Below are 48,407 nucleotides of genomic sequence, written 5' to 3' on the forward strand. Positions count from 1 at the left end.
CGGCACCGGTGCCGGGGTGGACGCGCTGCGCGGGCTGTGTGAGCGGCGCGTCACGGGTGTCGACTTCAGCGCGGGGATGCTGGCCGCCGCCGGGGCGAGCGCGGCGGCGGGCCGGGAGCGGGGGGCGGATCCGGAGCGGGCCGCGGGTCCGGTGGTGGACTGGGTACGGGCCGACGCGCGGGCCCTGCCGTTCGCCCCGGTGTTCGATCTGGCCGTGAGCTTCGGGGCGTTCGGCCACTTCCTGCCGGCCGAGCGGCCCGCGCTGTTCGCCCAGGCGCGCGCGGCGTTGCGGCCCGGGGGTCTGTTCGTCTTCCCCGTACCGGCGCCGCCCCCGGTCGGCTCGAAGACGTACCTGACGCTCTGGGGCTTCGACACCGTGATGCGTCTGCGCAATCTGCTGTGGCACCCGCCGTTCGTGATGTATTACCGCACCTTTCCGCTGCGGGACGTGCTGGCCGATCTGGACCGGACGGGGTTCCGGACGGCGCTCTCTCCGCTGACCGGCCTCGGCGTACTGCCCGGCGGCGCCCCGCGCTGCGTGCTGGTGGTGGCGCGCCGGACGTGAGCGCCGAGGTACGGCACGGCGGGGCCGGGGTGCGGCGGGGCCGTCAGCCGCCGGGGAAGTAGCGTTCCAGCAGGTCGTTGCGGAAGGTGCCGCGCGGATCGAGCCTCGCGGTCAGCGCCTCGAAGTCGGCGTAACGCTCGTAGAGCCCCCTGAGTCGCTGGTGCTCCATGGTGAACAGCTTTCCCCAGTGCGGCCGGACGGCGAAGGGCTCCAGCGCCTCCTCGATGGCGTCCAGCACCGGGGTGACGGCGTCGGTGTCCTGGAACCAGGTGAAGTGGAAGGCCACCGAGTCGCGTCCGTACGCGGGGCTCAGCCACAGGTCGTCGGCGGCGACGGTGCGGATCTCGCCGATCCGCAGGACCGGCGCGATCCGGTCCCTGATCCGGGCCAGCGCGTCGAACGCGGCGAGCCCGTCCTCGGCTGCCACGAAGTACTCGCTCTGGAGTTCGTCGCCGTTGCTGGGGGTGAAGTCGGCCCGGAAGTGGGGCAGCCGCTCGTGCCAGGGCCCCGGGACGCCCGCCTGCCGGGTGCAGTTGGCGGGGTCCATGCCGGGTACGGGATGCAGCGGCCCGGTCGCGGGCCGGGCGCCGAACCAGTCGGCGGGCGCGGGCCACGGCCCCGGGTCGCCGACGCGCTGCTTGAGCCAGACCTGCTCCAGTTCGTCGCCGCGCCAGCCGGTGAAGAGGCTCACGCTGTACGCGGCGGACAGGATCTCGTCGAACCGCTCGCGCAGCCGCCCGTACGGGAGCCCCTCGTAGGCCCACTGTCTGATGTCGTACGCGGGCACCAGGTCGAGTGTCATCCGGGTGACGACGCCGAGCGCGCCGAGCGCGACCACGGCTCCGGCGAAGTCGGCGTCGCCGCGCTCCAGGACGAGCTGTTCGCCGTCGGCGGTGACCAGCTCCAGCGATCGGACGGCCGAGGCGAGCGTGCCGTTGCCGCTGCCCGAGCCGTGCGTGCCGGTGGCGCAGGCTCCGGCGACCGAGATGTGCGGCAGCGAGCCGAGGTTGTGCAGCGCCAGCCCCGCCCGGTGGACGTCGCCGGTGAACTCGGCGAAGCGCAGTCCCCCGCCGACGGTGACGGTGGCGGCCTCGCGGTCGACCTCGACGTGCCGGGGCAGTCCGGCGACCGAGACGAGATCGCCCCGGGTGTCCGCGATCGCGTTGAAGGAGTGTCCGCTGCCCAGCGCGCGCACCGAACGGCTTCCCGCGACGATCTCGCGCAGCCGCTCCACCGACGAAGGGGCGTGGACGCGCGCCGCGTTGAAGGTGATGTTGCCCGCCCAGTTCCGTACCGCCGGGGATATCGGCACCTCGGAGGAGGGGCCCGCGGACGTGTCGGCGGGCCCGGTGAGGGACTCGCTGTGCGGGACACCTGACGGTCGGGGGCTGTGGGGCACGGGTTTCTCCTTCGCCGGGGTCGGGGCGCGCTGATCCACTCCCTATCGTGCACCAGGTCGTAAGGTGGGCGGCCCCGAACGGGAAGCAGGTGTTCCGGTTGGCCGAGGAGCTGCCCGTGGCGCGGCGGTGGGCCGTGGGCGCGCTGCTGGTGATGACCTTCGCGACGGGGCTGGTGGACGCGGTGAGCTTTCTGCGGCTCGGCCATGTCTTCGTCGCCAACATGACCGGCAATGTCGTCTTCCTCGGCTTCTCCTTGGCCCGCGGCACCGGACTGCCCGTGCTCGCGCCGATCGTGGCCATGACCGCCTTCGTGCTGGGGGCGTTCGGCGGCGGCCGGCTCAGCAAGGCGTTCGGTGACCGGCCCCGGCACTGGATCGGCGGCGCGTTCGCGGTCCAGGCCGCCGGGCTCGCGCTGACCTCGGTGCTGCTCGCCACGGGCACGCCGCGGCCCGAGGGGCGGTGGGTGCTGCTGGTCATCGCGCTGCTCGGGGCGTGCTCCGGGCTGCAGAACGCCACGGTGCGGCTGCTGGCGCCGCGCGACCTGACGACGACCGTGCTCACCCAGACCCTCACGGCGCTCACGGCGGAGAGCGTCCTCGGCGCGGGGACCGGCGCCAGGCCGCAGCGCAGGATCGCTTCGGTGCTGGCCATGTTCGCGGGGGCGGCGGCCGGGGCGCTGCTGCTCCAGGTGACGTCCGCGGGCGTCGTCGCTCTCGCGTCCGTACTGGTGGCGGGCGCGGCCTGCGTGTTCGCGCTGGCCCCGGGAGAGCGGCCCGTACCCGCGGCCCGGTGAGCCGCCGGTCCGTCAGCGGACCGGTCGCGCCGGGCCGGTCGCCGTCAGCGACCGTCCCACGCGCCGCAGCCCTTCGCGGACGTCGGCCTCGGCGGTGGCCTCCCGTGCCCGTAGGGGCAACGGGATGATCCCGACAGCGCTGCCGTGGGACGGGGTTTGTGACGGTCCTTGTGGGCCCTCGCCGTATTGGGGATACCCGGCCGGTGTTCTGCCGGTGGCGGAACACCGGCCGGACCGGGCTCGACGATCACTACAGTCCGGATGCATGACGACGATTACGGCGCGTACGGTCGCCTATCCGGCCGACGGTCTGACGATGATCGGGCACCTCGCGCTCCCGGCCGGTGTCGACCGTCGGCCCGCGGTGCTGCTCGGACCGGAGGGCATGGGGCTCAGCGACGTCGAGCGCCGCAGGGCCGATGCTCTCGCCGAGCTGGGATACGTTGCGCTGGCTTTCGACCTGCACGGTGGGCGCTATGTGGGTGACCCCGAGGAGATGCTGGCCCGTTGCCTGCCGCTGCTCGCCGACCCCGACCGGATGCGGGGCATCGGCCACGCGGCACTCGACGTGCTGCGCGCCGAACCGCGGACCGACCCCGACCGGATCGCCGCCATCGGCTACGGCACCGGGGGCGCCGTCGGGCTGGAACTCGGGCGGGACGGCGTCGACCTGCGCGCGATCGGGACAGTCAACGCGACCACCACGGGCCGACCGGGCGAGGCGGCGCGCATTCGCTGCCCGGTGTGGGCCGGCGTCGGGTCGGAAGACCCGATCATGCCGCCCGCGCAACGGAACGCGTTCACCGCAGAGATGCAGGCCGCGGGCGTCGACTGGCGCCTCACGGTCTACGGCGGCGCCCTGCACGCCTTCCACCACCCGCCGGTCGACCACCCCACGGTCCCCGGCGTCGGCTACCACCCGCGGCACGCGCGGCGAGCCTGGCGCGATGTCGTCGGCCTGCTCGCCGAGTGCCTGCCCGTGACGGAGGACCTGGGGGCCTGACCCAGGCAAACATGCCGGCGCCGGACATGGTCGGCATCGGGCACGGACCATCCCCTCACCTCAAGTCCGCACAGCAGAACCACCTTCGGATGGATACTCGATCGCGGAGACGTATGCACAACTGCCGCAATAGATGCCGGATTTACTGCGCCGGGGGCCCTGCCGCGAGCACTCCGACCTGTGACGGGGCGTGCGTCCCGGCCGCCCCGGCGAGGTGTACGCGTTTACCGCGGCGTAACGGTGCTGACCACGCGCTGAGACGACGTTTCCTCCGCCTCGGCTCGCAGGGCCCTCGCAGCACGCACACTGCCGCGTTGTGGCCGCGCTGTGGCCGCTCGCTGACGCGCCTGCGCGCTCGCCGCACTCCCTCGGGACTTTGACGACAGGGCCTGGTGGCGGACGGAGGCGTACGCCCTGGCCGTCAGTCCATGCCCTTCCTGCCCGGCGTCCAGAACGGCTTGGTCAGGACCGCGCGCCGGTCCCACCCCGCTTCCTGGAGCACCCGCCGCACTGCTTGCACGTCCCGTGCCTCCCCGGCGACATACGCGATCCCGCCGGGTTCGGGGGCGAGACGTCGTACCGCGTCCGGCAGTGACGTCTCGCCCCGGAGTATCCAGTCGAGCCGGTCGCCGCCCGCCAGGGGCAGCCGGTCCGCAGCTGTCGCCGTCTCGACGCACCCGGAGACGACGGCTTCCCCGGGCAGTGCCGCGAGCATCGGACCGAACGCGACCGAGGCCGTCTCGTCGCCGACGAAGACGTGGTGGGCGGCGTCGGGACGCAGCGTGAAGGTGCCCTCGGGGCGCCGCAGCCGCACCTGTTCGCCTGGTGCGACGGTGCGGCCCCATCGGGCGCCCGGTCCGCCCTCCGCGTGGTCCAGTACGCACAACTCGACGCCGCCGGACGGGTCGTAGTGCCAGATCGAGTACGTACGGAGGGTGAGTCCGCCGACCAGGACTCGCACCTGCTGGCCTGGCTGGACCTCCAGACCGGCCAGTTGTCCGCTGTCAATGCGCAGCCGACGCATCCGGGCGGTGACCTGCTCGGCCTCGGTGACGGTGCCGCGTAAGGTCAGAAGATCGAGGACGGGGTTCAGGACATCGGGCATGAAGGCTCCTCAACGGGGCGGGTTGTCGTACTCAGCGCGAGACTGAACGCGATAGTACGCGTTTGCGAGAGATCGCGATAGTGCGCGTCGGGGCGGCGGCGCCGTAACCGGCGACCACGGCCGCCGCCGCCAGCGGAGCGCCCGTGCGCGGGGCCGACCCCAGGCCGGAGGTCGGGCCCGCCTGGCGCGTGACGGGCTCGACCGGAACCGGCGCCGACCGAACGGGGTGCGCACGCCGCCGCGGGCGCCTTGTCGGCCCTGCCGCATCGCGGTTCGCCCGACGGTCGCCCACCACGCCGCGCCGGTAGGAGACCGCCAGGCGACGCTCAGGCGTTACTGGTCGCCAGCGTGTCGATGTCGTAGTGCTTGGCGTACCCGTTCTCGACGCCCACGAGGATTTCGACGATCTCGAAGTAGTGGTCCCAGAACGGCGTCTCGCGCAACGCCTCGATGACCAACTGGAAAGCCTCGTGGTCGCGCGCCTCCCAGACCCAGATGTCGGTGACGCGGGCCGTGTAGAACTCGGTGTCGTAGTAGCGCCAACGCACGCCTTCGGCCTTGTCCTTGATGGCGGGCAGAACGCTTTCCTGGAAGGCGGCGACGCGCTCCGGCACGGACAGCTCCAACCAGGCGCGATGGGTCTTGAGGAGGATGAACGCCGTTACGGCGGGCTCGAAGTCGGACATGGAGGATCTCCTCGCAGGGTGCTGGACAGTGGTCACGACGCGGTGCCGCAGGCCCTCGACCAGGCCGGGACGGTCGGATTCCAGTCGGGAAGGTTCGCGCGTGCGGGTGCCCGTGGCCCCTGCGACGAAGACGTGCACGACTTTCCACAACCAGTTTCGGTTCACCGCGTATCGAAACCATAGGGGGTATCGGTACACAGTGTCTAGTTATTCGGTGGGCATAACCGGTCAGGCCGTCTCGCTACCATGGCGGGATGATCGAGTTGAAGGGCCGCGGCGGCCGACCCCGCAGCGAGCAGGCGCGCGAGGCCGTCCTGCACGCCGTCGACGACCTGCTGCTCGAGGTCGGCTACGCGGCCCTGACCATGAAGGGCATCGCCATGCGGGCGGGCGTCGGACGGCAGACGGTCTACCGCTGGTGGTCGACGAAGGCGGAGGTCCTCTTCGAGGCGTGTGTGGACGACGCCGAGGAGGAACTCGCCGTCGCGCCGACGCGTACCCCGCTCGCCGAGATCACGTCCTACCTCGACGCGCTGGTGCGCTTCCTCGCCCACTCACCGGCCGGAGCCGGCTACCGCGCCCTGCTCGCGGCCGCGCAGCACGATCCGGCGGTGAAACAGTTGATCGCGACCAAGGACGTTCTCAGCGCCAGCGCGAGTGCCGTCCTGAACCGCGTCGACCCGGCCCGGCCGGCCGACGACCAGGCAATCGCCCGGCTGATCGGACCGGCCTTCTTCTGGATCATGAGCGGGCGCGACCCGGCGCAGCTCGACACGCACGAGCTGGCACGAAGCTTCCTCCAGGATCTCGGCTCCGAGGTCCCCTGACGGCGAGCCCGCCACGCCGCTCCCGGCTGAAACTCGCTACCCGGCAGAAGAAGGCCAACCGCGCTCACGCCCGGATCCGCGCGATCCGCGAACGCGCCAACGCGGCTCTCAAGTCCTGGAAGAGCTGACGAAACTTCGCCGCCGCCCCCACCGGGCCACCACGAACGGGCAGGCCGTCCTCGCTCCGCACCACGTCGAACACCCCACCTGTGCAGGATGAGAAAGGCTCACGGTGTGCCCGCGCCGACGGTGGAGGCGGCGAGTACACCGAGTCCGATCAGAGTGATCCGACTGTCATGGCTACTTCATGATGAGATCCCGGGCGCACTCGCCAAGTGAAACAACGCCCACGCCGCATCAAGAGCAACTCGTTGCCCCTTCGGCCGGTCGCGCCGGGCCGGTCGCCGTCAGCGACCGCTCCACGCGCCGCAGCCCCTCGCGGACGTTGGCCTCGGCGGTGGCCTCCCGCGCCTCGGCCGGGGTCATCCAGCGCAGCGGGGCCTCGGGACGCTCGGGGCGTGCGCTGCCGGGTTCGGCCGTGGCGAGCGCGAACCGCAGATCGGCGTGTTCGTGCGCGGGCTCGCCGCCGCCCGCGGGGACGGGCACGACCACGACCTGGACCAGCGTGGCCCGGCCCGCGTCCGGATAGGGGACCAGATCGGCGAGGCCGGTCTCCTCCCTGGCCTCCCGCAGCGCGACCTCGACGGGGAGGCTCTCGCCCGGATCGCCGTGACCGCCGACCTGGAGCCAGGTGCCCAGCTTCGGGTGGTGGCGCATCAGCACCCGTCCGCTGCCCGGGTGCACGATCAGGGCGGAGGCGGTCACGTGCAGCGGGATCGTACGGAGCCAGGGATCGGCGGCCGTCCGTACGAGCGCCAGGACCCGGGCGACGTCCGCCGCCTCGGTCGCGTCCCGTGCGGCGTACCGCTCCAGCAGCTCCGCGATCGGCCGGCCCGTTGTCCGCATGTGTCCGTTCCCCCTCGGTCAGCCCGGCGCGCGCTCGCGCTCCGGAGCGGAGACTACGGACCACGGCGGGCGGTGTCGTGCGGATTTCCCGCCGTCGCGCCTCTGCTTCGGTGGCTTCGCGGGCCCCGTCGTCAGGGCCGCCGTCAGGGCCGCCGCCGGGGCCGCATAGCATCGGTTGTCGCATGGACATCACTTGGTGGGGATTCGCCGCGCTCGCCTCGGCGGCGGCGCTGGTCGGTTTCTCGAAGACGGCGGTGAGCGGAGCGAACACGGTCAGTCTGGCCGTCTTCGCCGCCGTACTCCCCGCGCGCGAGTCGACGGGTGTCCTGCTGCCGCTGCTGATCGTGGGCGATGTGCTCGCCGTGTTCACCTACCGGCGCCATGCCCACTGGCCGACCCTGTGGCGGCTGTTCCCCGCGGTCGCGGCGGGCGTTGTTCTCGGCACGGTGTTCCTGGCGTGGGCCGGTGACGGCGCGGTGCGCACGTCCATCGGCGCGATCCTGCTGCTGATGGCCGGGGTGACGATGTGGCGGCGGCGCGGCGCGGCGCGGGCCGGGGCGGGGACCGAGCGGCCGGCCGACGGCTCGGCGGGGAAGGGACGGATACCCGATTCCGGTGGCTCCGGGGTGCTGGGACCGCGCGTCAAGGCGGGGTCCTACGGCGTACTCGGCGGCTTCACCACGATGGTCGCCAACGCGGGCGGCCCGGTCATGTCGCTCTATCTGCTCTCCTCGGGCTTCCGGAAGCTGGGCTTCCTGGGCACGTCCGCCTGGTTCTTCCTGATCGTCAACACCTCCAAGCTGCCGTTCAGCGTGGGACTCGGACTGATCGACGGACCCTCGCTGCTGCTGGACGCGGCGCTGGTGCTCTTCGTCGTGCCGGGGGCGCTGATCGGCAAGGCGTGTGTGAACCGTATCGACCAGCGGCTGTTCGAGCGGCTGGTGATCGGGGCGACCGTCCTCGGCGGGCTGCAACTGCTGCTGCGCTGAGGGCGCGGCCGTACCGCTGCGGACGGAACGCGACGGACCGACCCCGCCGGAAAGATACACAGATTTTCCGATATGCGGGTCTACGGTGCCTCTATGGACGCGGATCGCGAAGACACGACGGCCGGGAACCCCCAGGGCGCGCACCGGGCGCACGGCTCTCACGGCAGGCGCGGCACCGCCGCCGAGAAGTGGGCCGCCTTCACGGCGTCCCCGTTCCTGCCCGCGGTCGTCCTGGTCTTCATCCTCGCGGCGGCGGCCGGGCTCTTCGCCGGTTCGTACACGTACAACATGGCCAATCCCACACCCCACCGGATTCCGGCGGCCGTGGTGGGGCCGACCGGCACTCCGCAGGCGCGCGCCTTCGTGAACGGCATGGAGAAGGCGCTCGACGCCTCGCTCGAACTGCACCGCTACCCCGGCGGGAAGGCGGCACGCGAGGGTGTGGAGCAGCAGGAGGTGTTCGCGGTACTCACCTTCCGGCCGCGCGTGGTCGACTTCGCCGTGGCCGGGGCCGCCGGGGCCTCGGTGGCACAGGTCCTCACCGAGACGGCGCCCGTCGTGGCCAGGAGCGTGGGGGTGCCCGTACGGATCAGCGACATCAAGCCGCTCCAGAAGGGCGATCCGCGCGGGCTGGCGCTCTTCTACATCTCGCTGGCGGCCGTGATCATCGGCTTCGTGGGCGCCATCCAGCTGAGCGTGCACGCGCGCGGGCTCGATCCGGCCGAGCGGATCGCCTTCACGATCGCCTACTCCCTGCTCGGCGCGTTCGCGATCGCCTCGGTGGTGGACTGGTGGCTGGGCGCGCTGCGGCTGCCCTTCCTGGAGTCCTGGCTGATCCTGGCGTTCACGATGTTCACCTCGGGCATGGTCTTCACGATGTTCAACACCCTGATCGGGCGGTGGGCGATGCTGCCGACCTGGGGTCTGATGGTGCTCCTGGGCAATCCCTCCTCGGGCGGGGCGGTCTCCTGGCCGCTGCTGCCCTCGCTGCTCGGCCACATCGGGCGCTGGCTGCCGCCGGGCGCGTCGATCAACGCGCAGCACACCGCCGTGTACTTCGGGAGCGCCCAGCACGTCTTCCCGTTCGCCGTGCTGGCGGGATGGTGCCTCGTCTCGACGGCGGTGTTCTGGTTCTGGCGCCACCGGCATCCGGGCGGCAGGGAGCACACCCCCGCGCACGCGGCGGAACAGGCTCCGGCGTGAGCGGGCGCCGGGGCCGCCACCGGACGGTGTGATGCGTCACAGCCCGGAAGAAGATCGCCGCCGACCGGAGTAGAGGTACCGAACAGCGGCAATACGTACGGGAAAGACGTGTCGGACGAGGGCGGAGTGAGCGGTGTGGAGCGGGACAAAAGAGACTCACAGTCGGTGGCGGGGGCTCCATGCTGGGTGACGCTGCTCGCACGTGAACTGCCCGCGTCCCAGGCGTTCTACGGGGATGTCCTGGGCTGGACCTACCGGCCCGCCGGGCTGGGCGACGACTTCTGTGTGGCGCTCTCCGACGGGCAGCCCGTCGCGGGGATCGGGGCGCTGGCCTCCTCGCTCCAGGTCGCGGTCGCCTGGACGCCGTACTTCGCGGTGGCCGATGTGGACGCCGCCGCCGCGCGGATCAGGGAGCGCGGCGCGACCGTCGCGGTGGGGCCGCTGGCCTTCCACTCGGGCCGGGCGGCGCTGGCCGCCGACCCGGACGGCGCGGCCTTCGGCATCTGGGAGGGCGCCGTGCGCTCCGACTGGACCGTGGGACGCGGATCGGCCCCGGCCTGGCTGGAGTTGCGCACCCGCGACATCGATGACGCCGCCCGCTTCTACGGCGAGGTCCTCGGCTGGGCGCCGAAGTCCGAGGAGGGGTACGCCCTCACCCGGGAGGAGGATCACGCGGTGCTGAGCCAGGACGAGCAGGTCGTCGCGAAGATCCGGGACGGAGCCGTGCAGGCTTCGGCGGATCCCTCGCTCCGGCCCCGGTGGCACGTCTACTACCGGGTGCCGGAGGTGTCGGGTTCGGTGGCCGCCGCACTGAACAGCGGGGGTGTCCTCGTCTCGCCGCACGACGCCTCGTCCGCCCTGCGGGAGGCGACCCTGCGCGACCCGGACGGTGCGCTGTTCACCGTGACAGCGGGCTGAACGTGTCAACACGGTGGGTCAACCATCACTCTCCACTCCAGGGTGATGGTTGACCCGTCGTGCCCATGTGGCGTGTGTGTACTCATGTGGCGCGTGGGGAGCAACCGGTCCGGAGCCGGCCACCGCCCGCTGACCGCCGTCGCGTCCGCCGCCCCGCCGATCGCCGTCGCGTCCGCTCCTATTCCGGACGGCCCAGCGCCCAGCCGGCGACATCGGCGAGCCGGCCGCGCCAGACGGGCAGTTCGATGCCGTCCGGGCGGCCCGCGGCGGTCAGCGTGACCTTGCGCAGATGGATCCACCGGGGCAGCAGGTGGGAGCCGTCCTCGCCGCGCACCTCGTCGACGGCCTCGTCCACGGCCTCGGGGAACCGGGCCAGCAGCTCCGTACCGTCGGCACGGACCCGGTGCAGCGCCTCGGCCCAGTCGGCCTTCCAGGCGTCCCTGGTGATCAGATCGCCGTGGACCAGCCCTCCCGGCACGTTGAGGGTGACCGGCAGTCCGGCGCCCGGATCCTCCCCCAGGAGCCTGATCAGCATCTGGAGCTGGAGGTCGGGGACCGGTTCGGTGAGGGCGGGAATCTGCGTCGTCATGGTGACGACCTGCCCCGGGAACGGCCCGGCACTCCCCGTCGAGCGGGCCGGGATACGCCGCACGGGTGAGCGGCGCGCGGACGGCGCCCCACTCAGGCCACTCTCTCCGGGGGAATGCCCTCGACCTCGAAGACCAGCTCGTCCTCGTAACACCACCACCAGCCCTCACCGGGCTCGTACGAACGGATGAGCGGGTGCCCGGTGGCGTCGTGGTGCGCGGTGGCGTGCTTGTTCTTGGAGGAGTCGCAGCAGCCGATGTGCCCGCAGGTCTGACATTCGCGCAGGTGAACCCAGGTGTCGCCGAGCGCGACGCACTCGGGGCAGCTGTCGGCGCTGTCCGGGGTCACCGGCTCGACATCCGCGAGATGGGGGCAGATGGGGCCACCGAACCCCATTTCACTGTTCGTCATCACGCCGCCGCCCGTCCGACCGCACAGGTCTCCTCGGATCCGTAGCCCTTTTTGTCACCGTACGACCGCCTCCCCTTCGCCGCCAGCAGGACGTGGCGGGCGGGGGCCGCCGAGAGCGCCTTGACAGCCGCCCGACGGCGGAGAAGTCTGGACATTTCCGGTCCGGACGGCGACCGGCAGGGGGACCGGGGGGACATGTCGTGGGCGGTACTCGTACGCGCGGAACGGGGACGTCGGCCGGTGGGGGCAGGGCGGTCGCCCCGGGCGCCACGCCCGCTCTCGCCCTCTGCGCCCTGCTCTCCCTCGCCCTCGCAGCCTGCGGATCCGGAGACGGCGACGGCGCTCCCGACGCCCCGACCTCGGCGGTGACCGGCGCGCCCGCGCCGCCGACGGTCTCCCCCGCCGGGTACCGGCAGTCGCTGGACCGCGCCCTGAAGCCGGTGGACGCGGCGGTGCGCGCGATGAACCGGGCGAACGGGGGCAGCGCGCCGAGCGAGACCTTCGCGCGCGCCTCGGACGCGGCCGGGACCGCCGCCGACACCCTGCTGGAGACCCCCGCGCCGGACGACGCCGCGACCGCCCACGTACGTCTGGCCACGGCGCTGCGCGCCCTGAGCGGGAGCCTGGAGAAGGCGGGGACGGCCCACGGCAGATGCGTCGCCCCGCCCCGGGTGGCGCTGGCCTCGACCGGCGGTGCGGCCGGTCTGCGCGAGGCGAGCGCCGCGCTCTCCGGCCTGGGCTATCCCGTCCGCGTCGCACTTCCGCGTACGGAGAGGCCCCAGCACCGCAGACTCGGCAACGGAACGCTCGTACGGGACAACGGCCGCGCGGGACTGGGCCGGCTCACCGTCGACAACGGCACGTCCTCGGACGCGGTGGTGTCGCTGACCAGGGGCAGGAGCACCGCCTTCAGCGCCTATGTCCGCAAGGGCGGGAGCGCGACGGTCCGCGCGGTCGACGACGGCTCGTACACCGTGTACGTCGCCTCGGGCGCCGACTGGAACCCGGCGAAGAGGTCCTTCACCCGTGGCTGCGTCTTCCAGAGGTTCGATGACAAGGCGGCGTTCCGGACCGTCGCGGTGACCGGCGGGACGCAGTACACGGTGCTGACGTACTCGCTGGCCAAGTCGCTCGGCGGGAACGCCGCCACCAGCGAGGTGCCCGAGGACGGGTTCCCGTCCTGACGCCCGGCCCGCGGCCCCCCGGGGGCCGGGGTCCGGCTCCGCGCGCCGGTCAGGGCTGGTCAGCGCTGGTCAGCGCTGGTCGGGGCCGGTCAGGGCCGGTAGACCTTGCCGGGCTCGGGCGTGCCAGGCGCCAGCAGTTCGGGGACCGTGACGAAGGTGTAGCCGCGCTTCTTCAGCTCGTCGATGATGCCGGGCACGGCGGGCACCGTGCCGTCGTAGATGTCGTGCAGCAGGATGATGCCGTCGCGGTCCGCCTGGTCCAGGATGCGCTTCTCGATGAGGGCGGAGTCGGTGGTGGAGTAGTCCTTGGCGGTGGCGCTCCACAGCACCTGCGCCAGACCGAGTTCGCGCGACACGTCGGTGACGGCGTCGTCGGTACGGCCCTGCGGCGGGCGCATCAGCGTCGGCCGGTGACCGGTGATCTTCGCTATCGCGTCCTGGGTGCGTTCCAGCTCCTCGCGCACCGCGTCGGAACCGATGTCGGTCAGGATCTTGTGCGACCAGGTGTGGTTGGCGATCTCATGACCCTCGTCGGCTTCCCGTTTGACCAGTTCCGGGTGTTTGACGACATGGTTCTTGCCGAGCAGGAAGAAGGTGGCGCGCACCTTCTTCTCCTTGAGTATGTCGAGGAGTAGGGGCGTGTGTTCGCTCGGGCCCGCGTCGAACGTGAGGGCTATGCAGCGCTCCTCGGCGCAGTCGACCCCTGCCCCCGCCCCGGCCCCGGCCGCGCCGTCGGCGGCAGCGGCAGCGGGATGCGCGCGGGCATCGGCGGGCGAGGTGACGTCGTACGACGAGCAGCCGCTGAGCACCGACGTCAGACAGGCGGCGACCACCAGCGCCGCGGCGGCCCCCCGTGACGTGGAGGTCGTGGTCTTCCGTGGCATGACTGTTCCCTCTTCCGATGAGCTTCCGAGGAGCCGGGGGCGGCCCGCGCACGACTATACCTACGATGTATACATGCCGTGCATAGTGAGTCGGAGGCGTACCGGGAACATTCGACAGTGGCTCGCCGTTGGACGGAGTGAGGGTGTGGATGGAACTGAGTCCCCGGGCCCCATAAGGAATCGCCCGTGGGGAAGATCGTTCGGCTGAAGCCCCACGGAGCCCATCGCCGCGAGGCGACCGCCATCCACATCCTTCCTCGATCGACCCCGACCGGCGTCCCCCCGTCCGGTCGGGGTCTCTCTGTGGCACGACGGGAGGCGTCTGTGGCACCACGGGAGGCGGAAGTGACGCAGGAGTCCGACGGCTTCGAGGCGGCCACCGGGGACGGCCCGACACCGGGAGCCGGGCCCCGGGCGCGGGAGGCCGAGGTGCGCACCGCGTTCGAGGGGCTGCTCCAGATCCGGCGGCTGACCCACACCGGGCCCGGCGATCCGGCCTCGGCTCCGGCCGCCTGGGAACGGCGGCTCCCGGTGCGCGCCGTGGCGCTGGCGCTGGAGGCCGCCGGGCTGGCGGCCTCCGCGGTGGACGGCGCGGGCCTGCGGACCGCCACGGGCTACCGGGTGACGGCCGGGGAACGGCCCGCCACCGTACGGGTGGAGTGGCTCGGGCCGCCCGGCGGCGGGGCCGCGCGGCAGGAGGAGCGCGCGCTCACCGAGTGCGCCGGGGTGCTGGCGCGGCTGGGCTGGGAGGCCCTGCTCTACCGGGGGCCGGGGAAGCGGCGCTTCCTGGAGGTGGAGCCGGGAGCCACCGCCTGACGGGACACCGGGCCTCGCGTACGCCGGGAAGGTCGCGGCAGCGCCGGATCGGGCCGGCCGACGGACTCCAGGAACACATCGACGCGCTCGCCGCCAAGTTCGCGCGGGAACCGGAGCGGTTCGATGTCGTCGTCGGATCGAATCCGTTCGGCGACGTCCTGAGCGATCTGGCCGCCGCGGTGGCGGGCGGCACCGGCATCGCCCCGGCCGCCCGTCTCGACCCCGAGGGCGCCTTCCCCTCCATGAACCCCGAGGGCGCCTTCCCCTCCACGTTCGAGCCCGTACACGGGTCGGCGCAAAACATCGTGGGACGAGGTGTCGCCGGGCCGCTCGGCGCGATCCGGTCGGCGGCCATGGCGCTCGGCCACCCGGGCCACCCGGGCCACCCGGGCCACCCGGAGGCGGCGGGGACCGTCACCGACGCGACGGCGGCCGGGCCGGCCGGGACCGAGGCCGCGCACCCCCGATCCGGGCGGTACGGCGAGCACCGACGCGTTCACGTCCGGGCCGATCGCGCGGATCGACGTGGCGGGGCGGCCGGTCCCCCCGTGACCGGCCGCCCCGCCACCCGCCTCAGCGGTTCACGGTCCACTTCTGGTTGGGCGTGCCCGCACAGGTCCAGATCTGGAGCTTGGTGCCGTTGGCCGAGCTGTTCCCGGTCGCGTCCATGCACTTGTCGGCCTGTACGTTCACGACGTCCCGCGCGCCGGAGATGCCCCAGCGCTGGTTTCCGCCGCCGTTGCAGTCCCACAGCTGGAGCTGGGCCCCGTCGGCCGTGCTGTTGCCCTTGACGTCGAGGCACTTGCCGAGCGCGCGGATCGAGCCGTCGGCGGCGACGGTCCACTTCTGGGCCGCCGTGCCGTTGCAGTCGTAGAGCTGCACCGCCGTGCCGTTCGCGGCGTTCGCGCCGTCCACGTCCACGCACTTGCCACCGAGACCGGTGATCGTGCCGCCGGACCCGCCGGAGCCGCTGTCGCTGGTGGTGACGCGCACGTAGTCCACGACGAGCTGCTGCGGGAAGGTGCTGCTGCCGTCGGGGTTGCCCGGCCATTCGCCGCCGACGGCGAAGTTCAGGATCATGAAGAACGGCTTGTTGAACACCCAGTTGCGGCCGCCGAGGTCGGCCGGGGTGCGCCGCTGGTAGACATTGCCGTCGACGGACCAGGTGACGGAGTCGGGGGCCCAGTCGACCGAGAAGGTGTGGAAGGCGTCGGCGAACGCCTGGCCGCCGGGCAGGGTGTAGCCCGCGCCGATGCCCGCACCGCCGGAGTATCCGGGGCCGTGCAGCGTGCCATGGACGGTGCCGGGCTCGAAGCCGACGTTCTCCATGATGTCGATCTCACCGCTGTTGGGCCAGCCGACGCTACCGATGTCGTCACCGAGCATCCAGAACGCGGGCCACATGCCCTGGCCGCGCGGGAGCTTCATCCGGGCCTCGACGTGTCCGTACGTGGAGGTGAACTTCCCGGCCGTGTTGAGCCGGGCCGAGGTGTACTCGCACCGGCCGTACCAGCACTGGTAGTTGTTGGGGTTCTCCTTGCGGGCGGTGATGACCAGATTGCCCTGGCCGTCGAGGGCCGCGTTGCTGTTGCCCGAGGTGTAGTACTGGCGCTCACGGTTGTTGCCGCCGTTGTCGCCCGTCTCCAGCTGCCACTTGGAGCCGTCGACGGCCGCTCCGGCCGGACCGTCGAAGTCGTCGGAGAAGGTGACCGCGGCGGCCGCGGCGGGGGTCGCGTCCGACGGGGCCGCCGCAGCGGCGGGAACCGCGGTCAGCACCCCCGTACACAACAGGGCGAGCGCGCAGAGCGCGGTTCGCCGTATCGGGGAGATACGCACAGGGCATCACATCGCTTTACGTGGGGGGCGTGAGCATGACATTCAGTGAGCCGGCGGCCCCCGGGAGGACCGTCCGGGACACGTGATTCAGTAGTTGATTTAAGGCAGGTCCCGAGGGGGCGTCAAGGACCTGGTATGGACCATAGTTGGCCGGATTTCGATCCCCGCCACCGCCATATGCTCATTTACCCGCCGGACCCGGGCGCCGGGCCCGGCGCCGACTCCTCGCAACTTGACCTGCACATGACTGTCACGGCGTGTTCACACAAGGCGACCGGCCCTGTGGAAAGCTCCCGCTGAACCGTTTCCTCGCGACCACCGCGGCACCGTCCCCCACCCGGTGGCCGCGCGCGGCGGTGGTCCCCCCGGAGAGGACAACTCCCCCATGCCACGTCGCCAACGTTCGGTCCGACGCGTGCTGTTGGCCCTCGGCGTCGCCACCGCGACGCTCGCCACCACCGCCGCCGCGGCGCCGGTGAGCGCACCGTCCGCGAGCGCGCCCGCCACCGCGATCGCGACGTCCGCGGCGGCCACCGCCGCACTGGACGACACGTACTACCAGAACGCGATCGGCAAGAGCGGCACCGCGCTCAAGTCGGCGCTGCACACGATCATCAAGAACCAGTCCAAGGTCAGTTACGCGCAGGTCTGGGACGCGCTCAAGAGCACGGACCAGGACCCGGCGAACAGCTCGAACGTGATCCTGCTCTACAGCGGAGCCTCGCGGGCCAAGACGCGCAACGGCGGCAACACCGGCGACTGGAACCGCGAGCACGTCTGGGCCAAGTCCCACGGCGACTTCGGCACGGCGACCGGCCCCGGCACCGACCTCCACCATCTGCGCCCGGAGGACGTCACCGTCAACGCCGCGCGCGGCAACAAGGACTTCGACACCGGCGGGAGCGCGGTCTCCGGGGCCCCCGGCAACTACACCGACTCCGACTCCTTCGAACCGCGCGACGCGGTCAAGGGCGATGTCGCCCGGATGATCCTCTACATGGCCGTGCGGTACGAGGGCGACGACGGCTGGGCCGACCTCGAACCGAACGAGAAGGTCAACAACGGGTCGAGCCCGGCCATGGGCAAGCTCTCCGTGCTCAAGAAGTGGAGCGCGCAGGACCCGCCGGACGCGTTCGAGAAGCGTCGCAACGACGTCATCTACGAGCAGTACCAGAACAACCGGAACCCGTTCGTCGACCACCCCGAGTGGGTCGCGGCGATCTGGTAGGCCCCCCGGGCACCACGCGTGCTGGACATGTGTCTAATATTCATGGACACCTGTCCAGCACGACGTTTCCCGGGAGTCCTCCATGCAAGCAGTCGCACACATACTGGTCGGCCTGGTGGCCGCGCTCCACGTCTACATCCTGGTGCTGGAGATGTTCCTCTGGGAGCGCGCGCCGGGGCGCGGACTCTCCGGCTTCGACGCCGACATGGCGCGCAGGACCGCCCCGCTCGCGGCCAACCAGGGGCTCTACAACGGCTTTCTGGCCGCCGGTCTGATCTGGGGGCTGATCGCCGCCGACCCGACCGCGTACCGCGTCCAGGTCTTCTTCCTGAGCTGCGTGCTCGTCGCCGGTCTGTACGGCGGCCTCACCGCGAACCGGCGCATCCTGTTCGCCCAGGCGCTGCCGGGCGCGATCGGACTGGCGGCCGTGCTGGCGGCGGGATGACGCCCGGCGCCCCGCCCGGCGGCCCCGTCGGCGAACCGGCCCACGACCCGCGTACGGCGCGCACCCGTGACCGGCTGCGCCGGGCGCTGCTGGACGAGTGCGCGCGGCGCCCGCTCGACGAGGTGGGGGTCGCGGCGCTGGCGCGCCGGGCGGGGGTGGGCCGGGCGACGTTCTACCTGCACTACCCGGACCTCCAGGCGCTGGCCGTCGACGCCTGCGCCGGTATCGTGCGCGACGCGGTGGACGCGCTGCACGCCTGGCGCGGGGCCCCCGACCCGCGCGTGCCGCCGGCCGCGCTCCCGGAGTTCTTCGACCGTATCGCCCCGCACGCCGCGCTGTACCGGACCCTGCTGAGCCCGGGAGGCGGCGGCCCGCTCGGGGAGCTGCTCCACCGCGAGCTGCGAGAGCGCAGCCGCGCGGAGCGGGCGCTGGCCGGGGCGCCGGAGCCGGAGCTGATCGCCTCCGCCGTGGCCGCCACCTTCACCGGGGTGCTGGCGGACTGGCTGCACGGACTGATCGAGGACACTCCGCACTCCCTCGCCACCCGGGTCTGGCGGCTGCTGGTACGACTGCACGGCACGCCCTTCACCCAGACCTGACCGCACAGCAGGATCGGAGCCCCCATGTCCCGCACCCTCGTCGTTTCCGGCTCACTGGTCATCGCCGCGACCCCGGCGGCGCTCTACGACCGCGTCAGCAGACCGGCGCTGATGGGCCGGTGGAGTCCGGAGAATCTCGGCGCCACCGTCCGGGGCGCCGACGGGCCCGGCGGGGGACCGGGTACGGACGAGGGTGCGGGCAGGGGCGCGGCCCCGGAACGGCAGACCGGGGTCGGGGACGTCTTCGACGGCCGGAACAAGCGGGGCCCCGCGCGATGGACCACCCGCTGCACGGTGACCGTCGCCGACCCCGGCCGGCGGTTCGCCTTCCGTGTCCACGCGATCGGCCTGCGCACCCCCCGGCTGCGCGGCTCCATCGCCACCTGGGAGTACCGCTTCGAACCGGTCCCCGGCGGCACCCGGGTGACCGAGGTATGGCGCGACGACCGCCGCGACTGGCCCGACTTCGTGGCGAACGCCTTCGACCGGCTCGCCACCCGGGGGCATACGTTCGCCGCGTTCCAGGCGCGGAACATCAGGACGACGCTGCGCAATCTCAAGCGGGTGGTGGAGGAGGAGTCCGGCTGAGGGGCAGGTGACGGCGGCCCCGCCCTTCCTGCGGCATATGCCAGACGCATCACCTGATCGAGTGTTGCCAAACGCCTGTCGGGTGACTCCGGGCTGTGCAACAGTCGTAACGGTCCACCCTTGAGACCAGGCAGTGCCGCGCCCGTATCGGAGTACGAGATGCCGTCCCCCCTGTTCGCGGACCGTCCCGCCCCGCAGCCCACCGAGCGGGGGACGGTGGAAGCACTCATCGACATGACCCGTCGGCTGCGCGGGGACATGGACGCCGTGCGCCGGGACGCCTCGACCGACGGTGACGACACGCTCTGGCGCTGGCAGCGCGCGCTCTGCGATCTCGCCGTCCAGCAACTGAACGAGCTGAGCGGCCACTTGGATCAGCTGCGGACCGGCCGCCCGGCCGGGATCCCGGCCGACGGCACGGCGGACGACGGCGCTCCGGGCGGCGCCGAGGCGTGCCGTCGCACGGCGGACGAGGCCGCCGTCGGCGGGGTCGGCAGCGCCGAGTGGAATCTGCTCACCGACGAGGTGCGCTGGTCCGACGAGCTGTACCGGATCCTGGGGCGGGCGCCCGAGAGCGGCCCGCTGCCCCTGGACGAACTGCCGTCGCTGGTCTTCGCCGAGGACGAGGCCCTGTTCACCACGATGGTGACGGACTGTCTGATCGACGGCAGGCCGATGGACGGCGAGCTGCGGCTCGTCAGAGCCGACGGCCAGCTGCGCACCGTGCGGCTGACGGGTGAGCCGGTCCTCGACACCGACGGCTGCACCGCCTCCATGTGGGCGGTGGTGCGCGACGTCAGCGCCCTGCGGCGCGGTGAGCGCGCCCTGCGCGAGTCCCGCGAGTCGCTCCGCCGGGAGCGGCGGACGGCGGGGGCCGAGGAACGGCTCGCCGCAGAGCTGCGGGAGGCCGTACTGCCCTCGGCGCACGACTCGTTGCGGCTGGCGCGCGGCGGCGCCGTGGCGCTCGATCTGGCCGCGCGCCCGCTGTCGTCCCCGTCGGACCCCCTGTCGGGCGGCGACTGGTACGACACGCTCGAACTGCCGAACGGTGAAGCGTTGTTGAGCGTCGGCGACCTCACCGGGCAGGGCGTGTCCGCCGCCTCCTGCCTGGCCATGGTGCTGGGCGCGGTACGCGGCATGGCCATGGCGGGTGTCGGGCCCGGCGCCCTGCTGGCCCACCTCAACCAGCTGCTGGAGACCTCGCGGCGGCCCGCGCTGGGCAGCGCCCTGTGCGGCCGCTACGACCCGGTGTCCGGGACGTTCTCCTGGGCGCAGGCGGGCCACCCCGCCCCGCTGCTGTTCCGCGGCGGGACGGGGCGCGCGCTGACCCCTCCGGACGGCGTCCTGCTCGGCGCGACCACCGGAGCCGCGTACGAACAGGCCGAAGTCCAGCTGCTCCCCGGGGACCTGCTGGTCCTGCACACCGACGGGCTGACGCGCACCGCCGGAGCGGACGGCGCGGGTACGGGGACGGAACGCGACCGGCTCCTCGCGCTGGCGCCCCGGCTCGCCGGGTCCCGCGACGCCCGGGAGTGCGCCACCGTGATCGCCGAGGAGTTCGGACAGGCCGAACGCGCGGTCGACGGCTGCGTGATGGTCGCCAGGATCGGGTGACCGCCGCTGTGGCCGGAACCGGCCGACCGGCCTGGATGGCTGAATCCGATGGGAGAGCCTAGGGCGTGTTGCGAAAGTAGCGCCGTCCGCCCGGAGGGCGGGGCTCGCGGCGTCTGGTGCGTGCGATCGCAAGGCGGAGGATCGTCCTCGTACTGGACGTACTCGGACGACTCCGACAACGCGGCGAGCGCGCGTGCCGGGCGTCGCGGGCCAGGCGGGACTTTCGCAACACGCCCTAGACCTCCGTCCTGCCCTGCTTCTTCACGGCGGCTTTCGGCATGGCTCTCTCGATCTCCTGGCGCAGCTCCTCGATCCTGCGGTATCCGGCGTACTGACCGGTGAGCCGGTACATCTCGCGCAGCCGGTCCCAGGTGCGGATCGAGGAGGTCTCCCCCATCGACACCAGCGCGAGCCGCGCGTAGCGGTCGGCCTGTTCGGGGTCGTCCGCGATGAAGCAGGCGGAGGCCAGCGAGATGTAGTCGAAGATCATGGACCGCTGCCGGCCGCCGACCCGCAGCTCCAGCGCCTTCTTGGCGTGCCGCTGCGCGATGACCGCCGCCCCCGGCTCGTGCTCGGCGAGGGTGCGGAAGGCCAGGGCCTCCATGCCGTGCAGATCGGCCTCGTCGAACATCTGCATCCAACTGGGCGCCGGTACGTCTCCCTTGTCCGCGACGAAGAGGTCCTCCGCCTCACCCAGCGTGCGGCGCATGGCCTGGCCCCGGCCCATCGACGCCTGGGCCCACGCCTCGATGGTGCAGAGCATGGCCCGGGTGCGGGGCAGGTTCTCCTCGCCCGAGCCGGACTTGGCGAGTTTCATCAGATCGAGTGCCTCGTCGGGACGGCCCAGGTGGATCATCTGCCGGGCGGCGCGGGACAGGGCCTCTCCGGCGCGGGGGCGGTCGCCGCCCTCGCGGGCCGCGTGGGTCGCGATGACGAAGTACTTCTGGGCGGTGGGTTCGAGGCCGATGTCGTGGGACATCCAGCCGGCGAGTACGGCGAGGTTGGCGGCGACGCCCCACAGGCGCCGCTGGAGGTGGTCCGGGTGGCGGTAGGCGAGCATGCCGCCCACCTCGTTGAGCTGGCCCACCACGGCCTTGCGCTGGAGTCCGCCGCCTCGGGCGGCGTCCCAGGCGCGGAACACCTCGACGGAGTCCTCCAGTGCCTCGATCTCCTGCGAACCGATGGGCGCGGCCTCGTAGAGGTCGTACCCGGCGGGCTCCGCGTGCAGGGGATCGGCCGACCGGGGCGCGTCGGACGAGAGTGCGGGGTCGGAGTGCAGCCAGTCGTACATGACGCTGGTGAGTGCTGGGCCCGCGGTGAGCGCGGCACCCGCGCCCACCAAGCCGCGACGGTTGAGCATGAGGTCCATTCCCGTGAATTCGGTGAGGACCGCGGCCGTCCGGTCCGGCGCCCAGGGAAGGGCGTCCGGGTTCTCCGCGTTCCCGGCTGCCCGTCGTCCCCCCGCGCGTCCGCCCCGGACGAACCCGAGGTCCTCGATGGTCACGACACGACCGAGCCGCTCGGTGAACAGGGCCGCCAGCACTCTCGGCACGGGATCGCGCGGGGTCTCGCCCAGATCGATCCAGCGCCTCACCCGCGAGGTGTCGGTGGCCAGTTGGGGGTGGCCCATGGCCGCCGCCTGCCGGTTCACCAACCGCGCGAGTTCGCCCTTGGACCAGCCGGCCAGGCCGAACAGATCCGAAAGACGGGTGTTGGGTTCTCCACCCACGTCAAGCCCCCAGGTTCTCGGCTGAGTTGACAGTAGCTCTCCGTAGCTCCCGGTCAGCTGCCCGGCGACTATTCGCCAGGGTTCGCCAGGGTCCGCCAGATGGTGTGCCACCCGTGTGCCGGTGTCGGGTAGGAACGCGCCACCCCGGCCCGGCAGCCGGACGTACTCCCCAGGGTGCCTCACGGCCGCCGGGGCGGGTGGGCGCACGCAACTCGTCCACACACGAAGGGATCTGTCTCGCCCATGAACACAGCATCGTCCTCCGTGTCGGCTCCGCCCCGGGAGCGGCGTACGGTCACGCCCGGGAGCGGCCCGTACCTCGACCCGACCCATGCGGGGCGGACCCGGCTCAGGGCGGGGACGGTCGCGGGGCCGCTCAGCGGGAGACTCGATTTGTCCGGACCCCAGGGTGCCCAGCTGCGGATGGCGATCACGGCCGTGCACCGGGTCTGCCCGGAGTTCAATCCGGTGCAGGTGCTGCGCCGCAGCGGCCGCTCCGTCCTGCTCGTCGGTTCCACCGGGCGCACCACGGCGGTCGCCAAGTGCCTGCTGGACCACTCGCCGGTGTGGACGGAGAGGTTCAGGCACGAAATAGCGGCCTACCGTGCCTTCGTCCGGCACCGGCCCCCGGTGCGCGTGCCCCGGCTCATCGCCGCCGATCCCGAGAACTGTGCGCTGGTGATCGAGCGGATGCCCGGCAGGGCCGCGGCCCTGACCCGTCATCCGATGGATGCCCCGCCGCGCGCGGACATCCGCTCGGCGCTGGGCGCGATCGCCCGGCTCAACACCTGGCGCCCGCCGGCCGGGATGTTCGACAAGCCGCTCGACTACGCGTCGCGGATCACGCACTACCACGAGCTGGGGCTGTTCACCGACCGCGATCTGGGGGATCTGCAGAAGCTGCTGCACGGGCTCGCGGGCGCCCGCCAGGGCCTGGGCGAGTTCTGCCACGGTGACGCGCTGCTCTCCAACATCCTGCTCTCCCCCGCCGGTCCCGTGCTGGTCGACTGGGAGCACGCGGGCTGGTATCTGCCCGGGTACGACCTGGCGACGCTGTGGACCGTGCTCGCGGACGCCCCGGCGGCGCGGCGGAAGATCAGCCAGCTCGCCGCGGCCAAGGGCCCGGCGGCGCGGGACGCGTTCCTGGTCAATCTGATGCTCGTGCTGACCCGGGAGATCCGGATGTACGAGACGGCGGTGCAGCGCGCGATGCGGGAGGCGCCGTCGGCCACCGGCTCGGTCCCGGCCTCGGCCCCCGAGCGGCAGAACGCCCTGACGGCGGGTGAGGAGCAGCGGCTGCTGCTGCGCCGGCTGCACGACGACTGCGCGATGGCGCGCCGGGCGGTGCGGGCGGCGGTCGGCACCCGCTGACCTGGGCGACGGGGTGGCGCGGGGCGCGTTCATTGGTTCACTCCACTGACGCGCCGCAGGCCCGGGAGCCACCGCCGCGAAACTCCGTCGCACCCGCGCTGACGTGCGAAATCCCTTCGGTGGCGCCTGATTGACGGATCGTCCGGCAGCCGGTACCTCTGTAGGCGAGTCGGCCCGGCAGGTATGTCACGCACCACCCGTCACTGGAGGCTGCATTGCGCGACACCGTCCCCCCACGTCCCAGAGCGGTGTTCGCGCGCGGTCGCGCGCTGACGGCCGGGAGCGTCGTCGCGTGTGCCGCGTTGTTGCTGCCGCTGGTCTCGGCCGCTCCCTCCGCCACCGCCGAGCAGCCGGGCTCCGGCTCCCTGCAGGGCGCGTTCGCGGCGGCGGCGGCACGCTACCGGGTGCCGGAGAGCGTGCTGCTGGGGGTGGCGTACCTCCAGTCGCGCTGGGACACGCACAGCGGCGCGCCGAGCGTCACCGGCGGCTACGGGCCGATGCATCTGACGGACGCCAGGACGGCGCTGGCCGAGGCGCCGCACCACTCGGATCCCTCGGAGGACGCGCGCGGCGACGCGTCGCGGCCGGTGAGGACCGGCGCCGGGGCGGCGCTTCCCGCGCCGTCCGCGCTGCCCGCCCGGCTGCGTACCCTGGACCGCGCCGCGGAGCTGACCGGGCTGTCCGCCCAGGAACTGCGGCGCGGCGCGGCAGCCAATGTCCGGGGCGGGGCCGCGCTGCTGGCCTCGGCCCAGCGGGAGCTGGGCGAGCCGCTGAGCGCCGATCCGGCCGACTGGTTCGGGGCGGTGGCCCGGTTCTCCGGCGCGGACGACTCGGCGACGGCGTCGGCCTATGCCCAGGACGTGTACGAGGTGATCCGTACCGGCGAGCGGCGCACCACGGACAGCGGCCAGCGCGTGACGCTGCGCGCGGTCCCGGGAGCGCGGCCCGACACCTCCCGGCTGGGGCGGCTCGGGCTGCGCGCGGGGAACGCGGCGGGCACGGAGTGTCCGAAGACGGTCTCGTGCACCTGGATCCCCGCGCCGTACGAGGAGTTCGGCGAGGGCGACTACGGCAACCACGATCTGGCCGACCGGCCGGCGTCGCAGTCGGTCGACTACATCGTCGTCCATGACACCGAGGGGTCCTGGGACACCACGCTCAAGCTGGTCCAGGACCCGCGGTACGTGTCGTGGCACTACACGCTGCGCTCGTCGGACGGGTTCATCGCCCAGCACGTCCGTACGAAGGACGTCGGCTGGCACGCGGGCAACTGGTACGTCAACGCCAAGTCGGTCGGTCTGGAGCACGAGGGCTTCCTGGCGGCGCCCGACGCCTGGTACACGGAGGCGATGTACCGCACGTCGGCGCGGCTGGTGGCGTATCTGGCGAAGAAGTACTCCGTGCCGCTGGACCGCCGGCACATCCTGGGGCACGACACGGTGCCGGGCACGACCACGGCGACGATTCCGGGCATGCACACCGATCCGGGTCCCTACTGGGACTGGGCGCACTACTTCGAGCTGCTCGGCAAGCCGTTCCGGACGACGGCGGGGGCGCGCGCGGGCGTGGTGACGATCCGTCCCGACTACGTGGCCAACCAGCCGTCGTACACGGGGTGCGAGAAGCCGGACCAGGCGTGTGCCCCGCACGGCTCGGCGGCCGTACGGCTGTACACCGCGCCGGACGAGAACGCGCCGCTGGTGAAGGACGTCGGGCTGCGTCCCGGCGGTGCGGACTCCACGATCGACGTCAATGACGTGGGGGCCCGTGCCACGACCGGCCAGCAGTACGCGGTGGCGGGCCGCTCCGGCGACTGGACGTCGATCTGGTATCTCGGCCAGAAGGCGTGGTTCCGTGATCCGCGCAGTGCTCCGACCGCCGTGGGCGCCGCGGCCGAGGTGCTGACGCCGAGGAAGGGGCTCGCGGAGATCCCGGTGTACGGGCGGGCCTATCCGGAGGCGGCGGCGTATCCGGCGGGCGTGCCGGTGCAGGCGGTCTCGGCGTTCCCGTACAAGCTGCTCGCGGGGCAGCGCTACGTGGTGGGCGGCGAGGTTCCGGGCGAGTACTACTACGCGCCCTCCTTCGACACCTCGGGCCACCGGGTGGTGCGGGGCGAGGAGCGCTACTGCGAGATCCAGTTCGGACATCGGGTCGCCTATGTGAGGGCGTCCGATGTCGAGGTACGTCCGGCGGGCCGCCCGCGCGGCTGACCGGACCGTCGAGGGGGATGTCGGGCGTCGCCGGCCGCGGGGGTGCCGGTGACGCCCGGCACCTGCGTCTCTCCGGGGTGCGCCGCCGTCAGTAGCGCAGGACGGCGGCGATGCGGTCGTGGCCCGCGAGGGTGTCGTCCGGCAGGAAGACCACCTCGGCGCCGCCGTCGAGGCCCGCTTCGACCAGTTCGTCGACGATGTCGTCGCGCACGTCGGGAGAGGCGGCGCTCTGCCCGTCCACCGGCACGAGATGGCCGTCGCAGACCCGGACCGTACGGCGGTAGTGCTCTTCGAGCGCCACCAGCCGGGCCCGCTTCTCGCGCACCGACTCCCAGACCTCGTCGAGGCCCGCGGCGAAGGTCCGCCGCCCCTTGGCCTCGTCCAGCCGGGTCAGCACCTCGGCCAGCTCGCGGCGGGCGTGTTCCGCGACGAGCGGTCCGATCTCCCGGAGCAGGACCGGGGCGGGCCCGTCGGTCAGGCCGCCCTTGACCAGCCGCCCGGCGGCCCGGTGGGTGGCGTGGCCCGCCTCCCGCAGCAGGGCGAGCGCCGGGGCGAGGCCGACCAGGTGCAGCGGCCGGGGGCGGCGGGCCAGCACCGCGCCCGCCGCCTCGTCCACGGAGCGCAGGAAGCGGCGGGTCTCCTCGTCGCGGAAGGTGCTCGGGGTGTCGCCGACGCGTTCCTCGCGTTCGACGTCCCAGCTCTCCTCGGGCGGCGTCATGGGGAATCCGTCGCCGTGATGCTCGTACAGGGACTCGCCGGAGCCGCTCCAGAGCGTCGCGCGGTCGGCGGCGACCCCGAGGACCCAGTAGGGGCGGGACTGCGCGGTCGCGGCCACCAGGTTGCGGGTGAGGTAGGTGTCGGCGAGGACGACGCGCTCGGGGACCTCGCGCGGCAGGTACCAGATCCGGTGCTCCCCGGCGTCGGCGGCGAGCAGCAGCCCGTCCAGCGCGTGGCGCAGGTCGACCTCGGCGACGGCGTCATCGAGCTGCTGTCTGACCGCCGTTCTGGTGTGCCGGTCCAGGCCGGGGTCGGCGTCCAGCCGGTGCCCGGCCTCGGTGAGGAGGTTGCGCAGCCGTACGGTGTCCTGCTCCTTGTGGCGCTCCCGCCGGTGGGTGGGCATGGTCAGGGTGACGGCGGGATAGGGGCGCGGTGTTCGCAGTTCTCGCAGGACGTCGGGCGTCAGAGCGTTGCTGTCCATGCTGGCCTTTCGCGCCAAGGAGGTCCGGCAGCGGGTGAGCGGGCCCCGCTCGTCCATCCATGGTGCGTGATGCGGCGCGCTTCCGCAGAGCGGTGCCCGGGAGGGCCGCCCGGCGGGGGCCGCGGTCAGGGGCTGCCGGGGAAGGTGTACGTGTCGCCCGCGCTCACGCGCAGGGTCCGTTCGCCGTCCGGGAACAGCGTGCAGCGCAGCGTCAGCTCGCCGGTGACCGCCGCGTGCAGCGCGAGCCGGGTGGCCCTGCCGTCCCGCCAGGTGATGTCGAGGGTGGCGCCGCCGCGCGCCCGCAGGCCGGTGACCCGGCCGTGTGGCCAGCGGGCGGGCAGTGCGGGCAGGATCTCGATCGGCCCGTGCTGGCTCTGTACGAGCATCTCGGCGATCCCGGCGGTGGCGCCGTGGTTCCCGTCGAGCTGGAAGGGCGGGTGGGTGTCCCAGAGGTTGGGCAGCGTGGAGTGGGTGAGCAGCTCGGCGAGCATGGTGTGGGCGCGGTCGCCTGCGCGCAGCCGCGCCCAGAAGTTGATCTTCCATGCCTTGCTCCAGCCGGTGCCTCCGTCGCCGCGCGCGGTCAGTGCCACCTGGGCGGCCTCCGCCAGGGCGGTGCCCGCCTCGACGCGGCGGCCGGGGTGGAGGGCGAAGAGGTGCGAGAGGTGGCGGTGGTCGTCGTGCTGGCTGTCGGTGTCGGTCTTCCACTCCTGGAGCTGGCCCCAGGAGCCGACGCGCAGCCCCGGGTCGAGCTGTTCGAGCGCCGCGCCCAGCCGGGTGCGGAAGTCCGGGTCGTCCCCGAGGACCGTGGCGGCCTCCAGGGCGTTGGTAAGCAGGTCGTGCACGATCTGCTGGGACATCGAGGCACCGGCCGTGAAGTCGCCGTGTTCCGGTGAGTAGCTGGGGGTGACGACGAGTCGTCCGTCGCGCGGGTCGGTGCGCAGGTTGGCGAGCCAGAACTCGGCGGCCTCCCGCATCACCGGGTAGGCGGTGTCCCGCAGATAGCCGGTGGAGCCGCTGAAGCGGTAGTGGTCGTAGAGCTGCTGGGTGAGCCAGGCGGCGGCCTCCGGGAACCAGAAGGCGGTCGCCCAGTCGTGCACGCCGGTGAATCCGTACGGGGTGGTCTCGTTGTGCACGACCCAGCCCGGGGTGCCGAAGAGGGCGCGGGCGCTGCGGCGGCCGGGGGCGCGCAGCGACTCGACGAAGCGGTCGTAGGGGGCGGTGGTCTCGGCGAGGTTGGTGGTCTCGGCGGGCCAGTAGGTCATCTGGAGGTTGATGTTGGTGTGGTAATCCGCCGACCAGGGCGGGGCGGTGACGTTGTTCCAGACGCCCTGGAGGTTGGCCGGGAGCGAACCGGGGCGGGAGGAGGCGATGAGCAGGTAGCGGCCGTACTGGAAGAACAGCGCTTCGAGCGCCCGGTCCGCGGCGCCCGGCCCGCCGGTGTAGCCGCTCAGCAGCCGGTCGGTGGGCAGGTCGGCCCCGGTCTGGTCCTGGCCGAGGTCGAGGCGGACCCGGTCGAAGAGGGCGCGGTGGTCGCGTACATGGTCGGCGCGCAGCGCCTCGTACGGGCGGGCGAGCGCCGCGTCGACGGCCTCGGTGACGGCGCGGTGCGGGTCCTCGCCCCGGTAGTGGGGGTGGGTGTCGGCGTAGTCGGTACCGGCGGCGAGGACGAAGCGGGCGCTGTGCGCGCCGCTGACGGTGAGGGTGCCGTCGGGGCCGGCGGTGACCGTGCCCCCGTCGGCCGCCACCCGGATCTGGGCCTCGAAGCGCAGCCCGTTGTCCTGGAGCGCGCCCCTGACGGTGAGCCGGTCGCCCGCGGTCGTGGCGGTGAAGTCGGCGCGCGGGGAGACGTAGCGCAGGGTGAGGGCGGTCCGTCCCGGCCGGTCGGCGGCGAACCGGCCGCTGATGACCGAGGCGGGGTGGGAGGCGAAGAACTCCCTGGTGTACGTGGTGCCCCGGTGGGCGTAGGTGACGGCGGCGAGCGCGGACGCGAGGTCCAGGGAGCGCCGGTAGGAGGCGTCGGGGGCGGTCGGCGCGCCGGGGACGTCGAGTTCGAGATCGCCGAGTACCTGATAGGCGCCGTAGCCGCGCCTCGGGCGGCCGAGTTCGGCGGCGACCGTGTCCGGGTCGAGCGCTCCTTCGGCGTCGATACGCCGCTGGACGGCGGCGAGGGCGGCGGGGCCGGGACCGGATTCGGGGCTTCCGGGGCCGGACGCGAGGCCGTCGGGGCCGGGTCCGGGACCGTCGCCGTGGTCGTATCCGCCGGTGGCCCCGGGCCCGCCGGTCCACAGCGACTTCTCGTTGAGGGTGAGCCGCTCCGTGGTGAGGGTGCCGAAGACACCGGCGCCGAGCGCTCCGCTGCCGATGGGCAGTGATTCGCGCTCCCAGTCGGTGGCGGGCGTGCGGTACCGGAGCACAGGGGCGACGGATGCGACGGATGCGACGGATCCAGCAAATTCATCGGATGAATCACGGACGGGGTCGGCTCCGGGGTCTGCTCCGAGGTCTCCTCGAACTGCCGTGACCGGCCTGCTGCTTGCGCTGTTCGTGGCGGTGGGGCTGGCGCTGTGACTCGTCCCGGACGTCATGACCAGTACGGTAAAAGTCCGATGACTGATGCGGCAAGGGATCAGCGGGACGACATGGCGTCTCCGCGTGGCAGGCCGGAGGGCACCACGCGAAGACGGCGGGGAGACGGCGGGAGCGGGCGGACCGGGCCGGGGGAGCCGGGCTCAGCCCTGCTGGAACAGCTCCGCCGGCAGCGGCTTGAGCAGGGCGTACAGATCGTCGGTGATCGGCCGGTCCCAGCTGGCGATGGTGACCAGCACCTTGTCGCTGCGGTCGAACTGCACGCAGGAGATGCGGCTTTCCGAGAGCTTGAGGCGGCGCACGATCAGCAGGTTGTCCCCCTGCATCACCGGCATGTCCTCGGCGTCGACGACCTCGACCGGCTCCTCGTTCTCCAGGGCGAGCAGCAGTTGGGCCACCTCGAACGGGATCTGCCCCTCCGCCAGCTCGCGGGCCGGGGAGCCCTCCGGGAGGTTGCCGATGATCATCGAGGGGCCGCGGCCGCCGAACAGGTCGTACCGGAGGAAGACACCCTGGCAGCTGCCGTCGGGCGCGGGCAGCAGCCCGGCGCCCAGATTGCCGGGCCAGTCACCCGGGTCCATGGCCAGGACATCGAAGTCCGGGCCCGCGGGTGTGGCGGCGCTGCGGCGGCGGAGAAAGGACATCCCACCATGGTACGGGTTCACGCCACTTCCTCGGAGCCGGGTGGACCGGCCCCGAAGGCCAGGGGCCGGTCCGTGGCGGCCGGTTCAGGTCAGGTCGAACTCGCCGTCACGCGCGTTGATCACGAAGGCCCGCCACTCGGCGGGGGTGAAGATCAACGACGGCTTCTCCGGGCGACCGCTGTTGCGCATGGCGATGAAGCCCTCGACGAAGGCGATCTGGACGTCACCCGCGCCTCGGCTGCCCGAGCGCCACTGCGCTTCGCTCAGGTCCGGTTCCGGCTTGTCCCAGCCCGATTGCGGCTTCTGGGTGGTGATGCTTTCGGCCACGTCCCGCTCCTCCCGCTGTGTCGTCCCGGGGTCAGCCTATCGACCGCCGCCGGTCCGGGACAGGCCACGTCCGCGGGTCGCGGGCGGGCGGCCTGGCGCCGTCAGGAACCCCTCGGCGCGGCGGGTGCCGCACCCCTTGACGCCCGGCGGCGCTCCTGGATTACTGATCCCGGGGCGATCAACCGAATGATCGGTCGATCGCTCCGCCGTGGGTGACCGCAGGGCCCGAGGGACCGGGAGGGAGCACCATGACACCTCTGCTGGACGCGGCGGAACGTCTCGGCGCCGAGGAGCTGGCCGCACTGCAACTGGAGCGGCTGCGCCGCACCCTGCGCCACGCCTACGACCGGGTCGGCTTCTACCGGGACGCCTTCGACCGGGCGGGGCTGCGCCCCGAGGACTGCCGCTCGCTCGCCGATCTGGCGCGGTTCCCGTTCACCGGCAAGGAGGACCTGCGGGACAACTACCCGTTCGGCATGTTCGCCGTGGACCGCCGCGAGGTCCGCCGTATCCACGCCTCCAGCGGCACCACGGGACGGCCGACCGTCGTCGGTTACACGCAGCGGGACCTGGACACCTGGGCCGAGGTGGTGGCGCGCTCGATCCGGGCGGCCGGCGGACGCGCCGGGGACCGGGTCCATGTGGCCTACGGCTACGGGCTGTTCACCGGCGGCCTCGGCGCCCACTACGGGGCCGAGCGGCTGGGCTGTACGGTGATCCCCGCCTCCGGGGGCATGACCGCCCGGCAGGTCGGGCTGATCCAGGACTTCCGTCCCGAGATCATCATGGTGACCCCCTCCTACATGCTGACGCTGCTCGACGAGTTCGAGCGCCAGGGCGTCGACCCCCGGACCACCTCGCTGCGCGTGGGGATCTTCGGGGCCGAGCCGTGGACCGAGGAGATGCGGCGGGAGATCGAGGAGCGGTTCGCGATCGACGCGGTCGACATCTACGGGCTGTCGGAGGTGATGGGGCCCGGAGTCTCCCAGGAGTGCGTCGAGACCAAGGACGGCCCGCACATCTGGGAGGACCACTTCTACCCGGAGGTGGTCGATCCGGTCACCGGCGAGGTGCTGCCGGACGGCGAGGAGGGCGAGTTGGTCTTCACGTCGCTCACCAAGGAGGCCATGCCGGTGATCCGTTACCGGACCCGGGATCTCACCCGGCTGCTGCCCGGCACCGCCCGGCCCTTCCGGCGGATGGCCCGGATCACCGGCAGGACCGACGACCTGATGATCGTGCGCGGGGTGAACCTCTTCCCCACGCAGATCGAGGAGATCGTGCTGCGCACGCCGGGGGTGGCCCCGCACTTCCAGCTCCGGCTGGAGCGCGCGGGGCGGCTGGACGCGCTGACCGTACGGGTGGAGGCGCGGGCCGGCGCGAGCGGGGAGGAGCGCGCGGCGGCGGGCCGGGCGATCGGCGCGGCGGTGAAGGACGGGGTGGGGGTCTCGGTGGCGGTCGAGGTGGTCGATCCGCTGACGCTGGAGCGGTCGGCGGGCAAGAGCAGGCGCGTCGTGGACCTCAGGACGGACGGCGCGGCGGGACGGGGCGGTCCCGCGGTCACGGGCTGATGGCGAGGAAGACGAACGCGGCGAAGATCCCGAGATGGACCCCGCCCTGGAGCAGCGTGGCGCGGCCCGGCGCGACGGTCAGCGCGCCGACGACCACGGTCAGCGCGAGGAGCACCATGTGGGTGGCGTCGAGACCGAGTACCAGGGGGCCCTCCAGCCAGATGGTGGCGAGCGCGATCGCCGGGATGGTCAGTCCGATGCTGGCCATGGCGGAGCCGAGCGCCAGGTTGAGGCTGGTCTGCACCCGCTCGCGGCGGGCGGAGCGCACGGCGGCGATGGTCTCGGGCAGCAGCACCAGCAGCGCGATGACGACGCCGACGACGGCTTGGGGCAGCCCGGCGGAGTCCACGGCCGATTCGATGGTGGGAGAGACCGCCTTCGCGTCCCCGACGACCGCGATCAGCGCCACCAGGAGCATCACCAGACTGAGCAGCGTGGCCCGGCGGCTGGGCGGCGGGGCGTGCGAATCCTCCTCGCGCAGATCGCCCTCCTGGGTGACGGGCAGGAAGTAGTCCCGGTGCCGTACGGTCTGCACGGCGACGAACAGCCCCCACAGGCCGAGCGAGGCGACTGCGGCGAAGCCGAGTTGTGCCGGGGAGAACTGGGGGCCCGGCTTGCTGGTGGTGAAGGTGGGCAGCACCAGGGTGAGGGTGGCCAGGGTCGCGACGGTGGCGAGCGCGGTGCCGGTGCCCTCGGGGTTGAACACGGCGACCCTGCTGCGGACCGCGCCGACCAGCAGACAGAGCCCCAGGATGCCGTTGCAGGTGATCATGACGGCGGCGAACACGGTGTCACGGGCGAGCGCGGCGGTCTTGTCGCCCCCGTCGATCATGAGGGTGACGATGAGCGCCACCTCGATGACCGTGACGGCGACGGCGAGCACCAGCGAGCCGAACGGCTCCCCCACCCGGTGCGCGACCACTTCGGCGTGGTGCACCGCCGCGAGCACCGCGCCCGCGAGGCAGAGCGCGACCAGACCGACCGCGAAGCCCGGCAGGCTGCGCCCCCAGCTGAGCACGAGGGCCACCACCGCGAGCAGTGGCACCACCACGGTCCACTGCGAGGTCAGTGACCTGATGCCGATGCGCGTAGCCATGCTCACACGCTGCCAGAGGTCGCCGGGGCGCGCGCGGCGGGCGGCGCCGGGCACCGGCACGGGGGGGGCGGCACCGGGGCGGCACGGGGGCGGCCCCTGATGCGCGCTCAGTTCCGGTGTGATATCCGCTGGACAGGAGGCGTGTTCGCCCGCGGTGCGCGGGGAGGGGATGGCTGATGACACGGGACGACGCGGGTGAGGCGGCGCCCACCTTGCGCTACGGCTCCGCCGGGAGCGCGGGGCTGATCGCCGGGCAGGTGGAGCGGCTGGCCGACGAGGCGGCGGCCTTCCTCGGGCCCTCCCCCGTCCATCCCTGGTACGCGGGCGCCGTACTGCTCGCCGGGCGGGGCGCGACGGTGGCGGCGCACCACGCGATGGGCAGCGCCGTGCGGTACGCGGGGTACGACGAGCGGACCGACCGGGCCGTGGAGCTGCCCGCGGAGCGGCGGCGGGCGATGACCGGGGACACGGTCTTCGACCTGGCCTCGCTCTCCAAGCTGTTCACCTCGGTGCTGGCGGTGCGGCGGATCGAGCGGGGCGAGCTGGAGCCGGCCGCGCGGGTCTCCTCGTATCTGCCGGAGTTCGGGGGCGCGGGCAAGCGGGAGATCACGGTGCGGCAGTTGCTGACGCACACCTCGGGGCTGCGCGCCTGGCTGCCCCTGTACACGGAGCCGACCCGGGAGGGGAAGCTGCGGATGCTGTGGCGGGAGTCCCCCGCGCATCCGCCGGGCACGGTCTGTGTCTACTCCGACCTCAATCTGATCACCGCGCAGCTGCTCCTGGAGCGGATCACCGGCCGCCCGCTGGACGTGCTGCTCCGCGACGAGATCACCGCGCCGCTCGGGATGCGCCGGACGCGGTACAACCCGCCGCCGTCCTGGCGGCCGTTCATCGCCGCCACCGAGGACGCGCGCCCGCCGTGGTCGGGGCTGGACCGGGGGCTCGTGCGGGGCGAGGTGCACGACGAGAACGCGTACGCGCTGGGCGGGGTGGCCGGGCACGCGGGCGTCTTCTCCACCGCCCGGGACCTGGCGGTCCTCGCCCGTACGCTGCTGAACGGCGGCGCGTACGGCGCGGCGCGGATCCTGCGTCCCGAGTCGGTGGAGCTGATGTTCACCGACTTCAACGGCGCGTTCCCCGGTGAACCGCACGGGCTGGGCTTCGAGCTGTGCAGGCGCTGGTACATGGGGGCGATGGCCACGCCGCGCACGGTGGGCCACACCGGTTTCACCGGGACGTCCCTGGTGCTCGATCCGACGAGCGACTCGTTCCTGATCCTGCTCGGCAACTCCGTCCACCCGGTGCGCGGCCACCGTTCGGGCAGCGCGCCGCGCGTGGCGTGCGCGGACCGGATGGCGCGCGCCGTGCCGGTCCTGCCGGTACGGGGCGCCACCGCCTGGTTCTCCGGGATGGCGCGCGGCGCCACGGCCACGCTGACGCTGCCCGCGGTGGCTCCGGGGCCGGGGCAGGGGCGGCTGAGCTGCGCGCTGTGGTGGGACACCGTGCCCGGCTCGGGCGAGCTGTTCCTGGAGGCGGCGCCGGAGGGGGGCGACGGCTGGCGGCCGGTGCCCTTCACGACCGTACGGCCGGGGCACGGTCCTTCGTACCGCCCCGCGGGTTCGGTCACGGGCTGGTCGGGCCGGGTGTGGCACCGGCTGACCGCCGCTCTGCCCGCCCTCGGGGACACGGCGCGGCTCCGGCTGCGCTGGCGGTATGTGACGAGCGGGCCGTACACGGGACGCGGCGCCTATGTGAACGGTCTGCGGATCGAGGGGGGCGACGGCCGTACGGTCTTCGACGAGGCGCGGCCGGGCGACGCGGCGCGGACGGCCGCGGACGGCTGGAGCGCCTCGCCCGACTGACGGCCCCGGCCCGGCCTCCGGTTCGGCCCCCGGATGTGCCTACGCGCCCAGCACCGCCATCGCCGCGTTGTGGCCCGGCACCCCGCTGACCCCGCCGCCGCGGACCGCGCCCGCGCCGCACAGGGTGACGTTCGCGTGCGCCGTCTCCACCCCCCACCGGCCGCCCGCGCCGCCCGCGCCGCCCTCTTCGGCGGGCGACGCGTAGGGGAAGGAGAGGTCCCGGTGGAAGATGTGGCCGCCGGGCAGCCCCAGTTCGCGTTCGAGGTCGAGCGGCGTCTTCGCCTCGACACAGGGCCGGCCCTCCGCGTCCTCGGCGAGGCAGTCGGCCAGGGGCTCGGCGAGCCGCGCGTCCAGTTCGGCGAGGGTCGCGGCGAGCAGGCTCGCCCGTACGGCGTCGTTGTCGTCCGCGAACAGCCGGGCGGGCGTGTGCAGTCCGAACAGGGTGAGCGTCTGGTAGCCGCGGGCGGCGAGTTCCGGGGAGAGGATCGAGGGGTCGGTCAGGGAGTGGCAGTAGATCTCGGAGGGCGGCGCGCTCGGCGGCCGGCCCCGGGACGCCTCCTGGTAGGCGGTGGCCAACTGGCCGTATCCCTCGGCGATGTGGAACGTACCGCCGAACGCCTCCCGGGGGTCGACCGTCCGGTCCCGCAGCGCGGGCAGTCGGCGCAGCACCATGTTGACCTTCAGCTGGGCGCCCTCGGCGGCGGGCGGCGGGTCCTCGCCGAGGAGTGCGGCCAGCGCCCGGGGCGAGGCGTTCACCAGGACCTGACGGGCCGCGACCGTGCCGGTCGACTCCCCCGTGCGGAAGGTGACTTCGGCGTCCGTCCCGTCGGTCCTGATGCCGGTGGCCTCGTGTCCGGTGACGATCTCCGCGCCCGCCGCCCCGGCCGTGTGCGCCAGGGCGTCGGTGAGGGCTCCCATGCCGCCCACCGGCACGTCCCAGTCGCCGGTGCCGCCGCCGATCACGTGGTAGAGGAAGCAGCGGTTCTGCGCGAGGGACGGGTCGTGGGCGTCGGCGAAGGTGCCGATCAGGGCGTCGGTCAGGACCACTCCGCGGACCAGGTCGTGGCGGAACCGCTCCTCGATGCCGACGCCGATCGGCTCCTCGAAGAGCGTGCGCCAGGCGGTGTCGTCGTCGACGAGGGTGCGCAGCGCCTCGCGGCCGGGCAGCGGCTCGGTGAGCGTGGGGAAGACCCGCTCGGCCACCCGCGCCGTCATCCCGTAGAACTCCCGCCAGGCCGCGTACTCGGTGTCGCCGCCGGTCAGCGCGGCGAAGGAGTCGCGCGTACGGCCCTGTCCCACCAGCAGCCCGCCGTCGCCGAGCGGGGTGTACGAGGAGACCGTCCTGCGGCGCGTGGTGAAGCGCAGCCCCAGCTCGCGCACGATCTTCCGGGGCAGCAGGGAGACCAGGTACGAGTAGCGGGACAGCCGCGCGTCCACCCCGGCGAAGGGGCGGCTGGAGACGGCGGCGCCGCCGGTGTTCCCGAGGCGCTCCAGCACCAGGACGGAGCGCCCGGCGCGGGCGAGGTAGCCGGCGGCGACCAGACCGTTGTGGCCGCCTCCCACGATGACGGCGTCGTACGAGGCGTGTGCGGGCATGGCTCTTGGTAGCACGCGGACGATCGCGGGACCAGCGGCGGGCCGCGGCGCGGGCGCGGAAGCGGCGCGGGGAGCGGTCCCGGCACGGGAAGCGGTCCCGGCGCCGTGCCTCGTCAGTGGCCCCGGCCTGGCCCCCGGCGCAACGCCGCCACCTGCCGGTAGAGCGCCGCCGCCTCGGCCGACCGGCCCAGCTGCTCCAGGCAGTGCGCCTCGTCGTCCCGGCTGGCCAGCGCCTCGGGATGGGTCGGGCCGAGGACGCGGGCGCGGGCGTCGGCGACCTCGCGGTAGACGGTCAGGGCCTCCGTCCAGCGGCCGAGCCAGCCCAGGCCGACGGCGATCTCGCGGCGGCTGACGAGCGTGTCGGGATGGCCGGGGCCGAGGACGCGTTCCCGGGCGGCGCACACCTCGCGGGCCTCGGTGAGCGCCTCCTCCCAACGGGCCAGCCGCCCCAGGTTGACGCCGAGTCCGTGCCGGGCCCGCAACGTCTCCGGGTGCAGCGGACCGTGGGCTCTGGCGCGGTCCTCGACCAGGCCGCGGTACAGCTCCAGCGCCTCCGCGCTGCGGTCGAGCCGGCCCAGGCTGATGCCGACCTCGTAGCGGGCGGCGAGGGTGTCGGGGTGGTCGGGGCCGAGCGCCTGGGCGCGGCCCGCCGCGACCTCCCGGTAGACCGAGAGCGCCTCCGGCCAGCGGCCCAGCTGTCCCAGCGCGTAGGCCACCTCGTACTGGCTGACGAGCGTGTCGGGGTGGTCGGGGCCGAGGACGCGGGCGCGCGCGACGGCGACCTCGTGCGCGAGGCGGTGGGCGTCCGCCAGCCTGCCCAGTCTGCTGAGGTTGTAGGCCAGGTTGTGGCGGCAGCGCAGGGTGTCGGGGTGGTCGGGGCCCATGGTGCGCTCGCGGGCGGCCAGCACGGCGGCGAAGACCTCGTGGGCCTCGAAGTGCCGGCCGAGCTGACCGAGCGCGTACGCCGTCTCCTGCCGGGCGGCCAGCGTGTCCGGATGGTCGGCGCCGAGGGTGCGCGCGCGTCCCTCGGCGACCGCGGAGAACTCGCGCAGGGCGTCGGCCGTCCGGCCGGTCCTGCTGAGCGTGAACCCGACCTCGTACCGGCTGCCGAGGGTGTCGGGGTGGTCGGGGCCGAGGGTGTGCGCGCGCTCGGCGGCGACCGCGCGGTGCACCTCGCCCGCCTCCTCCCAGCGGCCGAGCCTGCCGAGGCTGAGTCCCGCGTTGTGCCGGGTGGTGAGGGCGGCCAGGTGCTCGGGCTGCGGGGCCGGGCGCGCGGTGCCCGCGGGGGCGGCGATGGTGGCGCGCGGGTCGGCGGGGCGCGTCCACTCGCCGGTCAGGCCCGCCGTGTGATCGGGCGGCGTGGCCCGCAGCTCCGACAGGCCGACCGCCTTGTGGCCGGTGGTCATCGACCGGGTCCAGGCGGGCAGCGGCGGCGCCGCGGGCTCCGGGCCGCCGCCCGGGAGGTACGGCGCCGCTCCGGCGGTCAGGGCGGGCCGCTCGTGCGGGGCGGGCAGCGCCCGGCGGCCGGCCGGTCCCGCCACCCGCCGCGCCTCGGCCATCCGGCGACGCAGGTCGGCCGCGTCGGCGGGGCGCTCCTCGGGTGTCTTGGCGAGCAGGCCGAGGACGATCCGGTCGAAGGAGGCAGGCAGCCCGGCGCGGTGCTCGCTGGGCGGTTCGGGGTCCGTGTCACGGTGTCCGACCAGCACCGACCAGGTGTCGGGCAGGTCGAACGGCGGCCTTCCGGTGGCGATCTCGTACAGCACGCACCCCAGCGAGTAGAGGTCGCTGCGGTGGTCGATCTGGCCGCCGGAGATCTGTTCGGGCGACATGTAGTGCGGGGTGCCCATGGCGATGCCCGTGCCGGTGAGCCGGGCGGTGAATCCGATGTCGTGGCCGAGGCGCGCGATACCGAAGTCGCAGATCTTCACCGTGCCGTCGGTGAGCCGCATGATGTTGGCGGGCTTCAGGTCCCGGTGGACGATGCCCTGTTCGTGGGTGTAGGCGAGGGCGTCGGTGACCTGCTCGGCGATGTCGACGACCTCGGGGACGGACAGCGGGCGCTGTCTGCGCCCCTCCGCCGTGTCCGCCGTCCGGGGACCGGTGCCGTCCGGGTCGCGGTCGTCGGCGGTGTCCCTGGCCCGGTCCTCCAGCAGCTGGCTGAGGTTGCGGCCTTCGAGCAGCTCCATGACGAGGTAGAGAACCCCGTCGTACTCGCCGAAGTCGTGGACGACGGTGACGCCCCGGTGCTGGAGGGCGGCCGCGACCCGGGCCTCGCGCCGGAACCGCTCGCGCATGATGCGGGTGAAGGAGCGGTCCTGCTGCGGCGCCGGCGGCTTCAGGCACTTGACCGCGACCTGCCGGCCGAGCGATTCGTCGCGCGCCCGCCACACCTCGCCCATGCCGCCGCGCCCGATGAGATCGAGCAGCCGGTAGCGGCCCTGGATCAGCCTGCTGTCCGCCATCGCGTGCTGTCGCCCCCGTCACCTTCGCCGCGCCCTCCCCTGACCGTCCAGTATGGCCGCCCGCCGGGGAGGTGTGTACGGGGCGGGAGGAGTGTCGGGCGGAATGCGCACCGCCGAGGGCGTGGCGGCGACACCGGTTGATCGGACGGCAACCTTCTGTGCGACGGCGCCCACTGAGGGGTGAAGTTCCCCCCTTCCCCCACGACGAAGGACGTCGCCCGGTGTCCACACCACTCTTGTCGCCGCGGAACCCGCGGAACCCGCGGAACCCGCAGAATCCTCCGAGTCCGCCCGCCGCGCGCCACCGGTCGCGGCTCGCCCGCCGTACGGCGCTGCTCTCGGCGGTCGCCGTGGCGGCGGCCGGGCTGGGCGCGTTCCCGCCCGCGGCGCGGGCGAGCGCCGCGCCGGGGTCCCCGGCCGGGCGCCTGTCGGCCGCCCTGGCCACCACCCGCAGCGTCGCCACCACCCGCAGCGTCGCCGCCGACGGCTCCGCCCAGTACCGCACCGTACAGGCGGCGATCGACGCCTCCGCCGCCGGTGACACGGTCTCGATCGCCAAGGGCACCTACCGCGAGGTCATCAACGTCCCGGCGGGCAAGAGCGGGCTGACCGTCAAGGGCGACACCGGCAACGCCGAGGACATCGTGATCACCTACGACAACGCGGCGGGCACCAAGAAGCCCGACGGCACCACGTACGGCACCCGGGGCAGCGCCACCGCGACCTTCGCCGCCAACAACCTGACCGTCACCGGGGTCACCGTCCAGAACACCTGGCTGCGCTCGGAGCACCCCGAGATCACCGACACCCAGGCGGTGGCGGTCACCGCGCAGGGCGACCGCCAGATCTTCCGCAACGACCGCTTCATCGGCCACCAGGACACCGTTCTCAACTGGGCGCCGTCCGCGACCGGCCAGTACCGCCAGTACTTCCGCAACTCCTTCATCAGCGGTGACGTCGACTTCATCTTCGGCGACGCCACCGCCGTCTACGACCGGGTCAACATCACCCTGCGCGACCGGGGCGCGGCGGCGGGCGGCAACAACGGCTATCTCGCGGCGCCCGCCACCAACTCCGCCAAGAAGTACGGGATCCTCATCACCGGCTCGGCCGTCTCCAGCTCGGCGGCGGCCAACACCTTCTCCCTCGGGCGGCCCTGGCACCCCACCGCGGACGCCGTGGGTCAGCTGGTGATCCGAGACACCTCGCTGCCCGCGGCGGTGCGGGTCGCCGCTCCGTGGACCGACTTCGGCACCTTCCCGTGGAAGTCGGCGCGCTTCCACGAGTACGCGAACACCGGGCCGGGCGCGACGGTCAACGCCAACCGGCCGCAGCTGACGGCCGCCCAGGCGGGCGAGTACACCGCCGCCGCGTATCTGGCCGGTACGGACGGCTGGAACCCGGTGGGCTGACCCCGCGCACGGGGCCGTCGGCCCGGTCGGCCGCCGCCCCGCGCGGGCGCCCGGCGACGGTGGGCGCCCGCGCGGGAGGCGCCCGGCGCGCGGAGCGCGGTCCGGCGTTGGACCATGGAGGCATGCTGCTGGCACCGCTCGCCCATGTATCGGGGGAGGTCGCCGGGGTCCCGGCGCGCTCCCGCAAGATCTCCCTGCTGGCCGGGGTCTTCCGGACGGCGGGCCCCGAGGATGTCCCCGTGGTCATCCCGTATCTGGCCGGGCGGCTGCCCCAGGGCCGGATCGGGGTCGGCTGGAACGCGCTCAAGGACCCGCCCCCGCCGGCCGGCCGGGCGACGCTGACCGTGCACCGGGTGGACGCGGTCTTCACCGCGCTCGCGGCGGTCGCGGGACCGGGGGCCCAGGGCGAGCGCAGACGGCTGGTCCAGGAGCTGCTGGCGGCGGCGACCGAGGAGGAGCAACGGTTCCTCGTCGGGCTGATCTCGGGCGAGATCCGGCAGGGCGCGCTGGACGCGGTGGCCGTCGAGGCGCTCGCGGAGACCTCGGGGGCCAGGGCGGAGGCGGTACGGCGGGCGGTGATGCTGGCGGGGTCGCTGCCGCGGGTGGCGGAGCGGCTGCTGGCCGAGGGGCCGCGGGTGCTGGAGGAGTTCCTGCTGACCGTGGGCCGCCCCGTCCTGCCGATGCTCGCGCAGAGCGCCACCGGGGTCGCGGAGGCGCTCGGGCGGCTCGGGGAGTGCGCCGTCGAGGAGAAGCTCGACGGCATCCGGGTGCAGGTGCACCGGGAGGGTGCGGCGGTGCGGGTCTTCACCCGCACGCTCGACGACATCACCGAGCGGCTGCCGGAGGTGACGGCGGCGGCGCTGGCGCTGGACGGGGACGGTTTCGTGCTGGACGGAGAGGTCATCGCGCTGGACGCGCGGGGCCGGCCGCGCCCCTTCCAGGAGGTGGCGGGCCGGGTCGGCTCGCGCGGCGACGTGGAGTCGGCGGCGCGGGCGGTGCCGCTGTCGCCGGTCTTCTTCGACGTGCTCGCGGCCGACGGCGAGGATCTGCTCGACCTGCCGTGCGCGGAGCGGCACACGGCGCTGGCGGCGCTGGTGCCGGAGCCGATGCGGGTGCGGCGGACCGTGGTCCCGGGCGGGGACGTCCCGGCCGCCGAGGCGTTCTTGCGCGACACCCTGGAGCGGGGCCACGAGGGCGTGGTCGTCAAGTCGCTCGACGCCCCGTACAGCGCGGGCCGGCGCGGCGCCGCGTGGCTGAAGGTGAAGCCGGTGCACACCCTGGACCTGGTGGTGCTGGCGGCCGAGTGGGGGCACGGCCGGCGCACCGGCAGGCTCTCCAACCTGCATCTGGGCGCGCGGCGGGAGGACGGCTCGTTCGTGATGCTCGGCAAGACCTTCAAGGGGCTGACGGACGCGACGCTCGCCTGGCAGACGGAGCGGCTGCGGGAGCTGGCGGTGCGCGACGACGGGCACACGGTGACCGTACGGCCCGAGCTGGTGGTCGAGGTCGCCTACGACGGGCTGCAGCGCTCCTCCCGCTATCCGGCGGGGGTGACCCTGCGCTTCGCGCGGGTGCTGCGCTACCGGGTGGACAAGCGGGCGGCGGACGCGGACACGGTGGACACGGTGCTGGCGGCGCACGGCCGCGGCCCGGGAGGCGGTGGTACGGAAGGCGGTGGCGCGGGCTGAGCCGCGCGGCCCCCGGGGCGGCGGGGAGGGGACCGCCCCGGGAGATGGCGTCGCGGGGCGGTCCCGAGGTGTCGCCGGGGTGTTACTGGGCGGCGCGCGGGACGACCGTCGTGAGCACGGACGTCAGCGTGCGCCAGTCGGACGAGATCAGGCTGGCGTGCTTCCCGGCCAGCAGGTCCAGCCGGTCCCTGGCCTGCTGCTCGGTGGGGTTGACGGAGTCGATGGCGGGCGCGACGTTGTGCGCGTCGGTCATCAGCAGGTAGTAGTTGCGCTGGGCGTACCAGGCGGTGTCGAAGCCGGCCGCGGCGTAGGCGGAGGCGTCCCCGTCGAAGAAGACGAACCAGGGCCGGATGCCCGCGTCCGTGTACCGGGTGCGGGGATCACCGGCGGCGGCGTTGTGGACGGCGGGGAAGGCGGCGGCCTCGCCCAGCCGCCCGGCCGCCTTGAGGTCGCGCAAGTACATCGCGTACTCACGGTCGGTCCACAGGGTGTCGAACGGATTGGACTCCTCGACGGTGCCGGGGATGAGTTCGACGATGAACTTGCCCGCGAGCTGCGCGCGCGTGGGCCAGGCGCCCGCCTGGACCGCCGTGTCGAGGTCGCTGTGGCCGCCGACCAGGTCGGCGGGGCGGTAGAGCGCGTCACCGAGCTTGCTGCCGAGCAGCGCGTCGAGGGCGGCGGGGCCGCGTCCTGACGTACCGAGGAAGCCGTCCTTCATCTCCAGCTTGAGGACGACGGGCCGGTGGCCGGGGTTGGCGTCGTGCCAGGTTCTGATGTCGTTGAGGCAGCCCGCCAGGTCCCGGTTCTTGGCGTTGGTGCGCAGCTGGGCGGTGGTGGTGGCGTTCGCGCAGTTGTTGTCGTTGCCGATCGGGTTGGAGTGCGAGACGCGCCAGGACGCGCCGAAGGCATTGGTCCAGACGTCGATTTCGAGCATTCCCGCGCCGGAGTCCAGGGCGTCGGCGAAGTACGGGAAGGTGGCCTTCTCGTACGAGTTGTGGACGCCGACGGCGGTGCCGGCGGGGAACGGCAGCTGCTCGGGTCCGGCGGCGTTCGCCGGGGTGGCCGTGAGAGCGAGCGCCGTGACCGCGCCGGCCGTCAGCGCGGCGCGAAGAAGCTTTGCCATATCCCTTGTTCCTCCTGTTGCGCATGTGTGGGGCATGTCAACCGAGAGGCAGAGTAGGCCAGTTCGGTGACCGGCGGGAGGACATGGGCTTACGGATTCGATCAGCGGGGCGTGCCGACGGCGAGCGGACCGCGTGGAGGCGGACAACGGGCAGCGTGCCCCGCCGCTCGGCAGCGGCGGGGCACGCGGGGCGGTTCAGGGGTGCGGGACGGTACGGCGCGCGAGGTGGTTCAGGGCACGCGGGGCGGTACGGGGCGCGAGGGTGGCACGGGGCGCCGGGGTGGTACGCGGCGCGGGGGCGCGGTCAGGGCAGCTGTTCCTCGATGGCCGAGCGGCCCCGCTCGGCCAGTCTGCGCCGGGCCCACTCGATGGTCTCGGGGGTGAGATCCCGGCCGGAGGCCAGCACCAGATCCTCGGCCGTCACCTCTTCACAGGCTCCGGTGTGCAGCAGCCGGTCGGGGGTCACGCCCTCGTGGTCCGGCTGCGCAGCGGGCTCCGCGTTCATGCCGCCTCCTCGTTCGTCCGGTGGTCGCCATTCTCGTGCCCGCCCGCCCCGGCCGCATCCCAGGTGGCGGGGTCAGGGCGCGGCGGGACCCGGCGGCCGACGGGGCGTGGCGCCCGACTGCCGGCCGAGCAGTTCGGCCAGGCCCCGGCGGGTGGCCGCCACCACCACCCGGTCCCGCGCGTGCAGCACATAGCCGGGAGGCAGGTCCCAGACGAGGCCGGGCGGCCTCGGCCCCTCGCTGTCGGGCCGGGTGTCCGACAGGTCGGGCAGCCGGTCGCCGGGGGCGGCGGTGTCCAGGGCGATAATCCGCCAGGTGCCCGGCCGGAACACCTCGCCGACCGTACGGCCCTCCAGGCGCGGATGGCCCGCCACGTCGACGGCGGCGACCAGCAGCACCCGGCGCTCCACCGGGATGGCGCCGAGGATCTGGCGGCCCATCATGGCGATGGCGAAGGCCGGGGCGGCGAGGGTGGAGACGCTGCGGCTGCGGGTGAGCGCGCCGGGGTGGGCGGCGCGCAGGGTGCGGTAGACGGCGGTCGCGAAGTCGTCGTCGTACAGCCGCAGCGCCACCCGCAGCCCGGGGGCGACGGAGCGGGCGTACAGCGCGGCCTCCAGGTTGGTCGTGTCGGCGCTGGTGAGGGCGAGCAGGGCGTGCGCCCGCTGGATCTTGGCCGCCTCCAGCACCCCTTCCTGGGTGACATCGCCCAGGACGACCGGTACGCGCAGCCCGCGGGCGAGCGCGATGCCCCGCGCCTCGGGGTCGTCCTCGACGCACACCACGGGGATCTCCAGTTCGCGCAGCCGTACCAGCACCCTGGTGCCGATCTTGCCCAGGCCGAGCAGGACGACATGGCCGGAGAGGCCGCGCGGCGGCCGGCGCAGCGAGGAGGCCGTACGGAAGGTGCCCAGGGCCTCCAGGACGGCCGCCAGGACGACCGGGAGCAGCAGAAGTCCGGTGACCATGGCGAGGAGTTGCAGGATCTGCCGGTCGGCGGGTTCGCCGACGGCGGGGTCCCCGATGGCGAAGAGGTCGAGCAGCACGTGGTACGTCGCGGCCGGCGGGCGGTCGTCGGTGAGCAGCCAGGAGGTGACGGCGAGCGCCAGGACGGCGCCGAGGATGCCCGCGATGGACCAGCGCAGCCGCCGGGAGAACAGTGAGCCGAGCGGCACGCCCCGGCCGGCGAGCGAGCGCGGTGACAGATCGGGCCCCGCGTGCGACACCGCCTCCAGGACGACCGTGCCGCGCCCGGTGGCGGCGGCGGCGCTCGCGTCGTCGGGCAGCAGCGCCGGGCCCTCCTGCCCGCTGCTGTCCGAACCCTCCGCTCCGGCCGGGTCGTTGGTCGTCGAGGAGAGCAGGGCGAGGGTGCAGAGCCCGGGGTCGGCGACCTCGCCGGGGCCGGGCGGATTGCGTTCCACGGCGCGCAGCAGCAGACCGTCCGCCCGGACGACCTTGCTGGTGCCCGCGACGGCGGTGGCGGCCAGGGCGGGAGCGGCCGTGTCGGCGTCCGAGAGGACGGTGGTGGTGGCGTCGAGGGCCGCGGTGTCCAGTCCGGGTACGGCGACGGCCGCCGCCTGGTCGAGGAGGGCTTCCAGGTGCTGGCCGAGCTTGCGGTTGTAGAGCCTGATGACCAGGCGCAGTTGGGGGTTGAGCCGACGGGCCGCGAGCGCGGCCCTGATGTTGATCTCGTCGTCGTCGTGGACGAGGGCGAGCGCCGCCGCGTCCGCGACGCCCGCTTCGACGAGGACGTCCTCGTCGAGTTCGGCGGACTCCAGGAGGAGCGGTCCGGTCCGCTCCTCGGGGTTGCGCCCGTCCGCCTCGGGGAGCGTGGCCGCCGTACGGGCCATGGCCGCGGACATCCGTCCGAAGAAGGCCGTGGCCCGGCCCATACCGGCGACCGGGGTGGGCGGGAGCCGGGAGGCGCGTACGGGCGGGACGACCAGCGTGACCCGCTCGCCGTAGACGTCGCGCAGTTCGTCCGCGAGCCGGTGGGCGAGCGTGTCGTCGCCGCAGACGACCATGTGGCCCGCGAGAGGGCCGCGAGGTACCTGGTGAGGAAGTGTGGACACGTCAATATTGTCACCGATGGGGGCGTCGGGTCCCTGACCGGGCGTCAGAGGGTGACGAGGGTGACCTCGGTGGCCTTGACGCCGGTCCAGACGCGGACGCCGTCGGCGAGCCGGAGTTCGACCGCGGCCTCGGGGGTGATCTCGGCGACGAGGTCGGGTGCCTGGTCCGGGGCGATCAGGACGCGCAGCCTGCTGCCCAGGGCGGTGATCTCCCGTACCGTGCCCGGCCAGACGTTGCGCGGGCTGCCGCCGGGCCGCTCCCGGTGCACGGAGACGGCCTCAGGGGCGATGATCGCCAGCGCGGCCGTGCCCTCGGCCAGTGGCTCCGCGACGATCAGCCGGGCGCCTCCGGCGAGGGCGAGGCCGTCGGGCCCGAAGGTGCCGGGCCAGGCGTTGCGGCCCAGCATGCGGGCGACCCACGGGGAGCGCGGGTTGCGCGTGACGTCGGCGGGCGGGGCGTCCTGGAGGACCTGGCCCTCGTCGAGTACGAGCACCCGATCGGCCAGCGAGACGGCCTCGACGGGGTCGTGGGTGACGATCAGGCAGACGCCGCCGAAGCGGTCGAGGTGGCGGCGCAGGGTGTGCCGTACGTGGGCGCGGGTGGTCTGGTCGAGGGCGGCGAGGGGTTCGTCCAGGAGCAGCAGCCGGGGGCGGGTGGCGAGTGCGCGGGCCAGCGCGACGCGCTGCGCCTGGCCGCCCGATACCTGGTGGGGTCTGCGGTGGGCGAGATGGCCGACGCCGAGCCGGTCGAGCCACTCCTGCGCGGCGCGGCGGGCCTCGGCGCGCGGGACGCCGTGGGCGCGCAGGCCGTACGCCGTGTTGGCGAGGGCGGTGAGGTGGGGGAAGAGGGCCCCGTTCTGCGGGACCCAGGCGACGCGGCGGCGGTGCGGCGGCAGGGCGGTGACGTCGAGGTCGCCGAGGCGCAGCGCGGCGTGGGCGCGCGGGGTCAGGCCGAGGAGGGCGCGCAGCAGGGTCGTCTTGCCCGCGCCGTTGGGTCCGACGACGGCGATGGTGGTGCCGGGCGCCGCCTCCAGGGTGAGCCGGTTGAAGCCGGTGACGTCGGCGTGCAGCGGCCACCGCTCGGCGGGATCGGACGGCTCGGCGGGATCGGCGGACCCGGCGGGCTTGCGCGGGGGCCCGTCCCCCGGCGTCCCCCCGGTGCCCGCGTCCGCACCCGCGTCCGCACCCGCGTCCGCGTCCGCTTCGTCGTCCTCGGGTACGGGTCCCCGGTCCGCCCTGCGGTCGGCCGTACCGCCGGTCCAGCGGCCGCGCAGGCCGATCAGTACGGCCATGGCGATCGCGAGGAGCAGCAGCGAGACGGAGGTCGCGGCCTCCGGCGAGTCCTGGAGCAGCAGATAGACCTGGAGCGGCAGGGTCTGGGTGGTGCCGGGGAGGTTTCCGGCGAAGGTGATCGTGGCGCCGAACTCGCCCAGGGCGCGCGCCCAGGTCAGCGCGGCGCCCGCGGCGAGGCCGGGGGCGACCATGGGCAGGGTGACGGTGCGGAACACCCGGAACGGCGAGGCGCCAAGCGACGCGGCGGTCTCCTCGTAGGCGGGCCGCAGTCCGGCCAGGGCACCTTCGAGGCTGATGATCAGGAAAGGCATGGCGACGAAGGTCGCGGCGATCACGGCGCCCGAGGTGTGGAACGGCAGGGTGATCCCGAAGGTCTCCTCCAGCCAGGGTCCCAGCAGCCCCCGGCGGCCGAAGCCGAGCAGCAGCGCGACGCCGCCCACGGTGGGGGGCAGCACCATCGGCAGCAGGACGAGGGTGCGTACGAGCGCCTTGCCGGGGAACGGGACCCGGGCCAGCAGCCAGGCCAGCGGCACTCCGAGCACCAGGGAGAGCCCGAGCGCCCAGAACGAGACGAGCAGCGAGAGCCGCAGCGCCTGGAGGACCTCCGGGCTGGTCAGGTGGGTACCGAGGTCGCCCCAGGACGTGCGGGCGAGGATGCCGAGCAGGGGCAGCAGCAGGAACGCGACGGCGAGCAGGGCGGGCACCGCCAGGGCGACGGGGAGACCGGGCCTGCCGGTACGGGGGCGTAGGCGTCTCATCGGGGTTCCTGGGCTCGGGCGGCGCGGCGGGCGGGGCGGCGGGCACGGGGGCGGCGCGGGGCTGTCCGCCGGTCCGGCGGACAGCCCCTTCGTACGGAGGTCGCGGGCACGCCCTACGGCTGCTGGAAACCGGCCGCCCGGAGGATCTTCTGCGCCTCGGCGCCGCTGAGCCACTCGACGAACGCGGCGGCGGCCTCGCTGTGCTCGGACGTCTTGAGGGTGGCGGCCGGGTAGTCGGCGATGGCGTTCTGCGCGTCCGGG

Annotated in this window: 42 protein-coding genes and 1 pseudogene; 21 read left to right on the forward strand and 22 right to left on the reverse strand. The window is 73.5% G+C overall.

Going from position 1 to position 48,407, the window contains the following annotated elements:
• On the forward strand, positions 1-565 hold a 565-nt coding region (locus DVH02_RS08990), incomplete at its 5' end, for a class I SAM-dependent methyltransferase (protein ID WP_147286023.1).
• A 43-nt stretch (positions 566-608) separates the two neighbouring features.
• Here the strand turns inward: DVH02_RS08990 and DVH02_RS08995 are convergent.
• Positions 609-1,871, reverse strand: a complete 1,263-nt coding sequence (locus DVH02_RS08995) for a D-arabinono-1,4-lactone oxidase (protein WP_114623258.1) — start codon at positions 1,869-1,871, stop codon at positions 609-611.
• Between the two features lie 140 nt (positions 1,872-2,011).
• On the opposite strand from DVH02_RS08995, the gene DVH02_RS09000 reads away from it, so the two are divergent.
• Positions 2,012-2,758, forward strand: a complete 747-nt coding sequence (locus DVH02_RS09000) for a YoaK family protein (RefSeq protein WP_147286024.1) — start codon at positions 2,012-2,014, stop codon at positions 2,756-2,758.
• Positions 2,759-3,023: 265 nt separating this feature from the next.
• Positions 3,024-3,761, forward strand: a complete 738-nt coding sequence (locus DVH02_RS09005) for a dienelactone hydrolase family protein (RefSeq protein WP_114623225.1) — start codon at positions 3,024-3,026, stop codon at positions 3,759-3,761.
• A 421-nt stretch (positions 3,762-4,182) separates the two neighbouring features.
• Here the strand turns inward: DVH02_RS09005 and DVH02_RS09010 are convergent, their stop codons facing one another.
• Complete coding sequence (locus DVH02_RS09010) at positions 4,183-4,866, reverse strand: siderophore-interacting protein (protein ID WP_114623226.1); 684 nt, start codon at positions 4,864-4,866, stop codon at positions 4,183-4,185.
• Between the two features lie 326 nt (positions 4,867-5,192).
• Entirely contained in the window at positions 5,193-5,552 is a 360-nt protein-coding gene (locus tag DVH02_RS09015; protein ID WP_114623227.1) for a darcynin family protein, read from the reverse strand.
• A gap of 254 nt (positions 5,553-5,806) precedes the next feature.
• Between DVH02_RS09015 and DVH02_RS09020 the strand changes: the two genes are divergently transcribed.
• Positions 5,807-6,379, forward strand: coding sequence for a TetR/AcrR family transcriptional regulator (locus DVH02_RS09020; protein ID WP_114623228.1), 573 nt, complete (start codon positions 5,807-5,809; stop codon positions 6,377-6,379).
• Positions 6,380-6,736: 357 nt separating this feature from the next.
• On the opposite strand, the gene DVH02_RS09025 is transcribed toward DVH02_RS09020, so the two are convergent.
• Entirely contained in the window at positions 6,737-7,345 is a 609-nt protein-coding gene (locus DVH02_RS09025) for an NUDIX hydrolase (RefSeq protein ID WP_114623229.1), read from the reverse strand.
• A 182-nt stretch (positions 7,346-7,527) separates the two neighbouring features.
• Here DVH02_RS09025 and DVH02_RS09030 point away from each other — a divergent pair, with 182 nt between their 5' ends.
• From DVH02_RS09030 to DVH02_RS09040, 3 genes are all read left to right on the forward strand, one after another.
• Complete coding sequence (locus DVH02_RS09030; RefSeq protein WP_114623230.1) at positions 7,528-8,334, forward strand: sulfite exporter TauE/SafE family protein; 807 nt, start codon at positions 7,528-7,530, stop codon at positions 8,332-8,334.
• 93 nt (positions 8,335-8,427) lie between these two features.
• Positions 8,428-9,537: an ABC-2 transporter permease gene (locus DVH02_RS09035; protein ID WP_114623231.1), complete on the forward strand. Its 1,110-nt coding sequence runs from the start codon at positions 8,428-8,430 to the stop codon at positions 9,535-9,537.
• A gap of 186 nt (positions 9,538-9,723) precedes the next feature.
• Positions 9,724-10,455, forward strand: coding sequence for a VOC family protein (locus DVH02_RS09040; RefSeq protein ID WP_158575852.1), 732 nt, complete (start codon positions 9,724-9,726; stop codon positions 10,453-10,455).
• Between the two features lie 178 nt (positions 10,456-10,633).
• Here DVH02_RS09040 and DVH02_RS09045 read toward each other — a convergent pair whose 3' ends face one another.
• The 3 genes from DVH02_RS09045 to DVH02_RS35975 form a co-directional block, all read right to left on the reverse strand.
• Positions 10,634-11,044, reverse strand: coding sequence for a hypothetical protein (locus tag DVH02_RS09045; protein WP_114623232.1), 411 nt, complete (start codon positions 11,042-11,044; stop codon positions 10,634-10,636).
• Between the two features lie 92 nt (positions 11,045-11,136).
• On the reverse strand, positions 11,137-11,454 hold the full coding sequence (locus DVH02_RS09050; protein ID WP_114623233.1) for a UBP-type zinc finger domain-containing protein: 318 nt from the start codon (positions 11,452-11,454) through the stop codon (positions 11,137-11,139).
• Positions 11,454-11,609 (reverse strand): hypothetical protein, encoded by a 156-nt coding sequence (locus DVH02_RS35975; RefSeq protein ID WP_233518110.1) that lies wholly within the window; start codon positions 11,607-11,609, stop codon positions 11,454-11,456. Before DVH02_RS35975 ends, DVH02_RS09050 begins: the two co-directional genes overlap by 1 nt.
• A 45-nt stretch (positions 11,610-11,654) precedes the next feature.
• Between DVH02_RS35975 and DVH02_RS09055 the strand changes: the two genes are divergently transcribed.
• Entirely contained in the window at positions 11,655-12,638 is a 984-nt protein-coding gene (locus DVH02_RS09055) for a hypothetical protein (RefSeq protein WP_114623234.1), read from the forward strand.
• Positions 12,639-12,727: 89 nt separating this feature from the next.
• On the opposite strand, the gene DVH02_RS09060 is transcribed toward DVH02_RS09055, so the two are convergent.
• A complete protein-coding gene (locus DVH02_RS09060) occupies positions 12,728-13,522 on the reverse strand; it encodes a polysaccharide deacetylase family protein (RefSeq protein WP_114623235.1) in 795 nt (264 codons plus the stop codon).
• Between the two features lie 345 nt (positions 13,523-13,867).
• On the opposite strand from DVH02_RS09060, the gene DVH02_RS09065 reads away from it, so the two are divergent.
• Positions 13,868-14,338: a hypothetical protein gene (locus tag DVH02_RS09065; protein ID WP_114623236.1), complete on the forward strand. Its 471-nt coding sequence runs from the start codon at positions 13,868-13,870 to the stop codon at positions 14,336-14,338.
• 68 nt (positions 14,339-14,406) lie between these two features.
• Positions 14,407-14,890: pseudogene (locus DVH02_RS09070) on the forward strand (isocitrate/isopropylmalate family dehydrogenase); the annotation flags it as partial.
• A gap of 21 nt (positions 14,891-14,911) precedes the next feature.
• Here the strand turns inward: DVH02_RS09070 and DVH02_RS09075 are convergent.
• Positions 14,912-16,174, reverse strand: a complete 1,263-nt coding sequence (locus DVH02_RS09075; RefSeq protein WP_114623237.1) for a glycoside hydrolase family 16 protein — start codon at positions 16,172-16,174, stop codon at positions 14,912-14,914.
• Between the two features lie 385 nt (positions 16,175-16,559).
• Between DVH02_RS09075 and DVH02_RS09080 the strand changes: the two genes are divergently transcribed.
• The 5 genes from DVH02_RS09080 to DVH02_RS09100 all read left to right on the forward strand — a co-directional run bounded on the left by DVH02_RS09080 (position 16,560) and on the right by DVH02_RS09100 (position 20,648).
• Positions 16,560-17,402 (forward strand): endonuclease I family protein, encoded by an 843-nt coding sequence (locus DVH02_RS09080; RefSeq protein ID WP_114623238.1) that lies wholly within the window; start codon positions 16,560-16,562, stop codon positions 17,400-17,402.
• Positions 17,403-17,484: 82 nt separating this feature from the next.
• On the forward strand, positions 17,485-17,847 hold the full coding sequence (locus DVH02_RS09085) for a DUF1304 domain-containing protein (protein ID WP_114623239.1): 363 nt from the start codon (positions 17,485-17,487) through the stop codon (positions 17,845-17,847).
• Positions 17,844-18,446, forward strand: a complete 603-nt coding sequence (locus DVH02_RS09090) for a TetR/AcrR family transcriptional regulator (protein ID WP_114623240.1) — start codon at positions 17,844-17,846, stop codon at positions 18,444-18,446. The genes DVH02_RS09085 and DVH02_RS09090 overlap by 4 nt, the downstream gene beginning before the upstream one ends.
• A 24-nt stretch (positions 18,447-18,470) precedes the next feature.
• Positions 18,471-19,034 carry an SRPBCC family protein gene (locus DVH02_RS09095; RefSeq protein WP_114623241.1) on the forward strand — a complete coding sequence of 188 codons (564 nt, stop codon included), beginning with the start codon at positions 18,471-18,473 and terminating at the stop codon, positions 19,032-19,034.
• A gap of 159 nt (positions 19,035-19,193) precedes the next feature.
• Complete coding sequence (locus DVH02_RS09100) at positions 19,194-20,648, forward strand: PP2C family protein-serine/threonine phosphatase (RefSeq protein ID WP_114623242.1); 1,455 nt, start codon at positions 19,194-19,196, stop codon at positions 20,646-20,648.
• Positions 20,649-20,883: 235 nt separating this feature from the next.
• On the opposite strand, the gene DVH02_RS09110 is transcribed toward DVH02_RS09100, so the two are convergent.
• Positions 20,884-22,377, reverse strand: a complete 1,494-nt coding sequence (locus DVH02_RS09110; RefSeq protein WP_114623243.1) for a DNA-binding protein NsdB — start codon at positions 22,375-22,377, stop codon at positions 20,884-20,886.
• A 243-nt stretch (positions 22,378-22,620) separates the two neighbouring features.
• Here DVH02_RS09110 and DVH02_RS09115 point away from each other — a divergent pair, with 243 nt between their 5' ends.
• Entirely contained in the window at positions 22,621-23,748 is a 1,128-nt protein-coding gene (locus DVH02_RS09115; protein ID WP_114623244.1) for an aminoglycoside phosphotransferase family protein, read from the forward strand.
• Positions 23,749-24,017: 269 nt separating this feature from the next.
• Positions 24,018-25,958, forward strand: coding sequence for an N-acetylmuramoyl-L-alanine amidase (locus DVH02_RS09120; RefSeq protein WP_114623260.1), 1,941 nt, complete (start codon positions 24,018-24,020; stop codon positions 25,956-25,958).
• 88 nt (positions 25,959-26,046) lie between these two features.
• On the opposite strand, the gene DVH02_RS09125 is transcribed toward DVH02_RS09120, so the two are convergent.
• The 4 genes from DVH02_RS09125 to DVH02_RS09140 all read right to left on the reverse strand — a co-directional run bounded on the left by DVH02_RS09125 (position 26,047) and on the right by DVH02_RS09140 (position 30,713).
• Positions 26,047-27,156 (reverse strand): baeRF3 domain-containing protein, encoded by a 1,110-nt coding sequence (locus DVH02_RS09125; RefSeq protein ID WP_114623261.1) that lies wholly within the window; start codon positions 27,154-27,156, stop codon positions 26,047-26,049.
• 125 nt (positions 27,157-27,281) lie between these two features.
• On the reverse strand, positions 27,282-29,570 hold the full coding sequence (locus DVH02_RS09130) for a glycoside hydrolase family 95 protein (protein ID WP_114623245.1): 2,289 nt from the start codon (positions 29,568-29,570) through the stop codon (positions 27,282-27,284).
• A gap of 315 nt (positions 29,571-29,885) precedes the next feature.
• Entirely contained in the window at positions 29,886-30,386 is a 501-nt protein-coding gene (locus DVH02_RS09135; RefSeq protein WP_114623246.1) for a hypothetical protein, read from the reverse strand.
• A gap of 84 nt (positions 30,387-30,470) precedes the next feature.
• On the reverse strand, positions 30,471-30,713 hold the full coding sequence (locus tag DVH02_RS09140; RefSeq protein ID WP_114623247.1) for a DUF397 domain-containing protein: 243 nt from the start codon (positions 30,711-30,713) through the stop codon (positions 30,471-30,473).
• Between the two features lie 248 nt (positions 30,714-30,961).
• Here DVH02_RS09140 and paaK point away from each other — a divergent pair, with 248 nt between their 5' ends.
• A complete protein-coding gene (gene paaK, locus DVH02_RS09145; RefSeq protein ID WP_114623248.1) occupies positions 30,962-32,284 on the forward strand; it encodes a phenylacetate--CoA ligase PaaK in 1,323 nt (440 codons plus the stop codon).
• On the opposite strand, the gene DVH02_RS09150 is transcribed toward paaK, so the two are convergent.
• Positions 32,274-33,380 (reverse strand): calcium:proton antiporter, encoded by a 1,107-nt coding sequence (locus tag DVH02_RS09150; protein WP_114623262.1) that lies wholly within the window; start codon positions 33,378-33,380, stop codon positions 32,274-32,276. The genes paaK and DVH02_RS09150 overlap by 11 nt on opposite strands.
• 176 nt (positions 33,381-33,556) lie before the next feature.
• Here DVH02_RS09150 and DVH02_RS09155 point away from each other — a divergent pair, with 176 nt between their 5' ends.
• Positions 33,557-35,242: a serine hydrolase gene (locus DVH02_RS09155; RefSeq protein ID WP_114623249.1), complete on the forward strand. Its 1,686-nt coding sequence runs from the start codon at positions 33,557-33,559 to the stop codon at positions 35,240-35,242.
• A gap of 39 nt (positions 35,243-35,281) precedes the next feature.
• Here the strand turns inward: DVH02_RS09155 and DVH02_RS09160 are convergent, their stop codons facing one another.
• Positions 35,282-36,838 (reverse strand): phytoene desaturase family protein, encoded by a 1,557-nt coding sequence (locus DVH02_RS09160; protein ID WP_114623250.1) that lies wholly within the window; start codon positions 36,836-36,838, stop codon positions 35,282-35,284.
• Between the two features lie 113 nt (positions 36,839-36,951).
• Positions 36,952-39,300: a serine/threonine-protein kinase gene (locus DVH02_RS09165; protein ID WP_114623251.1), complete on the reverse strand. Its 2,349-nt coding sequence runs from the start codon at positions 39,298-39,300 to the stop codon at positions 36,952-36,954.
• Positions 39,301-39,521: 221 nt separating this feature from the next.
• Here DVH02_RS09165 and DVH02_RS09170 point away from each other — a divergent pair, with 221 nt between their 5' ends.
• Both DVH02_RS09170 and DVH02_RS09175 read left to right on the forward strand, forming a co-directional pair.
• On the forward strand, positions 39,522-40,712 hold the full coding sequence (locus DVH02_RS09170) for a pectinesterase family protein (protein ID WP_233518111.1): 1,191 nt from the start codon (positions 39,522-39,524) through the stop codon (positions 40,710-40,712).
• 122 nt (positions 40,713-40,834) lie between these two features.
• On the forward strand, positions 40,835-42,400 hold the full coding sequence (locus DVH02_RS09175; protein ID WP_114623252.1) for an ATP-dependent DNA ligase: 1,566 nt from the start codon (positions 40,835-40,837) through the stop codon (positions 42,398-42,400).
• A gap of 82 nt (positions 42,401-42,482) precedes the next feature.
• Here the strand turns inward: DVH02_RS09175 and DVH02_RS09180 are convergent, their stop codons facing one another.
• From DVH02_RS09180 to DVH02_RS09200, 5 genes are all read right to left on the reverse strand, one after another.
• A complete protein-coding gene (locus DVH02_RS09180; RefSeq protein ID WP_114623253.1) occupies positions 42,483-43,523 on the reverse strand; it encodes a phosphatidylinositol-specific phospholipase C domain-containing protein in 1,041 nt (346 codons plus the stop codon).
• 304 nt (positions 43,524-43,827) lie between these two features.
• Positions 43,828-44,028, reverse strand: coding sequence for a hypothetical protein (locus DVH02_RS09185; protein ID WP_114623254.1), 201 nt, complete (start codon positions 44,026-44,028; stop codon positions 43,828-43,830).
• 72 nt (positions 44,029-44,100) lie between these two features.
• Positions 44,101-46,047 carry a potassium channel family protein gene (locus DVH02_RS09190; RefSeq protein ID WP_114623255.1) on the reverse strand — a complete coding sequence of 649 codons (1,947 nt, stop codon included), beginning with the start codon at positions 46,045-46,047 and terminating at the stop codon, positions 44,101-44,103.
• 92 nt (positions 46,048-46,139) lie between these two features.
• Positions 46,140-48,146, reverse strand: a complete 2,007-nt coding sequence (locus tag DVH02_RS09195; RefSeq protein ID WP_114623256.1) for an ABC transporter permease — start codon at positions 48,144-48,146, stop codon at positions 46,140-46,142.
• Between the two features lie 113 nt (positions 48,147-48,259).
• Positions 48,260-48,407 (reverse strand): substrate-binding domain-containing protein (locus DVH02_RS09200; protein WP_114623257.1); only part of this gene is annotated, 148 nt, incomplete at its 5' end.

This window comes from Streptomyces corynorhini (assembly GCF_003346515.1).
Classification (GTDB): Bacteria; Actinomycetota; Actinomycetes; order Streptomycetales; family Streptomycetaceae; genus Streptomyces; species Streptomyces corynorhini.

What these genes read in the sequence shown, in the direction of transcription:
- DVH02_RS09005 (WP_114623225.1), top strand. Translation starts at nt 3,024, where the DNA reads ATGACGACGATTACGGCGCGTACGGTCGCCTATCCGGCCGACGGTCTG.
- DVH02_RS09010 (WP_114623226.1), bottom strand. Translation starts at nt 4,866, where the DNA reads ATGCCCGATGTCCTGAACCCCGTCCTCGATCTTCTGACCTTACGCGGC.
- DVH02_RS09015 (WP_114623227.1), bottom strand. Translation starts at nt 5,552, where the DNA reads ATGTCCGACTTCGAGCCCGCCGTAACGGCGTTCATCCTCCTCAAGACC.
- DVH02_RS09020 (WP_114623228.1), top strand. Translation starts at nt 5,807, where the DNA reads ATGATCGAGTTGAAGGGCCGCGGCGGCCGACCCCGCAGCGAGCAGGCG.
- DVH02_RS09025 (WP_114623229.1), bottom strand. Translation starts at nt 7,345, where the DNA reads ATGCGGACAACGGGCCGGCCGATCGCGGAGCTGCTGGAGCGGTACGCC.
- DVH02_RS09030 (WP_114623230.1), top strand. Translation starts at nt 7,528, where the DNA reads ATGGACATCACTTGGTGGGGATTCGCCGCGCTCGCCTCGGCGGCGGCG.
- DVH02_RS09035 (WP_114623231.1), top strand. Translation starts at nt 8,428, where the DNA reads ATGGACGCGGATCGCGAAGACACGACGGCCGGGAACCCCCAGGGCGCG.
- DVH02_RS09045 (WP_114623232.1), bottom strand. Translation starts at nt 11,044, where the DNA reads ATGACGACGCAGATTCCCGCCCTCACCGAACCGGTCCCCGACCTCCAG.
- DVH02_RS09050 (WP_114623233.1), bottom strand. Translation starts at nt 11,454, where the DNA reads ATGACGAACAGTGAAATGGGGTTCGGTGGCCCCATCTGCCCCCATCTC.
- DVH02_RS35975 (WP_233518110.1), bottom strand. Translation starts at nt 11,609, where the DNA reads ATGTCCAGACTTCTCCGCCGTCGGGCGGCTGTCAAGGCGCTCTCGGCG.
- DVH02_RS09060 (WP_114623235.1), bottom strand. Translation starts at nt 13,522, where the DNA reads ATGCCACGGAAGACCACGACCTCCACGTCACGGGGGGCCGCCGCGGCG.
- DVH02_RS09080 (WP_114623238.1), top strand. Translation starts at nt 16,560, where the DNA reads ATGCCACGTCGCCAACGTTCGGTCCGACGCGTGCTGTTGGCCCTCGGC.
- DVH02_RS09085 (WP_114623239.1), top strand. Translation starts at nt 17,485, where the DNA reads ATGCAAGCAGTCGCACACATACTGGTCGGCCTGGTGGCCGCGCTCCAC.
- DVH02_RS09090 (WP_114623240.1), top strand. Translation starts at nt 17,844, where the DNA reads ATGACGCCCGGCGCCCCGCCCGGCGGCCCCGTCGGCGAACCGGCCCAC.
- DVH02_RS09095 (WP_114623241.1), top strand. Translation starts at nt 18,471, where the DNA reads ATGTCCCGCACCCTCGTCGTTTCCGGCTCACTGGTCATCGCCGCGACC.
- DVH02_RS09100 (WP_114623242.1), top strand. Translation starts at nt 19,194, where the DNA reads ATGCCGTCCCCCCTGTTCGCGGACCGTCCCGCCCCGCAGCCCACCGAG.
- DVH02_RS09115 (WP_114623244.1), top strand. Translation starts at nt 22,621, where the DNA reads ATGAACACAGCATCGTCCTCCGTGTCGGCTCCGCCCCGGGAGCGGCGT.
- DVH02_RS09125 (WP_114623261.1), bottom strand. Translation starts at nt 27,156, where the DNA reads ATGGACAGCAACGCTCTGACGCCCGACGTCCTGCGAGAACTGCGAACA.
- DVH02_RS09135 (WP_114623246.1), bottom strand. Translation starts at nt 30,386, where the DNA reads ATGTCCTTTCTCCGCCGCCGCAGCGCCGCCACACCCGCGGGCCCGGAC.
- paaK (WP_114623248.1), top strand. Translation starts at nt 30,962, where the DNA reads ATGACACCTCTGCTGGACGCGGCGGAACGTCTCGGCGCCGAGGAGCTG.
- DVH02_RS09150 (WP_114623262.1), bottom strand. Translation starts at nt 33,380, where the DNA reads ATGGCTACGCGCATCGGCATCAGGTCACTGACCTCGCAGTGGACCGTG.
- DVH02_RS09155 (WP_114623249.1), top strand. Translation starts at nt 33,557, where the DNA reads ATGACACGGGACGACGCGGGTGAGGCGGCGCCCACCTTGCGCTACGGC.
- DVH02_RS09160 (WP_114623250.1), bottom strand. Translation starts at nt 36,838, where the DNA reads ATGCCCGCACACGCCTCGTACGACGCCGTCATCGTGGGAGGCGGCCAC.
- DVH02_RS09165 (WP_114623251.1), bottom strand. Translation starts at nt 39,300, where the DNA reads ATGGCGGACAGCAGGCTGATCCAGGGCCGCTACCGGCTGCTCGATCTC.
- DVH02_RS09175 (WP_114623252.1), top strand. Translation starts at nt 40,835, where the DNA reads ATGCTGCTGGCACCGCTCGCCCATGTATCGGGGGAGGTCGCCGGGGTC.
- DVH02_RS09180 (WP_114623253.1), bottom strand. Translation starts at nt 43,523, where the DNA reads ATGGCAAAGCTTCTTCGCGCCGCGCTGACGGCCGGCGCGGTCACGGCG.
- DVH02_RS09185 (WP_114623254.1), bottom strand. Translation starts at nt 44,028, where the DNA reads ATGAACGCGGAGCCCGCTGCGCAGCCGGACCACGAGGGCGTGACCCCC.
- DVH02_RS09190 (WP_114623255.1), bottom strand. Translation starts at nt 46,047, where the DNA reads ATGGTCGTCTGCGGCGACGACACGCTCGCCCACCGGCTCGCGGACGAA.
- DVH02_RS09195 (WP_114623256.1), bottom strand. Translation starts at nt 48,146, where the DNA reads ATGAGACGCCTACGCCCCCGTACCGGCAGGCCCGGTCTCCCCGTCGCC.